A 56885-nucleotide genomic window follows, 5' to 3' on the forward strand; every position below is an offset into this window, starting at 1 on the left:
TCCTAATGTAGTTTGGGTTGAGTTTAATAAACTGGATTTTAGTGAAAAAGGAAAAGTAAAAAAACTCAGTTTGGCGAATAACGAAAATTATTCTGGAGAATCGTCTATGAATTTTAAACCAACATCATCATTTAAATTCGCCGGACTAGATTAAACATTAACTATAAAATTATAAACCCCTCTAAAATAAAATTTTAGAAGGGTTTTATTTATTCTCTTAATATCTTTTCCATTTTTCTGCCTTTTGCCAATTCGTCTACTAATTTATCCATATAACGAATTTTCTGCATCAGCGGATCTTCGATTTCTTCAATTCTGCAGCCGCAAATTAATCCCGTAATTTTCGAAGCATTCGGATTCAGATTTGGTGCTTCAGCAAAAAAGGTTTCCAAATCTACCTTTTTTTCAATCTGATCTCTAAATTGTTTGTCATTATAACCTGTAAGCCAAAGAATAACTGTATCTACTTCTTCTGCCGTACGGCCTTTCTTTTCTGTTTTTTCTTTGTATAATCGATAAATGCTGGCAAACGAATATTGAAAAACCTTGTTGTTCATGATTTTTTTTTAGATATCTAAAATTATGATTTTTTGAGTTAAAAGGATCAAAATGGAATCCCCTTTTTAAACTGATTTTCAAAATTTTTTCAAAAAACTATTGCGCAGTCAAATAACTGCATTATATTTGCAGTCAAATAACTGCACAATGGAAATACGTAGAGATGTTTTTCAGGCAATTGCCGATCCAACCCGAAGAGCAATTTTAAACCTGGTAGCCATACAAGCTATGACTCCCGGTACAATTGCGGAAAATTTTGATTCGTCGAGACAGACGATTTCAAAACACATTAAAATCCTGACAGAATGCGAATTGCTTGACCAGCAGCAAAACGGAAGGGAAATTTATTACTATATCAATGCACAAAAAATTAAGGAAGTGGCCGATTTTATAGAGCCGTTCCGTAAAATGTGGGATGATCGTTTTAATAAATTAGAAAGTATAATGAAGAACTACAAACCTAAAAAAGATTAGTTTATGGAACGCAAAACAAAAATCAGTGCCGAAAACGGACAGCAGGAAATCCTGATTACAAGAGAATTTGACCTCCCTCTTGAATTGCTTTTTAAAGCGTATGTAGAACCCGAAATTGTAGAACAATGGATGGGAACTAAGGTTTTAAAATTAGAAAATAAAAAACATGGAAGCTGGCAGTTTGAAACCAAAGATCCAAACGGAAATGTGGTGTTTAGTGCCAATGGTGTAATCCACGATTTTGTTCCAAATGAAAGAATCACCAGAACTTTTGAAATGGACAATGCAAATTTTGCACCTCAGTTAGAGTTTCTGGAATTTGAAAAACTGACAGATGAAACCAGTAAAATAACCATTCAGACTATTTACAAATCAGTCGAGCATAGGGATTACCAGTTAAAACTGCCTTTTGCACAAGGTTTGAATATGGCACACAATCGTTTACAAGAAATCGTTAATCAACTAAAATAAATCATCATGAGCAAAAGAAACAAAATTATTTACTGGATTGCCACACTTTGGCTGGCTTTAGGCATGACTTCAACCGGAATCGTACAGCTGTTAAAAATGAAAGAAGAAGCCGATATGATAGCTCATTTAGGCTATCCGCTATACTTTTTGACTATTTTAGGTATCTGGAAAATATTAGGTGTAATTGCAATTTTAATCCCAAAATTTCCTTTATTAAAAGAATGGGCTTATGCCGGTTTTATTTTTGCGATGAGTGGTGCTGTATTTTCTCATTTTGCCGTTGGAGATTCAGGAATCGCCTATTTTGGTCCTTCCCTATTATTGGTTTTAACTGTTATTTCCTGGTATTTTAGACCTGCTGAGAGAAAAGTTGTAGATTAAGTTTTTCAGTCTCAGTCTCAGTTTTCAGTCTCAGCCTTAGTGTTCAGTGCTAAAACAACTTGAAAACTGCGACTGCGACTGAATACTGAGACTATTAAACAACTTCATTAAAAAAATCAATCAAAAGCTGCAGGTTATTTTCATCGTGCATTGCTTCTGTTTGCTGCAAGGTAATTTCGGTAATTTCAGAAGTTCTGGTACACATTCTTTTTTCAAAAAAGCCAATTGCATCTTCCATATTCACAAATAAATTAGAAGTTAAAACCTCGTATAATTCTAATGCATCAGCCAGCGCCTGATTTGCTCCTTCTCCCGCGTACGGTGGCATACGATGCGCAGCATCTCCAATCATCGTTAGATTTGACAAAGGTTTCCAAGACTGATCTAGCGGAAAATGATACATTGGGCGCGGTGTAAGCCAAATGTCATCACTTTCAAAAAGTTCCTGCCAATCCGGATTCCAGTTTTTAAATTCTTCTTTAAACCACTCTGAAACTTCGGTTTTATTTGTAAAATCAATTCCAGATTTTACAAGCCAGTCATGTGATGTTTTTAAACCAATTAAAAGTGAAAGAGTTCCATCTCCTTTGGCACTAAATAAAAGTGTTTTTCCTTGTTCTAGTGCAAATATTTTTCCATCGTTAACCAGTTTCCAAAGTTTAGGTGCATTCTTTTCGGCATTATAAACATTGATTTCAATTGCGGTAACTCCAGAAAATACAGGCTGAATATCGGTAATATATTTTCTAACGCGCGAATTGGCACCGTCAGAAGCAATAACCAAATCAGCATAAGCATTTGTTCCGTTTTCAAAAGAAATTTCCCAGCCGGATCCAGATGGTTTCATTTCTGTAAACTTAGAATCCCATACTATATTTTCTTCTTTTATAGATGAAATTAATACATCACGCAGCGGACCTCGGTCTATTTCCGGGCGGAAATGCACATTGCCGAAATCTTCTTCCGGTTTTTCATCACCATCATTGTAAACCACTGTCATATTACGATCAGTAATTTTCATTTTATCAGCTCCGGGGCGGTAATTCTTTTTAAAATCATCCATTAATCCTGCAGTCAGCAAAGCTTTTAACCCTGTGTCTTCGTGTAAGTCTAATGTAGAACCCTGCTGGCGAACGTATCGATCCTGATCTCTCTCGTATACTTTTACTAATGCGCCTTTTTCCTGTAATAATCTGGCAAGAGTTAATCCGCCTGGACCTCCGCCAATGATTGCTATTTTTTTATTATCTAGTAACATACTTATTCTTTTTTATTGTTTAAAATTTCAATTACAAAATTATCAGTATCTTTATAGGTAAAATATCTTATTTTGATATTAAAATAGTCGTAAATGAAAATTGAAGTTACAGATAAAAACGGTTCAGGAATTCTGCATAAGCTTGCCGATGCAATGGGAGCTTCTGTCCGCGGGCGTTTTGTGGATATTCCCGAAAAATTAGGCGAAGGTTATATGACCGGATTTACCTGGGGCAATGAGCTGCGTATGATGATTCGGAATTACTATTTAAAAGAAGAAATTGTACTCGAACGCAAAAATGAAATTCCTGAGGGACAAGAAAATGTAATATTTTTTCTAAGCGGTATTTTTGATACTTCTTTGCAGCAAAAAGAAAAACTCTCTCCAGAACAGCCCAATGTTTTTATCTGTATGCAGTCTGTTTCGTCTGTAATTGCAATGCCTCAAAATACTTTTTTTAAAAGCATAACAATTTCGGCATCCAGAGAATATTTACAGCAGCGATTTGGCGCACTGCATCATCCTGTTATTTCAAGCATCCTTACTTCTAAAGATACTTTTGTTTATGAAACCGGAATTTCTCCTGCAATGGTCACAACAGCAAGTGAAATGATTCACCAATTGATTCCTGAAAGTTTAGAAAATCATTATAATAAGCTCAAATGCGAAGAACTTTTATGTCATATTTTCGCTTTGTTATTGCAGAGGGACGAAACTCCTGCAAGTGGCATTCATATTAAAGACATCAAATCACTTTATGCCATAAAGTACCATTTACAGTCCAATCTTGATAAAGCACCTGATATCGCTTCATTAGCCAAAGAAGCCGGAATGAGCGAGCCAAAACTTCGAAAATTATTCAAACAGACTTTTGGAAAAGGTGTTTTTGAATATTATCAGTTTATGAGAATGCAGGAAGCAGCAAGGCTTTTAAAGGAAAATCATTTATCTGTTTCAGAAGTTGGCTATGAGTTAGGATTTACCAATTTAAGCCATTTTTCAAGGGTTTTTGAACAGCATATTGGTTTAAAACCAAAAAAATATTCCAGCTTATAACCTAAGTGATTAATTTTGCATAAGATATTTAGAAAATGAGTTTACTAATTCAATCCGCTTTACCAGATTCATCTATTTCGCATTTTGTACACAGCTTTTGGATGCTGGAAAACAATACTGGAAAAGATATTCCGTCGACGATACTGCCAAACGGAATGGTTGATCTTGCTGTAATGAATATGGGCTTACAAGGCTGGGAAATATCAATTCGCGGTTTAGATACGGTACCAAGCGCAATAAATATACCTGTTGCAACAAAAATGTTCTCTATTGGATTTAAGCTTTTGGCTGTTGAATATTTGTTTGGAAATTCTATTAAAGACGTTTTAAACGGTGGAAAAAATCTTTCAGATAAAATATGGCAGTTTGAAGAAACTGATTTGAATACTTTTGAAAATTTTTGCAGCAAAGCCACACAAATAATTAAAGGGATTTTTATTGAAAATATCGACAATAGAAAAACCAAGCTGTTTGATTTAATTTATTCTTCAAAAGGTTCTTTGTCTGTTCAGGAACTTTCTGATAATGTGTTTTGGAGCGGTCGTCAAATTAATCGTTACTTTAATCAGCAATTTGGCATTTCCCTTAAGGCTTATTGCAATATTCTTCGTTTTGGATCATCATTTAAACCCATCAGCGAAGGAAATCTTTTTCCTGATCAAAACTTCACAGATCAGAATCATTTTATAAAAGAAATCAAGAAATATTCGGGCGTAACTCCAAAAGAACTCAGCAAAAATAAAGAAGATCGTTTTATGGATATTACGGTGATTAAAAAGCTCAACAAATAAAATACGTCTGATTTTTACTATTTCATCCAGACCTTATTTTTCAATTTTGTGACATAATTAAAAGAATAAAACTTATGTTACTTACAAATAAAAAAACAGCCATTATAGGCGCCGGACCAGTTGGTTTAACAATGGCCAGATTATTACAGCAAAACGGAATTAATGTTACTGTTTACGAAAGAGACAAAGACCCAAAAGCAAGAATCTGGGGCGGTACATTGGATTTACACAAAGGTTCTGGGCAAGATGCCATGCAAAAAGCGGGACTGCTTGAGGAATACTACAAAAAAGCAATTCCGATGGGAAGAATCATAACCGATTATCTTGGAAATGTATTGTTTAGCAAAGAAACATCGGTTGAAGAACAATATAACGTTCCGGAAATCAACCGAAACGATTTAAGAACATTACTAATCAACAGCTTAGAAAAAGATACTGTGGTTTGGAATAGAAAGCTGATTAAGGCCGAAGAACAAAACAATAAATGGATTTTGCATTTTGAAAATGGCGAAATTGAAACCGCAGATTTTGTTATTGGAGCAAATGGCGGCATGACTGCTATTAGAAAATATCTTACTCATGCAGAAGTAGAATTTACAGGAACTTATATGATACAAGGCGAAGTATCTGAACCAGAGATAAAATGCCCTGATTTTTACAAACTATGTTCTGATAAAATTTTAATGACTTCTAATAATGGAAATTTATTAGTTGCAAACCCTAAGAACAGTAATGTTTTGAGTTATAATGTGATTTTTAAAATGCCTGAAATACTTGAATTGGACTTTAAAAATTCTGACTCTGTAATTGAGTTTATTTCAGAGAGATTTAAGGATTGGGACGCCGTTTACAAACAATTATTTCAAGCTGCTTCATTTTTTACTGGTTTGCCCACAAAAAAAATATCAGTCGAAGAATGGAAAAATAATCGTCCCTTACCTATTACGCTTATTGGCGATGCAGCGCATTTAATGCCTCCTTTTGCGGGACAAGGAGCTAATATTGGGCTTCTGGATGCTTTAATTCTATCAGAAAACCTAACAAACAGAGATTTTAGAACTGTAGAAGAAGCGGTTTATGATTATGAACAGCAAATGCAGCTTTACGCACGCAAAGCACAAGAAGAAACCCGAATAAATGAAATTGAAATGCTGAAAAGTGATTTTACATTTTTAAAATTTGCCGATTAAATATTTGGTATTTGTGATGAAAATAATTCTATCTTAGTAACAGAAAATGAACCTGATAATTTAAACTAAAATATGGAAAACTCACAAAATCAATCTGATGCAGCGCCAAAAGTGACAGGAATTGGCGGAATTTTCTTTTTTCTTGAAAATCCAAAAGAAACTAAAGAATGGTATGCCAAAAACTTAGGGCTAGAAATTAACGAATGGGGTTCGGCAAGTTTTGAATACAGAAATCTTGAGAATCCGGAGCAGATTGAATCAACACAATGGTGTCCTTTTAAAAAAGGTGACGAATATTTCTCGCCGTCAAAAAAAGAGTTTATGGTTAATTACCGTGTTCAGAATATTGAAGCACTTTTAGAAAAACTAAAAGCAAACGGCGTGACGGTTCTGGATGATATAGAAACGTATGAATATGGTAAATTTGTTCATATTATGGACACTGAAGGCAATAAAATTGAACTTTGGGAACCCGTGTATTAAATAATTAGATAAAATTTTAAGCATGAAAACAAAGGTTCAAATATTGAGAGAAGAAAATCATCTGACTCAGACTGAACTCGCCGAAAAATCTGGGCTTTCATTACGGACAATTCAACGAATAGAAGCCGGAAATATTCTGAAAGGGTTTACTCTTAAAGCATTAGCAGAATCATTTGAAGTAAAACCTGAAGATTTGATTCTGGATGCTGATAAAATAGATTCTGATATTAAACGCGCTAAACTTATTAATTTTTCGGCTTTGTCTTCTCTTATTATTCCGTTTGGGAATATTATTTTTCCTTCCATTTTGACTTATAAATCAAAAGAAGCAAAAGCAAAAGAACTGGGAAAAAATATTTTGACAGTTCAAATTATTTATACTTTTATTTTGGGCACATTAATGCTGGTAAGCCCGTTTATTCAAAAAGCATTTGCTATAAAATTTCCTCTGTTTCTTGTGTTTTTGGTACTCTTAAAAACTTTGAATGTATTTATAATTTTTAAAAACGGATTGAGTTTAACTCAAAAATCAGATTTATATATAAAACTGAAATACAATATTTTATAATCGCTGTCGTAAAATTGACGTATAAAAGTCATATCTATTTTACAGTCTGTTTCTGTTACAATTCGCAATATTGCATCAAAAAATTGTAATGAAACTAATTAAGAAGATCGTTTTGGCTTTTACTGCCCTTATTATTCTGTTATTAACCGCGGGTTATTTTTATTTTGACAAAAAATTCAGTCCTCCTCAAAATTATCTCAAAGTTTACGGAAACGCTGATAATATTCCTTTAAAATGGGTTTCGGAAGCAGAAAATCCTTATTCTGCTCTGCTTCTCCCCGTTCAAATAAAAGGTGTTAAGGAAATATTTTATATGCAGCTCGATCTTGGCTCGCCGGTTACTGTATTTTATAAAAAATCATTGCAGTCAATTAAGGAAAAACTTCCTAAACAAATTCATTTTAATCAGGAATCAAAAGAGAATCCGCTGGATTTTAAATTAGGAAATCTGATTGTTTCATCAGAAAAATTTCAATTATTAGATTATGGAAAAAAGGTTGATACTAAAACCTTAAATGTTGTAAACATTATAGGCACAATTGGAACCGATTTAGCAGAAAAGCGAACTGTTGTACTTGATTTTGCTAATAACACATGTTCTTTTAATGAAAAAAACATTAGTAATAAAGCTTTCAAATTTGAATTTAAAAAACGTAAACTTCTTTTTCCTGCCAAAATTGATAATCAAAATTTAAAATTACTTTACGATTCAGGTACAAGCGGTTATGAATTGATTGTAAATAAAGAAGAATGGCAGAAATATAAAACGAAAAACGGCGGTATTAGAACTGAAAAAGGAAATTCATGGGGAAATATACTGCGTGTTATTTCGGCTCCAGCCAATAAAGAAATGCTATTTGGAAAAACAAAATTGAAAATCTCCGAAGTAACTTATATTGAAGGAGTTTCTAAAATGCAGACTTTTTTAATGAAACGTTCAGGAATGCAGGGAATGATTGGAAATAAAATCTTTTTGAATCATAAACTTACTATTGACTGCAAAAATGAAAAGTTTACAGTTGAGTAAATAACAGCACTTAAATAATGTTTATATTCGTTGCAGGAACAAATTAAAACCGCAAATCATGGCAAATCAATTTGAAGAAGTAATTGCAAAAGCTTATACAGCCTTTAATGAAAGAAAAATAGACAATGCATTATCTACGATGCAGCCAGATGTGCAATGGTCTAAAGCCTGGGAAGGCGGTTACATAAGCGGACACGATGAAATTAAAAAATACTGGACCAGACAATGGACTGAAATAAATCCAAAAGTTGACCCAGTTGGTTTTAATCAAAGAGAAAATGGCAGTCTTGAAGTAAAAGTAAATCAAAACGTAAAGGATTTAGAGGACAATATACTATTTGACGGATTCGTAAAACACGTTTATACTTTTCAAAATGGTTTAATAAAAACGATGGATATTGAATTGGTTGAGAATAATTAGTTTTTAAAAAACTACATTCCCGGCCAATATAAAAAATTAAATTTATGTCCGTCTGGATCAGTAAAACCAAAAGTATAGCCTACTTCAAAATCTTCGGGTTCAGAGAAAATTACGCCTCCGGCTTTTTTTACTTTTTCCAGCCATAAATCGATTTCTTCCCTGCTGTCTGCAGATAACGAAAAGATAATTTCATTTTCAGTTTCTGTATTGACCGGTTTACCTTTTAAAGCCCATTCAAACCTTTTAGCGGTAAAAAAGTTAATTATAAAATTGCTGTCGGCAAAAGCAAAACTTACTAATTCGCTTGTTTCTTTTCCGTTCTGTTTAAAGCCCAAAGCAGTATAAAACTGAATTGTTTTTTGTATATCGTTAGTGGCTAAATTTGCCCATATTATTCTGGTTTTCATACTATTTTGTTTTTTTATAAAATCGTTAATAGATTAAAATTAAGCATTTTATGCGTAATTATCCTTTTGAATTTTTAATTGATTAGAAATAGAGATATTTCTTATATTCGCTTTATACACAATTATCGTTTATGAAACTTTTCAGAACATTCTCTTCTCTGCTGACACTAATTTTAACTGGATGCATAGGCAACATGAATCCAACAGGCGGAAATTCTGCACCTAATTACCCTTATTTTATTACAACAGAACCTGTGGTGGTTAAAAAAATAACAGTACCTAAGGGAACAAAATTGGTGTATGAAGAACGTATGTTTTTAGAAGGAAAACAAGATAAAATGATGAGTGAACAAAGGCTTATAGAAATTGAGTTTCCTGCCGGACAAACCATAAATTGGGGCGGTGTTCCTATAACATCGATCAATAAGTTTTTTAATTCTGAAATGCGCGGCTACACGGTTTATGCTAAGTTTGATGAATTGAGTGAGAATAAGAAAACGAAATTTTCTGAATTATGGCAGAACTGTAGTAATGATTTGGGAATTACAATAAAAAATACCGACGACTGGTCTTTTAACAAACAAAATATTGCTGATGTAAATGACTGCAGTGTCCTTTACCAGCGCTATTTTAAAGATGATGAAAAACAGCAGGCTTATTTGAATGAGATTTACGCAGCGCTTTTAAAAGTAGATTTGAAGTAATTTTTTAAAGAATTCAGAAGCAAAAAAAATATGTTTGAAACCAGATGTAATTAGAGAAGTTGAGTATTTCTAAAAAAAAACTCCTTAATTTCTTAAGGAGTTTTTTGTGGGCGATGAGGGGTTCGAACCCCCGACCCCCTCGGTGTAAACGAGGTGCTCTGAACCAGCTGAGCTAATCGCCCTATTTTACTAGGCTGCTATCGTTTGTGATTGCGAGTGCAAATATACAGCTAGATTTTGTATTTGCAAGTGTTTTTAGAAAAAAAAGATAAAATATTTTGTTCCATACTGTTTATCAAACTTTTACAGTTCTAATACTCAAGTAAATATATAAAAAAGCTCCTTAATTTCTTAAGGAGTTTTTTGTGGGTGATGATAGCTTGTTCCGATTTTTAATCGGAAGGTTCGAACCCCCGACTACTTCCGATGAAAAATCGGAATGCTCTGAACCAGCTGAGCTAGTCTTTATCATCAATTAATTTCTGAACTTTAATTCTGCTTTTCCAGGATTTAATTTGTAATTCTCTTTTATGTGCAAGTTCTTTTGTTTCGTAGTTTTCAGTATAAACTACTTTCCAATCATTTACATTTCCAGTAAAACTTTTGCTTTTTTGATTATGACGAATAACTCTTTCTTCTAAATTAGAAGTAAATCCAATATAGAATTTGTTTTTACTTTCACTAAATAAGATATAAACAATAAAATTCATAAAATGTATATAAAGCAAAAAACTCCAAAATCGTATGACTTTGGAGTTTTTGGAATTTTGTGGGCGATGACAGCTTGTTCCGATTTTTCATCGGAAGGTTCGAACCCCCGACCACTTCCGATGAAAAATCGGAATGCTCTGAACCAGCTGAGCTAATCTCTATCATCAATTAATTTCTGAATTTTAATTCTGCTTTTCCAGGATTTAATTTGTAATTCTCTTTTATGTGCAAGTTCTTTTGTTTCGTAGTTTTCAGTATAAACTACTTTCCAATCATTTACATTTCCAGTAAAACCTTTGCTTTTTTGATTATGACGAATAACTCTTTCTTCTAAATTAGAAGTAAATCCAATATAGAATTTGTTTTTACTTTCACTAAATAAGATATAAACAATAAAATTCATAAAATGTATATAAAGCAAAAAACTCCAAAATCGTATGACTTTAGAGTTTTTGGAATTTTGTGGGCGATGAGGGGTTCGAACCCCCGACCCCCTCGGTGTAAACGAGGTGCTCTGAACCAGCTGAGCTAATCGCCCTATACTAGGCTGCTATCGTTTGTGATTGCGAGTGCAAATCTACACCTAGATTTTGTATTTACAAGCATATTTTGAAAAAAAATGAAATATTTTTTCAAGTTTTTATTTAGAAATCTATTTTTCAGACTCTTAAAAAACAAATAAAATTTACTAATTTCTTATAATTTAGTTAAAAAGTTAAATTGAGACTCCTAATTCTTAATATTCCTTTGTAGTGATTCGACTTAGTTATACATTTGCATACCTAAAAATAGTAAATTCTAATGGCACGATATAAAGAAAATGATTTACCAAAATCAAAAATAACGGCTACTTCACTTAATAAAGCAAAAACAATATTTACATACGCAGGAAACCATAAATGGAAATTTTTCATTGGCTTAATTTTTCTGCTTTTAACTGGCGCCACTGCCCTTGCCTTTCCAAAATTGATGGGAATGCTGGTAGACTGCGTTAAAAACAAAGACAACGACGAAGCAAATACAATAGCTTTGGGATTAATTGCTATTTTGTTTCTACAGTCTTTTTTCTCATTTTTCAGATTGTCATTATTCGTAAACTTTACCGAAAATACACTGGCAAACCTGCGTCTGGCTTTGTATACCAATTTGGTTAAACTGCCAATGACTTTCTTTTCTCAAAAAAGAGTTGGAGAATTAAACAGCCGTATCAGCGCTGATATTACACAGATTCAGGATACCTTAACCACTACAATTGCAGAATTCCTGCGTCAGTTTATATTGATTATTGGTGGTGTAATCTTATTAGCAACAGAAAGTTTAAAATTAACTTTATTAATGCTTTCTGTAGTTCCGTTAGTAGCCATTGCTGCTGTAGTTTTTGGAAGATTTATTAGAAAATATTCTAAAAAAGTACAAGATCAGGTTGCCGAAAGTCAGGTAATTGTAGAAGAAACAATGCAGGGAATAAGTATTGTAAAAGCTTTTGCAAACGAATGGTATGAAATTGCACGTTATAAAGGTAAAATCAGCGATGTTGTAAAACTGGCTATTAAAGGAGGTCAATACCGCGGTTATTTTGCTTCATTTATCATTTTCTGTTTATTTGGAGCTATCGTAGCGGTAGTTTGGTTTGGCGTTCGTTTAAGTATTGCCGGCGAAATGAGCGTTGGTCAGTTAATTTCATTTGTATTGTATTCTACTTTTGTTGGAGCTTCTTTTGGCGGAATTGCCGAATTATATGCCCAAATCCAAAAAGCGATTGGTGCGACAGAAAGAGTTTTTGAATTATTAGACGAAAACCCAGAGAAAATCAACTCAAATTCAAACCAAAACAAAGAAAAAATCAAAGGAAACGTTACCTTTAATAACGTTGCTTTCAGCTACCCTACACGTCAGGAAATTCAAGTTTTAAAAGACGTTAATTTTAAAGCTGAATTTGGACAGAAAATTGCCATTGTCGGGCCAAGCGGCGCCGGGAAATCAACTATTTCTTCTCTATTATTGAGATTCTACGATATTACTTCGGGAGAAATTACAGTTGATGGTAAAAATATTTATGATTATGATCTTGAAGATCTTCGTGGTAATATGAGTATTGTTCCTCAGGATGTAATTCTTTTTGGAGGAACTATCAGAGAAAATATCGCTTACGGAAAACCGGATGCTACAGATGAAGAAATTATCCAGGCTGCAAAACAAGCCAATGCTTTTAATTTTGTAGAAGGTTTCCCGGAAAAATTTGAAACTTTAGTTGGAGAACGCGGTGTTAAACTTTCAGGCGGACAGCGCCAGCGTATTGCAATTGCAAGAGCTTTGCTTAAAAACCCAAGTATTTTAATTTTAGACGAAGCAACTTCATCTTTAGACAGCGAAAGCGAAAAACTGGTTCAGGAAGCTTTAGAGGTCTTAATGGAAGGAAGAACAAGTATTATCATTGCTCACCGTCTTTCGACAATTAGAAACGCTGATAAAATCTTAGTTCTTGATAACGGAAAAATCTCAGAAGAAGGAACACATCAGGAATTAATAAATCTGGAAAACGGAATTTATAAAAACTTAAGCAATTTACAGTTTAGTAATTCTTAGATAAATTCTAAATTCAAATAATACAACAAACCTGATAGGTTTTAAGAACCTGTCGGGTTTAATACTCAAATAAATGAATAAAAAAAGCTCCAATAAATATTGGAGCTTTTTTTATATAATCTGTAAACTGAGACAGAAAACTGAAAACTAATTATTTCCCTTTTCTGCGTTTACGTTCTGCTTTAATCATTGATAATTCACGGCTTGTCTGCCCAGCTACCGAAGTATTTTCCTCAGCACGGCGAATCAAGTACGGCATAACATCTTTAACAGGTCCAAACGGAAGATATTTTGCTACGTTATAACCATTTTCAGCTAGATTGTAGCTGATGTTATCGCTCATTCCGTATAATTGTCCAAACCAGATTCTGTTGTCATTTTTAGCAATGCCTTTTTGAGCCATGCTTTCCATAAGTTTGTAAGAACTTAATTCGTTGTGAGTTCCTGCAAAAATTGACATAGTTTCGATATGATCTAACATATAATTAACAGCAGCATCATAGTTTATGTCTGTAGCCTCTTTTGATACACAAATTGGCGAAACATACCCTTTTTCTTCTGCACGCTTGTTCTCTTTTTCCATATAAGCACCACGAACTAATTTCATTCCAATAAAGAAACCTTCTTTTTTAGCGATTTCGTGCAGTCCTTTTAAATAATCCAAACGATCCCAACGGTACATTTGAAGTGTGTTGAAAATAATCGCTTTTTCTTTATTGTACTTACGCATCATATCCGTAACCAATTCATCAGCAGCATCCTGCATCCAGCTTTCTTCACCATCAATTAATAAAGCCACATCTTTTTTATGAGCTTCACTGCAAACCTGATCAAAACGCGCCACTACTCTATTCCATTCTTCTTGTTCAGCAGGACTTAAAGTTTGTTTCTCACCTAATTTCTCATACAATTCAAAACGTCCTAAACCTGTAGGTTTAAATACTGCAAACGGAATCGCTAAACGTTCTTTTGCAAATTCAATAGTTTTTAAGGTCATTTCTAAAGCAGCATCAAACTGTTCCTCTTCTTCTTTACCTTCAACTGAATAATCCAGTACAGATGAAACGCCTTTTGTAAACATTTTATCAACTACAGTTAAACAGTCATTTTCGTTTACACCGCCGCAAAAATGATCAAAAACAGTAGCACGAATTAACCCTTCAACCGGAAGATGTGCTTTAATAGCAAAATTGGTAACAGCTGTTCCAATTCTTACTAATGGTTCACTGTCAATCATTTTAAAAAGAAAATAAGCCCTGTCAAGTTCTGTGTCACTTTTAAGTGAAAAAGCAACTTGAGTGTTATCGAATATTTTTTCCATTAAATTTAGTTTTTGTGCAAAGATATAGAGTGTTTTGAATATTCTTTACGAAATCGTGTGAAATTTTTACAAATTATCAATGTTAAAGAAATTTAGTATTAATACTTTTTATAAAGCTTATTGAAGATAATTACGTATTTATGATAAAGTAGGAATTTACTTTATTTTATATATTTGCAAAAAATATAATATTGCTATGAGTACCGCAAAAATTGACCGCATAATTAATGAAACGAAGGAGAAGAAAAAAATCTCAAATTTTGTAACTCTTTCATTTATTATATCATTACTTATAATCGATTTTCTTCCATATTTCAAAAGTCTGGAAATTATCAATCCGCAATTTCTCTACTTATCGGTTATTAATCTAATCCTTGGTATTTATTTTTACTTTAACACTAATGTACTTTCTAATACTGTTTTTTCATTATTAAAACGCAGTTATATTTTTAGATTATATCTGGCTTTTATTTTTTTATGCGGAATTTCATTGTTTTCAGCCACAAATTCTTCTTTAGTTTTTACAAAATTCACCGAAATAGCAATTGTATTTTGTCTTTTTATAAATCTCACTATTCTACTTAAAGACAAATTAGACCTGCTGTATAAAATAGTATTGATAATTGGTATCAGCGCCTTTTTTCAATCGCTGCAGCAATTACAAAATTTTCTCATCATTCCTAAAAAAACTTCAATTGTCGATCTTCTTTGGGGCATGAAAGGAAATACGGGAAATATAAATATACTTGCTGCCAGTCTTACTATTAAAATTCCATTTCTATCACTGGGGATTACACATTTTAATAGTTATAAGAAAATATTTTTTACAGTTACCCTGTTCTGTGCGGTATCAGTTATTTTTTTAACAGGAGCAAGAACTCCATTAATTAACCTGTTTTTAATATTTTTTATTTATATCGTTTATCTGCTTAAAGAAAACACTTTCAGTAAACCAGGTTTTATAAAAATTATATACTTGATTGTTCCTGTTTTATGTGCTGTTTTGTATACAAACTCAATTTTTGAAAAATCTAAAGACAACAATCGATATGTTGCATTAGAAAACAGAATTCAAAGAATTAACGCTGAGGATAATTCGTCAAAAGCAAGGCTTACATTTTGGGGAAATGCTTTTGAAATGATTAAAAAAAATCCAATACTTGGCATTGGATTAGGTAATTATCAAATAGAATCTATTCCGTATGAAAAAACTACTTCTTACGATTTAATTGTTTCCCTTCATGCACATAATGATTTTATTGAAATTTCTGCAGAAACAGGAATTATAAATGGCTTGATTTATTTATCCATTTTTATACTTATTTTCAGTATTAATTTAAAAAATGTTCTAAAATCAAATGATTCACATACAAGATTAACAGCGCTTTTGACCTTAATGCTGGTTATTGTTTATGGAGTTGATTCCTTTTTTAACTTTCCTATGTACAGACCAACAATGTCTATTTTCTTTAGTTTAATTCTGGCCTTTACTATTCTAAATAATTTTAAAGACAAAGATTTACAGCAAACTTCAAATAAAACTATTAAGATTATAGCTCTGACTTTAATTGTGGTTTCTTTAATTACCAGTTATTCTGCGTTTTTAATATATAGAGCATCAAATCTGGAATATTTAATTGTAACAGATAATATAAACGTAAATACTAAAGGAGCTCTTAACGGTGACGAAGTGATGAGAAGAATGCCGGCATATCCTAATGTTTTTAATACTTCAGAGTCATTTTATGAATATGCGGGGATTTACTATATCCGGGAAAAGAATTACAGCATGGCCTTAAAATGTTTTTTGAGAGCCTCAAAAATCAACCCATATTTAGGCAGAATCGATTTTTACAAACACGTTATTTCTAATGAAAAAGGAAATATTGACAGCGCTTATATATATGTAAAAAAAGCATTTTACAGATACCCTGTAAATTACGGTATTTACTCCATATCAGCAGCCATGGCGGCAAAAATGAAAGACACTACAGAAATTTTAAAAGAACATGCACTATTTAGTAAATATAGAAACCATCCGGAAGAATTGAATCTAACCTTGTCAAATCTACAAACGGCAGGTTATAACTATAAATCACAACTGAATTTTATAAACAAAAGCTTAATCAAATCTCCTGCAGACAGTACATTATTAAAAAAGAAAAAAGATTTACTTGTAACGGATTATCTTGTAAAAGGTCAAAGTTTTGAATCTCAATCAAAATTAGATAAAGCACTGGAATACTATGAAAAAGCTTTAAAAATAGATCCCAATAGTCCATATCCATTACAAAATATAGGGTTTTATTATTATAAAGCCGGACAGGATAAAAAAGCAATAAGTTACCTATTGAATGCTTTAAAATATCCCGGACTATACGATGGAAAAACAGAATTTTTTATTGGAATATGTTACTTGAGAGAACAGGATAAAGCAAATGCCTGCAAATATTTTAATATCGCCAAGAACAAAAAATATTCTCAGGTAAATCAATCAATTTTGCAAAGTTGTAAATAATATCTGCTTCTTTTTTCAAAGAGAAATGAATATTACTTAGAATCATTCGTTTTAAAACAAATAAGGCTTAAAGTTTGAATATTATTTAGCTTAAAATGCTTTATTTTTGCGCTTTCAATTAACCAAAGAAATTATGCAGTCTATACAAGCAAATAATTATCTCGTGCATTTTAACCAAAATGCTTACGAAGCCTTAAATAAACATTTAAAAGAAAATAAATACTCAAACATTTTTATCATTGTTGATACTGAAACAAATGAGTATTGCCTTCCTAAGCTTCTTCCTATAATTGAAACTGATTTAAATATCGAAATTATCGAATTTGAAGCAGGTGAAGCCAATAAAAATATTGAAACCTGTATTCAAATATGGCATGTTTTAACTGAGCTTGGTGCTGATAGAAAATCTCTTATTATTAATCTGGGCGGCGGAGTTGTTACAGATTTAGGAGGCTTTGTTGCTTCTACATTTAAAAGAGGTGTTGATTTTATAAATATTCCAACAACATTATTGTCTATGGTTGATGCTTCTGTTGGAGGAAAAACCGGTGTCGATTTAGGAAACCTCAAAAATCAGATTGGTGTAATCAATGTACCTCAAATGGTTTTAATTGACACTCAATACCTTGAAACTTTACCACAAAGCGAAATGCGTTCAGGACTTGCTGAAATGCTTAAACATGGTTTGATTTACGATGCTCCATACTGGAGAGAATTCCTCGATATATCATCTATTGATTATAACGGATTAGACGAGTTAATTTATCGCTCTGTTGAAATTAAAAACGAAATCGTAATTCAGGATCCAACAGAAAAAAATATTCGTAAAGCATTAAATTTTGGTCATACATTAGGACATGCCATTGAAAGTTACTTTTTAGAAAGCGAAGACAAAACAACTTTACTTCACGGTGAAGCAATTGCTGTTGGAATGATTCTTGAAAGTTACATTTCGCTCCATAAAAATTTAATTTCAAAAGAAGAATATATCGAAATTAAAACAGCAATTCAGTCTATTTATGATCAGGTAATTTTTGAAGAAAATGACATCAATCCTATTCTAGAATTACTGGTTCATGATAAAAAAAATGAATACGGCTTAATTCAATTTGCATTAATTGAAGGAATCGGAAAAATAAAAATTAACCAATCGGTTGAAAATAAATTAATTCTGGAAGCGTTTCAAGATTATAAATCTTAATTTTTTTTTAATCAAAACCGTTGCTTTTGGTATATTTTATTTTTTACATTTGCCTCGATGAAAACAAACAATAAACAAAGACAATTCAGCTCTTACAGAAACCGTCTCAATAGTTCTTTACTAAGGATGTTGAACCGTTTTTACAATAGCAAAAGCCCGTTTTGTTTTGATGTTTTCTTATGCTCAAAAGCAGAACACGAAAAACTGCAAATTGTATTTGCCAATATTAGAGTTTGAATTTAAGATTTAGCCGAGATTTTTTACTAAATTTAAATAACAAATTAAAATATTGAAAACTAAATGAATACAAAATATTCTGATCTAATAAACCAAACATATTATTTCCCGCAAGAAGAGTTTAAACTAAATAAAGACAACTTATTGTTTCACAACATCGATTTGATGAAATTGGTAGAACAATATGGAACACCTTTAAAGTTTACTTACCTGCCGCAAATTTCTGAAAATATCAACAAGGCAAAATCTTGGTTCAGAAAAGCAATGGAAAAAAATAAATACGAAGCAAAGTATTACTATTGCTATTGTACAAAAAGCTCTCATTTTGAATATATTATGAATGAAGCTTTCAAGAATAACATTCATATTGAAACTTCATCAGCATTTGACGTTAATATTGTTGAGAATTTATTAGAAAATGGTAAAATCAACAAAAGTACTTATGTAATTTGTAACGGTTTTAAAAGAGACGAATACATTTCAAATATTGCTAGATTAATCAATAACGGACATAAAAATACTATTCCTATTATTGATAACTATGAAGAGCTGGATTTACTTCAGGGAGAAATTAAAGGTAAATTCAAAATTGGAATTCGTATTGCAGCCGAAGAAGAACCTAAATTTGAGTTTTATACATCAAGATTAGGAATTGGATATAAGAACATTGTTTCTTTTTATAAAAAACAAATTCAGGAAAATGACAAATTAGAGCTTAAAATGCTTCACTTTTTCATTAATACCGGAATCAACGATACTTCATATTACTGGAACGAGCTTGTAAAATGTATTAAAGTATACATTGCGCTTAAAAAGGAATGCCCTACTCTTGATGGTTTGAACATTGGAGGCGGTTTCCCAATTAAAAACTCGCTTGCATTTGAATATGATTACCAATATATGATTGATGAAATTATCAATCAAATTAAAATTGCCTGCGAAGAAGCAGAAGTTGATGTGCCAAATATATTTACAGAATTTGGTTCATTTACTGTAGGAGAAAGCGGTGGTGCAATTTATCAGATTTTGTATCAAAAGCAGCAAAATGACAGAGAAAAATGGAATATGATCGATTCATCTTTCATCACTACTCTGCCTGATACCTGGGCAATCAATAAACGTTTTATCATGCTGGCTATAAACCGCTGGAATGATACTTACGAGCGGGTTTTGTTAGGAGGTTTAACTTGTGATAGTGATGATTATTACAATTCAGAACAAAATATGAACGCAATTTACCTGCCTAAATACAATAAGGAAAAGCCATTATACATTGGTTTCTTTAATACAGGAGCCTATCAGGAAACTATTGGAGGATACGGAGGATTACACCACTGTTTGATTCCGCAGCCAAAACATATTTTAATTGATCGTGACGAAAACGGAATTCTTGCAACAGAGGTTTTCTCTGAGCAGCAGACTTCTGATGATGTTTTAAAGATTTTAGGCTACAAGAAAAAATTGTAAAAAAAATCTGCAAATTAAAAAGTTATTTTCTATAAAATTCTTAATTTGCATATACAGTAAAAAGGTTAAAAACTTTTAATTCAAAAAAAACAAAAAAACAAAAACAAAATGAAAGGACCAATCAGTCAGTTTATTGAAAAACATTATTTACACTTTAACTCTGCTTCACTTGTGGATGCAGCCAAAGAATACGAACAACAACTGGCTAATGGCTCAAAAATGTTGGTAAGTATGGCTGGAGCTATGAGTACAGCCGAAATAGGTAAAATTTTCGCTGAAATAATTAGACAAGATAAAGTACAAATTATTTCATGTACTGGAGCCAATCTAGAAGAAGACATCATGAATTTAGTAGCTCATTCTCACTACGAAAGAGTTCCTAATTACCGTGATTTGACCCCAGAAGACGAATGGGCTTTACTGGAAAGAGGATTAAATCGTGTTACTGATACTTGTATTCCTGAGCATGAGGCTTTTAGACGTTTACAAAAACATATCTATAAAATCTGGAAAGATGCTGATGATAAGGGAGAACGTTATTTCCCGCATGAATTCATGTATAAAATGTTATTATCAGGAGTTCTTGAAGAATACTACGAAATTGATTTAAAAGACAGCTGGATGTATGCTGCAGCTGAAAAAAACTTACCAATTATTGTTCCTGGATGGGAAGACAGTACAATGGGTAACATCTTTGCTTCTTATGTGATTAAAGGTGACTTAAAAGCATCAACAATGAAATCAGGTATCGAATACATGACTTTCCTTGCTGACTGGTACTCTAAAAACAGTGCTAACGGAATTGGATTCTTCCAAATTGGAGGTGGTATTGCTGGAGATTTCCCAATTTGCGTTGTACCAATGTTATATCAGGATATGGAAATGCATGACGTTCCTTTCTGGAGCTATTTCTGCCAGATTTCAGATTCAACCACTAGTTATGGTTCATATTCTGGAGCTGTTCCAAATGAAAAAATCACATGGGGTAAATTAGACATTAAAACCCCTAAATTTATTATTGAGTCGGATGCTACAATCGTTGCACCATTAATTTTTGCATATTTATTAGATTTATAGGATATTTTTATGAAAAGAGTTATAGTAGACTACGCCAAACTGACAAATGAAATTTTAAACCTTTTGGTTGAAAAATTTCCTGATGGTTATGATGATTCGGATGTTATCCGTTTTAGAAACGCTAAAAACGAATTAGTAGAAGCTGTTGAAGTTCGTACTGAAGACACTATTTATTTAGTAAAAATCAGTACTAAACTGGCTGACAGAATCGAAAATTATGATGAAGATGACGATATCGATCTTGATGTTGACACAATCGAACCAGTAAAAGGTATTGATCTTGATGATGAAGCTGATGACGATGACGATGATGACACTCAGGATAAACCAGATACTGACGGCGGCGATGATGACGATGACGATGATGACAGAGATAGAGATGATATCGCTGACGATGAAGATGATGAAGATGACGAAGATTAATTATTCGTTTTAAAATAAACTAAGGAACTCATTTAGGGTTCCTTTTTTTATGAAATTAGATTGGTAAATAAAATTTTATTTAATTATAAGAAAAATACTATATTTATATTTTGGATTTAGTTCCAGATATAAATATTCGCCGCATGAATTCAGAACTACTACACGCCAAACTAAAGGAAAATTTTGGATTTGAAAAATTCAGACCCAATCAGGAAACTATCATTACTACAGTCTTGTCTGGTAATGACGCTCTGGCTATTATGCCAACCGGAGGAGGAAAATCGATATGCTTTCAATTACCTGCGCTTGTACTGCCAGGAATAACGATTGTAATTTCACCTCTGATCGCTTTAATGAAAGATCAGGTTGACAGTTTAAAATCAAATGGTATTTCAGCTTGTTACATCAACAGCAGCCAATCTTCAGAAGAACAGCAGTATTATATAGAAAATTTAAAAACGAATACTTTTAAACTTGTTTACATTGCGCCTGAAAGTTTATCGTATTTAGACACCATTTTTAGCGAATTAACTATTAGTTTAATCGCAATCGACGAAGCACATTGTATTTCATCCTGGGGACACGATTTCAGGCCGGCTTATACCAATTTGGGTTATTTAAAAAACCGCTTCCCTTCTACTCCTGTTTTGGCTTTAACAGCAACTGCCGACAAAGCGACACGTGTTGATATTACAAAACAGCTCAATTTAAAAAATCCAAAAACTTTTGTAGCTTCTTTTGACCGAAAAAATTTAAGCCTTGAAGTACGCCCTGCATTAGACCGGGTAAAACAAATTATTGACTTTGTAGAAAATAAGCCAAATGAATCCGGAATAATCTATTGTTTAAGCCGAAAAACAACCGAAGAACTTGCTGAAAAATTAGCAAAAAACGGAATTGCAGCAAAAGCCTATCACGCAGGTCTAGACAATACAACCCGTGCCAAAACACAAGATGAATTTATAAACGACGATTGTCAGGTTGTATGTGCCACGATTGCATTTGGGATGGGAATTGATAAATCAAATGTACGATGGGTAATTCATTACAATCTTCCTAAAAACATAGAAGGTTATTATCAGGAAATTGGCCGTGCGGGTCGTGACGGCCTTCCTGCTGAAACGGTTTTATTTGAAAGTTATGCAGATGTAATTCAGCTTCAAAAATTTGCTTCGGATGGATTGAATGCAGATGTGCAGCTTGCCAAATTAGACCGAATGAAACAATATGCCGATGCTGTAAGCTGCAGGCGAAAGATTCTGCTTTCTTATTTCGGTGAATTGGTGACAGAGAATTGCGGTAATTGTGATATTTGCAAAAATCCGCCAACTTTTTTCGATGGGACGATTCTCGCACAAAAAGCGCTTTCTGCAATTACAAGATTACAGGAGTCTGAGCCTTTGGCTGTAATTGTTGATTTTTTAAGAGGCTCGAGAAACGCGTATATCTACGAAAAAAATTATCAGGAGCTAAAAACGTACGGAATTGGTGCTGATATTTCGTGGTACGACTGGAATCAATATTTAATTCAGCTTATTAATTTAGGATATTGCGAAATTGCCTTCCACCAGCATAATAAAATTTTATTGACGCCTTTTGCTAAAAAAGTTTTATTTGAAGGTGAAAAAGTAAAGCTTACAACAGTTGTCAAGAAAGTAATTGATAAAAATGAAATAAAACAAGAGAAAGCAAAGGCTGTTAAAAATTCTCTTTTTGAAACCCTTAGAAAATTACGTTATGAAATTGCTAAAGAAGAAGAAGTTCCGGCATATGTAATTTTCAGCGATGCATCTTTAAGACAAATGGAAATCTTAAGACCAATGAGCGATGAAGAGTTTCTGGCTGTTGAAGGTGTTGGAAAAGCAAAACTCGAAAAATACGGTGCAGAATTTATCAATGCAATTGTTGAGTTTCAAAGAAACAAATCGGTTGTTAAAAAAGAAAAAAAAGACAGCACCTACGCTAAAACATTAGAATTATTCAAAAACGGACTTTCTATTGAAGAAATCGCCGGGCAGCGAAATTTAGGAGAAACAACGATTGTTTCTCATTTAGCCAAATTATATACAGACGGTCATGATTTAGATTTAAGCCAGTTTGTTTCTAATGAAGAAATTGCTGCAATTGAAAAAGCACAGATTGAATTAGAAAAACCAAGCGCGTTAAAACCTTACTTTGATTATTTTGAAGAAAAAATGTCTTATGATAAAATCCGTTTTGGTTTAGCGTTTATTGAGAAAAAACAGAATTAATTTGAATTACATACTTTTCTAAATAACAAACCCGACAGGTTTTAAAACCTGTCGGGTTTACTTTATGTTTTAACTCCAAGCTTTACAAATATCTTTCTCTAAAAACTTTTTGATGATGTTTTGCATGGCCGATTATTACAAAACCTAAAGCTCTTACTGAAATTGGGTTGCCTGAAGCAGTTCCAATTCGTTTAAGCTGTTCATCAGATAAACTTTTGTAAAACAATAAATTTGAATGTCTTACGGCAGAAAATTCAGTTAATAAATCCTGAATACTTCTTTTGTTAGAATCAGTGTTGTCAGCATATTCACTTTCCTCAAAACTTGGCAGAGGCGTTTTATCATTTCTTGAAAATCTTAAAGCGCGATATGCAAAAATACGTTCTGTATCAATAACATGCTGAATGATATCTTTAATCGTCCACTTGCCTTCTGCATAACGATAATCAAATTTATCCATTGGAATATCCTGAACAAATCTGATAAACTCATGAAGCGAAATTTCTAATTCTTCAATTAAAATTCCATCGCCGGCTTCTTTGATATAAGTGCCAAAATGACCAGAGTATTCATTATCTAATAATTCTACGGTTTTCATTTCTGTTTATTATTTAAGCTGAATTTCTACTTGCATTTGTATTTCCAAAAAGAGATCTCGTTACAATTTTCTCGTACACTTTAATAAGCTCTTCATTTGGAGAACTCTCTTTGTTTAATTCATTTATTTTTGACAATGCATATTGTTGTATCGTCAACAATGGCAGTACAATACGCTCTCTTATTTGAATTGAAGCTATACCATCAGGATAATTTTCCATTAAGGTTTTATGACCTGCAATTTTCAATAAAAGACGTTTTGTTTCAGAGAATTCATCATGGATAATCTGCCAGAATTCACCAAACTCAGGATCTTTTCTCATGTAAGCTGTTAATGGTAAAAATGATTTAGCCAATGACATCATACTGTTTTCAAGCAGGGTTTTAAAGAACAATGAATTGTGGTACAAATCACTTACTTTGTCCCACTGGCCAGATTCTTCAAAATGTTTTAAAGCTGTTCCTACTCCAAAAAATCCTGGTACATTTTGTTTTAACTGACTCCAAGAACCCACAAACGGAATTGCTCTTAAATCAGCAAAATCTAATGATTCAGATTTACTTCTTTTTGATGGACGGCTTCCAATGTTTGTTTTAGAATAATATTTCAACGTACTCATTTTTTCCAAATAAGGAATAAATTTTGGGTGATTCTTAAAGCTCAAATACTTCTCATATCCTAAATCAGCTAATTGTGTCAGGATTTGAGTTTCTTGAGCAGATAATTCATTCTTTTCTTTACCAAATACCTGATTCGTAACACCGGCACTTAATAAGTTTTCGATATTAAAACGGCAAGAATCTAAAGTTCCAAAATTAGAACTAATAGTTTGTCCCTGAACTGTTATCTGGATTTCTTTATTTTCAATTTTTGGTCCTAATGAAGCGTAGAATTTATGTGTTTTTCCACCGCCTCGTGCAGGAGGTCCGCCGCGTCCGTCAAAGAAAATAGCTTTAATTCCGTATTTTCTTGAAATTTCAGTCAAAGAAATTTTAGCCTGATAAATACTCCAGTTAGCCATTAAATAACCGCCGTCTTTTGTTCCATCAGAGAAACCAAGCATAATTGTCTGCTCATTTCCTCTTGATTTTAAATGTTTAGAATATTCCGGATTAGTATACAGCTGCTCCATAATTTGGTGCGCATTCTGTAAGTCATCAACAGATTCAAAAAGCGGGATAATATCAACAGTTGGGTTTTCCCAATTGTTTAAGCGGATCATTGCAAAAGTCTCCATTACATTCAGAGCACTTTCATTGTTGCTGATAATGTAACGATTAGCGCCTTCTTCACCATTGTTTGCCTGAATCGTTTTGATAGCCTGAACAGATTCTAAAGTCGATCTTGTAATTTCGTTTTCAAAATCGGCAGGATTTAAATTCCCTTGTACTTTTGATAAAACATCGATTTTTTGATCTTCTGTTAAATCATAATAATTCTTAGGAAAAATATCTGAACCAGAATTCAAATAATAATTCACAACATCTTTAAATACGGCATTATGAATTTTGCTGTTCTGACGAATATCTAAAGTAGCAAAATGGAATCCGAATAGATTAATTTTTACTAAAAGTGCTTCTAATTCATCTAGATATAATGATTGATGTTTTTCAATAATTATAGTACGAATAGTATTCAACTGCGTTAATAATTCATCTAAAGTGATGAAAATTTCACCTTTAGAATAAAAAACAGAACGGTAAAGCTTATGTTCAAGATCAGATACCAAAGTATCTACACCTGAGAAAGTTAGCTTTCTTTTTAAGTTTCTCATTTCAACATAATAGCACTTTAAAATTGAAGTTCTTAAACGATCTGCAACTTTAAGAGTAATTTCTGTTGTAACAAATGGATTTCCGTCGCGGTCACCTCCAGGCCAGAATCCAAGTTTTATCAATTGATTCTTGATTGGGTTTCCGTCGTGAAGATTTTTTTGAAGATAATGTACAATTTCTCCGGCAGTAGCATAGAATACATTTTCAAGGTACCAAATTAAACTTACCGCTTCGTCGTAAGGATTTGGTTTTTCGTGCTGAATAAAAGGTGTTTTTCCCAGCTGCGCAAGCAATTGTTTAATTTGCAATAAATCGTTCTGACGAATTGCTTCTGTCAAATCATTTATAATTCCAAGTACCGGTCCAGGATAAAATTGTGTTGGGTGTGCTGTTAAAACTGTGCGGACATTAAAGCTTTCTAAGAAATCTACCAGTTCATCGTCTTTTTCCTTAGCGTCTGATTTTTCTTTAATATCTCGCAAAGAGCCGCGCCCTTCCATATTATTAACTTCAGGAAAAGCTGCATCTTCAATAGCATCAAATAATACAATCTGACGCTCAATATATTGAATAAATCGAAACATAAGATCGATTTTCTCAGTTTCTGAAGCATTGTTTAGGAACTTATTTGAAAAGAAATCAAAAATTTCTTTTGGTGTTTCCTGTTTTTTAAATCCCGTTTCGCAGGTTTCTGTAAATAAAGGAAGTAAAACTCCTGTGTTATCTATAGAATCAAATGGTAATGTTATGAAAACACTATTGTAAATGTGATATTTAGAAAGAACGTCTTTGTTAAAACGTTCTATTTTTGGCAACGTGTACATAATTGTGTTATAGTTGGTTGGTTAATTAGTCATAAAAAAACCCCAAGAAAAACTTGAGGTATATTTTATAATATAGCATTCAAGAGGAATTTTTACATATTTTTAAAAATAGTATGCATCAAACGCTTCTTATCGTTAATACTTTCCTCTAATGAAATCATAGTTTCAGTTCTGTAAACACCATCGATATCATCAATCATGAAAATAACTTCTTTTGCGTGTTTAGTATCTTTTGCTCTGATTTTACAAAAGATATTGAATTTTCCTGTCGTTACAGAAGCTACTGTTACGAACGGAATTTGATTGATACGCTCTAGTACAAATTTAGTTTGTGATGTATTGTTAAGGAAAACCCCAACATAAGCAATAAATGAATAACCTAATTTATCGTAATCTAAGGCTAATGAAGACCCCATGATGATACCGGCATCCTCCATCTTTTTTACTCTAACGTGTACTGTACCAGCAGAAATCAATAGTTTTTTTGCAATGTCAGTAAACGGTACTCTCGTGTTGTCTATTAACATATCTAAAATCTGGTGATCTACTTCATCTAAACGAAATTTACTCATAATTCTTTAATTAATATTACTAATTGCTATTACAAAGTATAAAAATATATATAAAAAATAACAAATTCACATAAAAATTAACTTTTTATCAACCCGTTAACAAATTTAATGTTTTTATTTAAATAAAAATCTGCTTTTTGGTTCATTTTCGGAATATTAGAATAATCATCAGAATAAACAGCTCCTCTTCCATCGTATTCGTAATGACCAAAATAATTTTCCAATTCGCCTGCCTCGACTATGTAAGCATTAAAATGAATCTTATTTTCAATCAATTCTTCTTTGTATTGTGCGACAAAATTCGTAATAATTTCGATACCATCATAATTTATTTTGATATTTTTATACATAAAATCATAAAAAACCACTTTATTTTGTGAAATATTCAAATAATCGGAATTTCTATTGACAACTAAATCGTTTTCGCTTATAAGCTTAAAGCTCGAAATTAGTGAGAAAAATATGTATTTTCTGGTAATTTCCCTATCGTAGTCGTTAGGATAATGGCCTGCTTCAAATAATATAGTAGGAACACCTAAAAACTGAAAAGTGTCTCCTATACAGTTTATATTGAACGAATCGTCAAATCTGCCCACTTGTCCGGGAATATATTTCTGCAATTCATCGTTAATTCCGGCAATTAAATTGATAGCTTTTTGGCGGTTTTCATTTATTTCCCTTTCCTCATTATAAGACGGAGCCAAAAAAGAAACCGTTGCAGGCTTTCCTGTGTCGCCTGCACCAAAAATTGTACGCTGATCGTGAAGATTAAAGCAGAAATCAGGCTTAAAAGCTTCGAAAACCTCTCTTAGAACATTACTTTCCGGCTGTGTAAGGTTTTGAGAATCGCGGTTTAAGTCAATTTTATTTGCGTTCTCGCGAGTATAAAGCCTGGCGCCGTCAGGATTTAAAATAGGAATGGCATAAAATGTAAATGTAGTAAGCATTTTTACTGCAAAATCAGATTTGCTGTTTAATACATTAATAAAGTCAAAAAGCGCTTTTGTTGTAGTGCTTTCGTTACCGTGCATTTGAGACCATAAATATATACGTGTTTTTCCTGTCCCAAATTGGTAACTATATATAGGTTCTCCTAAAACAGATTTGCCAATAACTTTTACTTCATTATTAGTATTTAATTTATCTAATAAAGGTTTGATATGATCTAAAGTTAGATAACGTCCTTCAATTGATTGTTCTTTGTATTGGTTAAATAATTCTTCTAAATTCATTGTGTTTTGATTAGTTTACAAAAGTAAACATCTTTATTTTTACAATTGTAAACATTGAAAAAATAACTGAATTTAGAAATGTAAACAGGTTTTTAGATTAAATTCAAGTATTTCTTTAAAAAGCAGTTAACAATTGTTATTACTTTAAGTGTTAAAAATTAAAACATTATATTTCAGTGATTTATACATCATTATATAAAGTAATTATTGGCTTATTTGTGTATAATTTAGAGTATTTACAACTGTAAAATTGCATTATCAAATCTTTTTAGTTACATTTGTAAACAGGTTAAATTTTAAATATAATTTACAATGGTAAACATCGATGATTTTGTAAAAAGACTGGAAATAATACTCGATTATTATGGACTAAATGCTTCTTCTTTTGCAGACAAAATTGGCGTGCAGCGATCTAGTATGTCTCACCTATTGTCTGGAAGAAATAAACCAAGTCTTGATTTTGTCATGAAAATTCTGGATGTTTTTCCAGAAGTAGATTTATATTGGATGCTTTTAGGAAAAGGAAATTTTCCTAAATCTGAAAATGAAACTTTAAAATTTGAACCTAAATCTGATCTAAAAAGTGAAGACTCCCCTGCTTCATCAAATGAAAATCATTCTGAAATTGATTTGTTTTCTCAGTTACATTATGAAGAAGAAAAAACTCCAGTTAAAAATTATGCAGAGCCCAAAAGGTCAAATATAAGTTTTGAAGAAGACGAAATTGAGAAAATTGTATTTTTCTACAAAAACGGAACTTTTAAGGCTTATGTACCATAAGCCGAAAATTTCGCGTATTTGAAAATTTTTAAAATTATTTTTCATTTAAGCGATTCTCACGAATCATAAAAAATATCCAAAATTTAGATCTGAATTCCGTTTCCGGGAATTTTTCCTAAAACACCTTTATAATGCTGTTTTAAAATTTCCCAATCAGCTTCATAATTCCCTGTTGGGTAAAATGGCTTTCCAAGATTAACTTCTTTTTTGCCCCAGTCAAAAGCTACTGGAACAATTGGCACATTCGCTTTAAGCGCGATATAATAAAAACCCGTTTTAATTTCGGTTACTCCTTTTCTGGTTCCTTCCGGAGCAACTGCCAAACGAAAAACTTCTTTACGATCAAAAATAGCAGCGATAGAATCTACTTTATTTAATCCGCCCGTGCGGTCAATTGGTTCACCGCCAACATTTCTAAAATAATATCCAAACGGAAATTTGAATAATTCTTTCTTTCCAACCCAATTCATCTGCAGGCCGGAAATTCCTCTGGTTAATAAACCAATATAAAAATCATGGTTACTTGTATGAGGCATTACCATTAATATACATTTTTTCACTTCGGCATTTTCTATTCCCACTATTTTCCAGCCCATTAGCTTATAAAAGATGAATTTATAGAGTCTTTTCTTCATTAAAATTGATATTTCTTGCAAAATAAAAGATTTAAAATGGTATTTTTGAGTAAAAGCATTACAAAATGATTCAAAAACTATTCAGTTATCTTTATCCAATTAAAATCTTCAAAAAAAAATCGGCCCGAAGCAAAGTTATCGAAGTTACCTGGGCAAATGGAGAGCTGGTTTTAGATTCTGAAAACACTAATTACTCTTACGGAAGTCTGCAGCGCATATTAAGATACGGACTTCGAAATATTGGTTACAATAAAGTTCTCGAAATGGATCATATATTGGTTCTGGGAGTTGCCGGCGGCAGCGTAATCAAAACATTGGTTGATGAAATCGAATATAAAGGAAAGATTACGGGTGTTGAAATTGATTCCGACATGATTCAGATCGCCAATCAGTATTTTAACTTAAATGAAATACAACAGCTCGAAATTGTAATTGATGATGCCTTTGAATTTGTTTTAAAAACTAAAGATAAATATGATTTAATAATTATTGATATTTTTGAAGATACCAATATGCCTAACTTTTTGTTTGAAAAGTTTTTCAGCGAGAGAATTTGTTTTCTTTTAAAAGATCACGGCTTCGTTTTATTTAATACAATGATTTTAGACGAAGCTCATAATGTTAGAAACAGAAAGTATATATCTGAAATAAATCCAAAATTGTTTACTTCAAAAATGCTGCCCCGCATAGAAGTGCATAATGAACTAATAATAATCGAAAAGCAGTCTTAAATATTATCTTTATGAAACCTCTTGAATCTATATTAAAAGCCTTACCACCTACTAAAATTATCGATGCCTCTATTGATTTTTCAAAATATCTTCCTTTAGATTTATCTATAACTAATACAGAATTAGTCGAAAGTAAACCTGAAACATCTGAAGATTTTGAGCGTTTTATTTTTGGATATTTAGCAGATAATAATGCAGAGGTTGCTTATGGCGGCTACATTGAAGGACGTAACTTATATAAAAGGAGTACCATTTTTAAAAACGATTCTATTGCCGAAAGAAATATTCATATAGGGCTTGATTTATGGGCAAAAGCCGGAACTGCTGTTTTAGCACCGCTGGATGGAAAAGTACACAGTTTTCAAAACAACGAAGGTCTTGGGGATTATGGACCTACTATAATATTAGAACATGAAGCTGAAAATGAAAAATTTTATACTTTATACGGACATTTATCGTTAGAAAGTATAGAAAACCTTACCGTTGGGACAATTTTTAAAAAAGGCAGCCAAATTGCCGCATTAGGAAATTCAACTGTTAACGGAGATTATGCACCCCATGTTCACTTTCAGATTATAAAAAACATGGAAGACAAATGGGGCGATTATCCCGGAGTCTGCAATACAAACGATTTGAATTTTTATATAGAAAATTGCCCCGACCCTAACTTATTATTAAAAATAACTTAAATGATTATGAAGAAAGCGGGATTGATTATATGTTTGCTATTATTATTAATTGGATGTAAATCTAAAACTGTAAGCAGAGATACTGAAGATTTAAAAATTAAAAAAGTTTCTAATGCCGAAATTAGTTCTGAACAGCAGAGAAAAGCTTATGAACTAGGAAAAAGAGTTTTAGAAACCTGTAACACATCAAAGTTCAAACCTTTTAATGAAACTGAAGTTACTCAGTCTGTTAGAGAAAATACGACAGAAGAACGATTGACTAAAACCTGTACAAGATTTAGACAATATTATGGAAGTTTTATTGATTTGAAATTAGACGGAGTTTATAAAACTAAAAACGAAGTTATTTACCGTTATCACGCTTTATACAGTAAAAAAGTAGCTAACAAGGAACTTCGCGTTTTTGTAAACGAAGAAAATTTAATATCTGCCATAAAATCAATGGACTGGGATGAAAAATTTGATGCCAAAATAGCCGAACAATAAAGTACAACTATATGAAATTAAAAATGCCACTGCTTTTATTACTGTTTATTGCAGCTTTTGTAAATGTTAATGCGCAGCAGACCATGAGCGTAAAAGGTTCTCAGCCATTTCCGGCAACACAGGATTATACATTTATCTGCGAAAAATATGCTTTTACAGGCGAAACCAATATTCAGATTGCAAAAACAGATAAAGGCGGCATTTTAAAAATAACCATTGCAACATCAAATGATAAGGCCAGAATTGCCGGCGGACTTTATGTAGATTTGGCTAACGCCGATGTTATTGCTTGTGTAGACAAAAACGTAAAAGAATCATCTGATGGAAAAACAACATCTTATTATTACATTACTCCTGCCGAATTTGCTAAACTGAAAAAAAATGACATTTATGCTGTTCGATTCATTATAAACGGCGGCGCAAATACTTTTGGAAACGAAACCGGATATTTTACCGCACATAACAAAAAGAATTATTTTTCAACGGCTTACGATACATCTAAAAAGAGTTACGACACGGCTAAAGAAATTAGTGTTTTATAAACAAAACATTTTATAAAATAAAGCTTATATTTATATTCTAATTTCAAATTTATGACTCCCAACGAAGCTTTAATTACAAAGTTCTATACTGCTTTTTCCAATTCTGATTTTAAAACAATGGCTGAATGTTATCATCCAAAAGTTCATTTTATTGATCCGGCATTTGGTTTATTAAAAGGAGAACAAGTTTCTAAAATGTGGGAAATGCTTTTATCCAGAAGTAAAGGAAACATTAAAATTGAATTTTTTGATGTTAAAGCTGATGAGTTTACAGGATCTGCAAAATGGGTGGCTACTTATAATTTTAGTAAAACCAACCGAACTGTAGTAAACAGAATTTCTGCCGAATTTACTTTTCAAGATGGATTAATTATCAAACATACAGACAGTTTTGATGTTTGGAAATGGTCAAAACAAGCTTTTGGAACCACCGGATATTTACTGGGCTGGACAGGTTTTTTTCATAAAAAAATCCAGCAGCAGGCATTGCTGTCTTTAAAGAAATTTCAGGAATCAAAATAATTTCTGTATTCCAATATACAAATACTAAAAGTATTTTTAGTCTGCTTTCAATATCTGCCTTCGTGTAGATTATAATTTACTTGGTGCTGAATTAATCGTGTTGTAATAATAAAAAACATGAAAGAAATAATACACAAAAAGTTAAATCAATTGCAGGCAACGGCAATCTGCGGAAACGATATTAGTTCATCCTGTCTTTACGTATCGGCGTTAACGATTTTGTATGCAGGACAATATGCTTGGATTTCACTTTTAATTGTAGCAGTTGTTTTATTTTTATTCAGAAAAATTTATGGTGAAGTTGTTGGGGCAATTCCGTTAAACGGAGGAGCTTACAATGTTCTATTAAATACATCTACAAAACGTTTAGCATCTCTGGCGGCCACATTAACCGTTTTGTCTTATATGGCAACAGCAGTAATTTCGGCTTCGGAAGGAATGCATTACCTGCACGGAATTTTTGAAGGATTAAATGTTACCATTGCCACAGTAATTGTTTTAGTTTTATTTACTTTTCTCGCAATCCTCGGAATCGGTGAATCTGCTTTTGTGGCTGTTATCATTTTTGTAACCCATATTGCCACTTTGAGTTTGCTTGTTCTCGCTTCGATTTGGTTTATTTTAAATCACGGATTAAACATTTTTCATATTAATTGGGAAACACCTATTGCTTTTGGCAGTCTGAAAACTGCTCTTTTTTTAGGTTTTTCAGCTGCAATGCTCGGAATTTCTGGTTTTGAAAGTTCTGCCAATTTTGTAGAAGAACAGCAGCAGGGCGTTTTTCCAAAAACACTGCGCAATATGTGGGCGCTTGTCAGTTTTTTTAATCCCGTAATTGCAATTTTGTTAATAAGCGTAATTCCCCTGGCACAAGTTGGAGAAAACAAAGAATCACTTTTAGCACATTTAGGAGAAACCACAGGCGGATCATGGCTTGCATGGCTTATTTCTATAGATGCCGTTTTGGTGTTATGCGGTGCCGTTTTAACTTCATTTGTGGGTGTCTCAGGATTATTAAACCGAATGACTCTTGACAGAATCCTGCCTAACTTTTTCTTAAAACAAAACAAAAGAGGATCACATTATAGAATCGTAATCAGTTTTTTGATTCTTTGTATATCAGTGCTTTTTGCAACAAACGGTCATTTAGAATCTTTGGCCGGAGTTTATACTTTTTCATTTTTAGCTGTAATGGCTTTATTCGGAATCGGAAATCTGCTTCTTAAATTTAAAAGACGAAAATTACCAAGACCTGAGCGTGCGCACGGATTGGCTGTATTTGCTGCCGTTTCTTTTATCATTGCCGCTTTTATCGGAAATATGAAATTAAACATTAACGCTTTTTACACCTTTTTACAATACATGGTTCCGGCTCTGATTTTCATCGGAATAATGCTCAATCGTGTTATACTTATAAAAGTGCTTATCGAAATTTTAGAATATTTCTATCAGCCGCTTCGCAAAATGGTAATTCTCAGCAATCGTTACCTTCAAAATTTAAGTGCCGAAATTAATTCTCAGGAATTTGTTTTTTTTACCAAAGGTGATAATATTGCCATTTTAAACAAAGTTCTTCAATATGTAGAAGGCAACGAAACGACCAAAAAGCTAAAAATTGTTTATGTAAAAAATGACGGCCTTATAAACGAAGCTTTGGTAAAAGATTTAGAAGTTCTGGATCGTGCTTACGACAATATAGATATTGAATACCTTGAAATTGAAGGCGTTTTTGGTCCTGAAATTATAGACGAATTATCTCAGAAATGGAAAATTCCTAAAAACTTTATGTTTATAGGTTCTCCCGGAAACAAATTCTCGTATCGTGTTTCAGATCTTGGCGGCGTACGTTTGATTATGTAGTTTTTTTTTGGAAAACATCTTTCTAATAAAACAACAAACCCGACAGGTTTTAAAAACCTGTCGGGTTTTCTATATTAAACTTCGTGGACTTTAAAGTTAAATTGAAAAGTTAAGATTTAAACCAGCTTTCTACCAATTCATCTTCAAACGAAACTGCATTTTTATGAACAAACTCATTTGTATTTTTATTGTAAGAATAGTCTAAAGCCCAGGTTTTATGATTTTTAGCTAAATCTTTGATGCTCTCGCATACAAAAGCAATTTCTTCATTGGTTGTAGTTGGATGAATCGACATTCTAATCCATCCCGGTTTTTTGATTAAATCACCAATCGTAATTTCGTTAACCAGTTTATTAGAGGTCTCCTGATCTACGTGCAATAAATAATGACCATAAGTTCCTGCACAGCTGCATCCGCCGCGAGTCTGGATTCCAAATCGGTCATTTAATAATTTCACGCCTAAGTTAAAATGCAGATCTTCAATAAAAAATGAAATTACGCCTAAACGATTTTTATGCTGTCCTGCCAAAATTTTAATATTCTCAACAGGTTCCAATTCATTGAAAACAAAATCTACAATTTCATGCTCACGCTCCAGGATGTTTTCGATTCCCATTTCTTCTTTCAGCTCAATTGCCAAAGCAGTTTTAATAACCTGAAGAAATCCCGGAGTTCCGCCATCTTCGCGATCCTCGATATTGTCAATATATTTATGTTCGCCCCAAGGATTAGTCCAGCTTACCGTTCCTCCTCCAGGACAATCGGGAATCATATTGTTGTATAATTTTTTGTTGAAAATCAAAACTCCCGAAGTTCCAGGCCCACCTAGAAATTTATGAGGTGAAAAGAAAATCGCGTCCAAATAAGATTCTGGATCTTTTGGATGCATATCGATTTCAACATAAGGACCAGAGCAGGCAAAATCTACAAAGCAAACTCCATTATATTGATGCATTAATTTTGCAGCATCATGAAAAGGAGTTTTTATTCCCGTAACATTCGAACAGGAAGTTATAGAAGCAATTTTTATAGTTCTGTCGCTGTACTTTTGCAGCAGTAACTCTAAATTATCTAAACAAAACAAACCTTTTTCGCAAGATGGAATAATTTCAACATCTGCAATAGTCTCTAACCAAGACGTTTGATTAGAATGATGCTCCATGTGGGAAATAAAAACAATAGGTTTTTTATCTGCCGGAACAGTCGTAAAACTTTTAAGGTTTTCAGGAATTTTCAAACCCAGAATACGCTGAAATTTATTGATAACTCCCGTCATTCCGGTTCCATCTGTAATCAAAACATCATCTTCGTTTGCGTTTGTATGACGTTTTATAATATGTCTGGCATGATGGTACGCCTTTGTCATGGCAGTACCTGACACGGTAGTTTCAGTATGCGTATTGGCAACAAACGGTCCAAATTGGTTCAAAAGTTTCTCCTCAATTGGTCTGTAAAGCCTTCCGCTGGCAGTCCAATCAGTATAAATAATGTTTTTTTTGCCAAAAGGTGACATAAATTCCTGATCTATGCCAACGATATGATGTCTAAATTCCTGAAAATAAGTTTCTAGACTGATGGTACTATTTTTGGTATTCATTTGTTGTGCCTGTGTTTGACTGCAAATATATTGCTTTTTTACAATATTGAGAATTTATCAATTATAAACTTTAAATATTGAATAAACTTTTGGTATCTTTAGTTAAAAGGATGTTTTTTAGATAAATTATCACAATATTCTATCGGATTAATAGGGCATGTAAACTTAAACATTACATTTATGGGAAATTTATCAACAGCCACTTTTGGTGGTGGATGTTTTTGGTGTGTAGAAGCTGTAATTCAGCGTTTAAAAGGAGTTGAAACAATAAAGTCTGGTTATTCAGACGGTTTTATAAAAAATCCGGCTTATCGTGAGGTATGCACAGGAAGAACGGGACATGCAGAAGTTATTCAGGTTACGTTTGACTCTGACATAATTTCATATCATGATTTGCTTACTGTTTTTATGACAAGCCACGACCCTACAACTTTAAATCGTCAGGGAGGCGACAGCGGAACGCAATACCGCTCTATCATTTTATATCATGATGAAGCACAAAAAGAAATTGCTGAAAAAGTATTTGAAGAAGTACAGCCAGTTTATGATGATCAAATTGTAACGCAGTTAAAACCGTTTGAAGTGTTTTATGAAGCCGAAGATTATCATCAAAACTATTACAATAACAATCAGGAAGCTGGTTACTGCCAGTTTGTAATCGATCCAAAGGTTCAAAAACTAAAAAAAATGTACGCTGATAAATTGATCAGCTAAAAAGAATAGACCACAGATTACACAGATTAAACGGATTTCTTTTTTTTTATGCAAATAGAAGACAGATTATAGATTTAAATAGATCTGTTTGATCAGTTTTTAACCTGTCTGATCTGTGGGCTGAACAGAAACTCAAATGAAAAATTTAAAAATAAATAATCGATTTACTGCCGAATTACCTGCAGATCCTGACTTAACAAATGAAACTCGTCAGGTTAAGAATACGGCGTTTTCGTATGTAAATCCAACAAAACCTTCAAATCCAAAACTAATTCACGCTTCTGAAGAAACAGCAGCATTAGTTGGTATTTCAAAAGAAGAAATCCAATCTGAAGAATTTTTGAATGTTTTTTCAGGAAAAGAAATTCTTCCTGAAACGCAGCCGTATGCGATGTGTTATGCCGGACATCAGTTTGGTAATTGGGCCGGACAGTTAGGAGACGGCCGCGCAATCAATTTAACTGAGGTTGAAAATAACAATACGTTTTATACGCTTCAATTAAAAGGTGCAGGAAAGACTCCCTATTCCAGAACTGCTGACGGTTTAGCTGTTTTGCGTTCTTCAATACGAGAATATTTATGTGCCGAAGCCATGCATCATCTAGGTGTTCCCACTACCCGATCACTTTCATTAATACTTTCCGGAGATCAGGTTTTGCGTGATATTTTATATAATGGCAATCCTGCCTATGAAAAAGGTGCTGTTGTTTGCCGCGTTGCTCCTTCGTTTATTCGCTTTGGAAGTTTTGAAATGCTGGCTGCCCGAAATGAGCTTAAAAACTTAAAACAATTTGTAGAATATACGATCAAACATTATTTCCCTGAAATTACAGGCGAACCCAAAGAGCAGTATTTACAGTTCTTTAAAAAAGTGGCTGATACAACACGTGAAATGATTTTGCATTGGCAGCGAGTTGGTTTCGTTCATGGTGTTATGAATACTGATAATATGTCGGTTCACGGAATTACAATTGATTACGGACCTTATGGCTGGCTTGAAAATTACGATCCAAACTGGACTCCAAATACGACAGACAGCCAGAACAAGCGATATCGTTTTGGAAATCAGCCGCAAGTTGCACATTGGAATTTATACCAATTGGCAAATGCTATTTATCCTTTAATTAATGAAACTGAAGGATTAGAAAAAATCTTAGAATCATTTATGGATGATTTCGTTTTAGATTATAAAGTAATGTTTCTAAATAAATTAGGGCTGTTTACTTCAACAGAAACTGACAATGATTTAATTGATAATCTGGAAGCTGTTTTGCAATTAACAGAAACTGATATGACTATCTTTTTTAGAAATTTAAGTTCTGTCAAAAAAGCAGATTCTGTTGAAAAAGCTATTGAAAAAGTTCAATTTTCGTTTTATAAAATTGAAGAAGTTTCAGGAGAAATTTTAGATGCCTGGAAGAAATGGTTCTCTGTATATCTTGAAAGATTAAATGCAGAAGTATTATCAGATGAAGAACGTTTACAAAAAATGAACTTAATTAATCCGAAATATGTACTTCGAAATTATATGGCGCAATTAGCGATTGATGCCGCTGATAAAGAAGATTATTCGTTGGTAAACGAGCTTTATAGTTTACTGCAAAAACCTTATGACGAACAGCCGGAATACCAAAAATGGTTTGCCAAACGACCAGATTGGGCAAGATCTAAAGTTGGCTGTTCAATGCTTTCTTGCAGTTCTTAAGTTTTAGTCGCAAATTCACTAATTTTCACTAATTATTAAATTTTGTCACATCGAGCGAAGCCGAGATGCTCGTTTGTTCTCGTCTTCGCTCGAACTGACAATGTATAAAATACATACAATAAATTCGCGGTTATTATTTTGAAGTTATGTAATCCATAATCATATTTGCATGGATTCTTGAGTTTTCTATAAACCATTTATGCGTCTGCATGCCGCCACACACAACACCTGCAAGAAATAATCCTTCTACATTTGTTTCCATTGTTTCCGGATTATATACTGGTATTTTCAATTCATCATTAGAAAGCTGAATTCCAATATTTTCAAGAAAATTCAAATCTGGTTTGTATCCTGTTAAAGCTAAAACAAAATCATTTTCAATAGTAACTTTTCCGTTTGGAGTTTCAATTTCAACTTCATTTTCGCGAATTTCAGTAATATTTGATTCAAAATACGCTTTAATGCTTCCTTCAGCAATTCGGTTTTCAACATCGGGTTTAACCCAATATTTTACTCTGCTGTTGATTTCGTTTTTACGAATTACCATCGTTACATTTGCACCTTTTCTCCAGCATTCCAAAGCCGCATCTACAGACGAATTATTGGCGCCAACAACCAAAACATTCCTAAAAGCATATTCATGCGCTTCTTTATAATAATGGCGGACTTTAGGTAATTCCTCCCCTTTTACATTCATTAAAATTGGAATATCATAAAATCCTGTAGCAATGATTACATTTTTAGACTGATACAAACTTTTATCTGTCGAAACCACAAAAAGAGAATTTTCGACTTTTTTTATCTCGGTTACTTTTTCAAATAAATTAATATTGAAATTAAAATAACGATGAATATTTCGGTAATATTCCAAAGCTTCCTGACGTCCAGGTTTTGGCGCTAAGCAATTAAATGGAATGTCCCCAATTTCAAGTCTTTCGGCAGTTGAAAAAAAAGTCATGTATAACGGATAGTTGAAAATACTATTTACAATAGCTCCTTTTTCTATAATTAAATAACGTAAGTTTTTCTTTTGAGCTTCAATTGCGCAGGCCAGCCCAATTGGTCCGCCTCCCACAATAATTAAATCATATTGATCTGTCATAAATTATTCTTTTCTCCAGTTTTTAAATGGATTTTTGCTCAAATAAGCATTGTAATATCTTTCATCATTTGTAACTTCTTCGCCCAGCCAGTCAGGTTTTTCGAAATTTTCTGTTTCAGACTGCAGTTCAATTTCTGCCATAATTAAACCTTCATTTTCTCCATAAAATTCATCTACTTCGTAAATATGATTTCCCGATTTAATTTCATAACGCGTTTTTTCAATTTTGCCTTTTTCGCATAATTTTAATAACTCGGCAGCTTCATCCAGCGGAATTTGATTTTCCCATTCAAAACGCGACATACCGCCTTGATGTCCAATTCCTTTTATCGTCAAATAAGCTTTTTCGCCTTTAATTCTAACACGAACGGTTCTTTCCGGAACTGAACTCAAGTAACCTTGTGCAATATTATTTTTTGCAAATGCCTGTTCTTTAAAATCATCAGATTTTACAAGAAACTTTCTTTCTATTTCGAGCATTTTTATTCTAAATTTATTTTACTGCAAGTTACTCAATTTAATTCAGTCAGAATATTGGGTTTAATAAAATCTAAATTTTTTAATTGGTTTCAATTTAAACTTTTACAAGTATAAAATGCAACCAATTAATCTGATTATTAATATGTTGCGTGTTTTTATTTTCGCTAAATTTGGTTGAATCTTAATTTATTTACTTATGTCTAAAAAAGCACTTTACCTATTAGGCATTGCTCTCACCATAATTTTAGGTACTTTTTTGTACATAAAGTTTTGCTGCAATTGCGCTGTGACCGAACCGAAGGCTGGTCCCGAAAAAGCACCTCCAACGGTAATTAAGAACGAAAATTTTGTCCCTTTTGTACTTAATGGCTCCGGATTTGAATATCAAACAAATGATAATTTTAAATTCTTAAAAAATAATTCTGCCTTGATTCAGCCAATAAGTGACTCAATTTCAATTGGAATCGAAAATCTTAAAACTTTTTTAGTTTCAAATCCTAAACAAAAAGTAACAATTACAGGTTACGCAACATCTGATGAAACGAATACTACCAAATTTGAAAATCTTGGTCTCGCAAGGGCAAATGATGTTAAGAATTACTTTGTTTCCAAAGGGTTAGCATCTTCTCAATTAGATACTGAAGGAAAAATCATAAACAGCTGGGAAACAAATGCCGATACCTTAATTGGACCTGTTGAATACAAATTTGAAACTGCCGATACGACTTCGTCGGTTACTGATGAATGGTCTGCCTTAAAAGATAAAATCAACGCTGATCCGCTGACGCTTCATTTCAATACTAATAAATCCAGTTTTAATTTAACTAATGATGAAAAACAGAAAGTATCTGATATTTCTAAATATTTAGAAAATGTAAAAAATGCTTCTGTTTTAATTATCGGACACAGTGATAATGTGGGAAATAGAGAATCAAATATTGTTCTGGCACAAAAACGAGCTGATTTTACTAAAAACTATTTAATTAAAAATGGTATTGAAGCTTCGAGAATCGAAACTGAATCAAAAGGCCCTGATGAACCAGCGGGTGATAATACAACTGCTGAAGGAAAAGCAAGTAATCGAAGAACTGTAATTACAATCAAATAATTAAAAATATACTATTATGAATTTACCATGTATCTTAATACCAATTATAGTGGGTTTAATCTGTGGGATTTTAGGTTACCTGCTTGGAAAATTGAATTCAAAAGGAGATGACTCACTTACTGCATCTTTACAAGCAGATTTAGATGCCTGTAAAGCAAATACAAAGAATTTGAATGCAAAAATTTCTTCTTTAGAAGCAGATTTAGCTGCGGCACACGCTAAGGCTTCTGCTTCAATACCTAAATCATTTGTGGCTGATCTTCCAACAGCTGTTTTTGATAGTTCTTTAGCTGCCGGCATTTTAGGTAAAAAAATTAAACAAGATGATTTGAAAATTGTGGAAGGAATTGGGCCAAAAATAGAAGCTTTATTGAATGAATCAGGAATTAAAACCTGGTATGATCTTTCACAGTCTTCAACAGAAAAACTGCAGTCAATTTTAAATGCCGGAGGTGAAAATTATGCTATTCATAATCCCAGCACATGGGCAAAACAAGCTTTGTTAGCTTTTGAAGGAAAATGGCAGGAATTAAAAGATTGGCAGGAAAGTCTTCTTGGAGGGAAAGAGTAAAAAAAAGGTTCAGAGGTGCAGAGTGGCAAAGGTTGCACCTTTGTTACTCTGTACCTTTGTTACTCTGTACCTTTTTGAAAATTTCCGAATCCCATTTTTGAGATTCGCTGTACCATAACTGTCCTTTTGAAACTTCGAGCGGACAATCAAAATTATTGGTATAAAGTGCTCCGGTTCCCAGTCCTTGAGGCATTTTAGAATTTAGAGTATAAGTCCATTGTGCAATGGCATTTAAACCTATATTGCTCTCTAATGCAGAAGTAATCCACCAGCCAATATTGTATTTTTCTGCCAATGTAATCCATTCCAGCGTTCCTCTAAAACCACCAATAAAACTTGGTTTTAAAATAATATACTGAGGCATGATTTCCTGCAATAATTTTTCTTTGTCTTCAAATGAAAATATACCGATTAATTCTTCATCCAAAGCTATTGGAAACGGAGTAATTTTACATAAATCAGCCATTGCCTGGATGTTTCCTTTTTTAATTGGCTGTTCTATACTATGCAGCTGAAATTTATATAATTGGTTTAATTTATCTAAAGCTTCATTAAAAGCAAAAGCTCCATTTGCATCTACACGAATTTCGATTTCTTCGGGAGAAAAATGACTGCGGATGAAAGCTAATAATTCTAATTCTTTTTGAAAATCAATCGCACCAATTTTAAGTTTAATACAGTTAAAACCTGCGGCTAATTTTTCTTCAATTTGTTCTTTCATAAAAGCCGGCTCACCCATCCAGACCAAGCCATTTATTACAATTGATTTTGAATTGTTTGTGAAATCAGAAGGAAAAAGTAAAAATGGATTTTCACTTTTAAGAGATAAAAAAGCCATTTCGACTCCAAATTGAATCGATGGAAATTCCATTAAAGATTCCCAAAGTGCTTTTTCTCCTAAATGAATATTTTCGCAGGTCCACTTTAGTTTTTCTTCATAATCGTCACGGTCATCAGCACTTAAACTTCGGAGAATACCACACTCGCCTATTCCTTTTTTACCATTTTCTTCGAGAATAATAAACCAGGTTTCTTTTTCGGTCATAATGCCTCGAGACGTGCCAGACGGACGTTTAAACTCCAGCATATATTTGTGGTAAGTCGCTTTCATTTTTTTTTTAGATGCTGAGATTCTAAGTTTCTTAGCTGCTTAGTTGTATAGTTTTAAAACTTTTTCGAAGTCTTTTGAAGGTAAACCCGCTTTTTCAAAAATAGTAAAATCAGATTTTGTTTTGTCTTTCCAGCTCATGCTGTCAGTAACGTTTTGATTTTGATATTTTTTATAGATTGCTTTGGCATCGCTGTAATTATCACTCACCAAATAAACGTGCGCCAAATTCAATTTTATAAGTAATTCTGTTTCGTCTAACTTTTCACCTTCTTGCAGAAATTTTAATGCTTTTGCATATTGTTTGGTTAGAATATAGCAGTAACCAATTGAATTGTAATCTAATGCTGTTGCTTTTCCGTCGTTGATAATAGTACTCAATTTTGGAATTGCTTCATTGTATTTTTGCTGTTTTATTAAACCTGAAACCTGATTCCTTAAATCATTATACACGTTTTTAGAAATGTCGGCATCTTTATAACACGCATTTCCAAAGTCCTTATAGACTTTTGTTTTTTCAACGGCAAGTAGTTTTTGAAATTCAGAATAACGATATTGTTTCATGATTTTCTCTAAAATACAAACACAAAAATCATCAGAATTGGCCATTTTCTGCGCCATTGTAGAGGTTTTGCAAAGACTGATAATTTCATTTTTGTTATCCTGATTCCAGCCTCGATTCAATTTTACATCAACCCATGGCACAACTTCTAAAACGACTTTTTGGCTTAAAAACCAGTTTTTGCTTTCAAAACCAAACCAAATTGTTTTTGTATTTTCTTTTAAACAAGAATTTTTATCTAATGAAATACGTTTTGCGTCTTTGCTTACTGGTTCTTTTTGTGAAAAACAGGCATTGTCAACTTTTCCGTCGGTTATATATTTTTTAGTGCTTTCGCTGGAAGTAAAAAGCGAATAAGTGCATTGATCGTCTCCGGAAATATTAGACATTAAGAAAACAGCTCCTGCAGAGCCTTGTCCAATTCCATAAGGATCGGGAATTGATTTTAGAAGGGAAACCAGACTATTAGCCATTTGCTGATTTTTATCCAGAAGTGTAATTCTGTAAACAATTTCAGTTGTTCCTACTGGCAGATCTTCTGTTTTTACAACAATACGATCTCCGGCAGAAACTAAAATTTCTTTTGTTGTGGCACGCTCTTTATCCCAATAACCATCTTTTTGAGCAAAAGAATTGTACGCCGAAGCGATTAATAGGATTAAAAATATTCTTTTGAAATTCATAACCTGAATGATAGCTATTTATTTTTATTCTCATTCTGCCATTCATAAGCAATGACAAAATGAGAATATCTTTCTTATAAAGCGATATGTATACTATTATAATTCTATAGATTCACCAATTGCCAAAAGCATCAAATCTTTTCCTTTATCAAAGAATTTTTTAATTGATTCTTCGTGATTGATTTCGATATAGCCAAAAGTATCAAAGTGATATCCTAAGATTTTATCGCATTCAACAAAGTCTGATGCGATGATAGCATCTTCTACATCCATTGTAAAATTATTTCCAATTGGAAGAATAGCTAAATCTAATTTTGTTCTAAGCGGAATCAATTTCATGTCATACGTAAGCGCTGTATCGCCTGCGATATAAATGTTTTTGTGTTCGCCTTCTATAACAAAACCTCCAGGATTTCCTCCGTATGTTCCGTCAGGAAAAGAACTTGAGTGAATTGCATTAACGTATTTTACTTTTCCAAAATCGAATTTCCAGCTTCCGCCATGATTCATTGGATGTGAATTAAAGCCTTTTTTAGCATAATAGCTTGCAATTTCAGCATTTGAAACAATAACTGCATTTGTATTTTTTGCAATTGTTTCAACATCTAAAACATGATCACCATGTGCATGAGTCAATAAAATATAATCAGCTTTTAATGTATTTATATCGATGGCTGCCGCCTGTGGATTTCCTGTAATAAAAGGATCGACAATAATGTGTTTCCCTCCAACTTCAATCGCTAAAGAGGCGTGTCCGTAGAATGTTATTTTCATTTTATTTAATTTTAAATTGAACTTGATTTTTATCTTCCGCCTAAGAAAAGATTAACAAAAATATCTGCTATTAATGAAATCATGCAGACAGTTAATAGTATAGAAAGCAAAAATGTACTTAGCGCCAGTTTTTTTAATTCTGGATCTAAAAGCTTAGGATTTTGGTTTTTATAAACTGTAATTAAATGTTTAGTTAAAGGAATATAAGCAACTAAAAACAAATACTGATCGAAACGGTAATCGCTCAAAATGGCAAAAATTACCACCAAAAGCATTGCTGTAACAATTAAAAAATAATGGTATTTTTTTGCTTTTGCACCGCCCATTTGCACTACAATTGTGTTTTTACCTGATTTTCTGTCAGACTCTTCGTCGCGCATATTGTTTAGGTTTAAAACACCTACGCTTAATAAACCTATTGAAACTGCCGGAAGAATTAACAAAGGATCAACTTCTTTGGCGTATAAAAAATTAACACCTAAAGTACTAACAAGGCCAAAGAAAATAAAAACAAATAAGTCTCCAAATCCTTTATATCCGTAAGCTGAGTTTCCAACAGTGTAACGAATAGCTGAGACAATAGCAGCAATTCCCAGCAAAAGGAAAAATATCGAATACCCGAAATTGTCTTTTCCAAAGGCAAAATAAATTAGGATAACTGCTGATAATAAAGTCAATACAGAAGTTAGTATTATGGCTTTTTTCATAGCCTGCGGTGTAATAATACCACTTTGAATAGCGCGCTGCGGCCCTACTCGGTCAGCATTATCTGTGCCTTTTACACCATCGCCGTAGTCATTGGCAAAATTGGATAAAACCTGTAAACCAAGTGTTGTTAAAAGTGCGAAACCAAAAATTTTCCAGCTGAAAACTTCAGTTGGTGTATTGATTGTTTCTGTTGGATTTGAAAGTGCATAAATACTTCCAACTATAATTCCGGAAACTGATAATGGCAATGTGCGCAGTCTTGCGGCTTCAATCCAGTGTTTCATGTTTTAATTTTAGATTTTTGAATTTAGATTTTAGATTGTAGGATTCTTTTAAGTTTAAAAATCTAAAATCTGTAATCTAAATAATAATATTGTTTTTTAATCTAAAGTCTAGATGTCAGTTTTAAATTCAAAAATCTAAAAGCTGCAATCTAAAATTTAAACTATTTATGGTAACCATTTATTTTCTCCAAAGTTTGGTTTTCTTTTTTCCAAAAAAGCATTTCTTCCTTCTTTTGCTTCTTCGGTCATATAAGCCAAACGAGTCGCTTCGCCGGCAAAAACCTGCTGTCCTACCATTCCGTCGTCGGTTAAATTCATGGCGAATTTCAGCATTTTTATAGAAGTCGGTGATTTTTGAAGAATTTCCTGTGCCCATTCATAAGCAGTTGCTTCTAATTCATCATGCGGAATTACAGCATTAACCATTCCCATTTCAAAAGCTTCCTGAGCAGAATAATTACGTCCTAAAAAGAAGATTTCACGTGCTTTTTTCTGTCCTACCATTTTAGCAAGATAAGCCGATCCGTAACCGCCGTCAAAACTTGTAACATCAGCATCTGTCTGCTTAAAAATAGCGTGTTCTTTACTTGCCAAAGTCATGTCGCAAACTACATGCAAACTATGTCCGCCGCCAACTGCCCAGCCCGGAACAACAGCAATAACTACTTTTGGCATAAAGCGTATTAATCGCTGTACTTCTAAAATATTTAAACGATGCTGTCCGTCATCACCTACATATCCCTGATGACCGCGTGCGTTTTGGTCGCCTCCGCTGCAAAATGAGTAAACACCGTCTTTTGTCGATGGACCTTCTGCAGACAATAAAACTACTCCAATTGAAGTATCTTCTTGTGCATCGTAAAAAGCCTGGTATAATTCTGAAGTTGTTTTGGGTCTAAAAGCATTTCTAACATTTGGTCTGTTAAAAGCAATTCTGGCAACTCCGTTACATTTTTTATAGGTTATATCTTCAAATTCTCTGGCAGTAATCCAATCCATTTCTATTTGTTTTTATTTTAAAAAATTATAGTGTAAAAATAAAGCATTTTTTACATTTTAACCTATTGATTTTCGTTTTAGTCAGCATTAATAACGGTTTCAATGTTAAGAATTGGTGCAGTCATTTAAAAAATAACACTTTTTAACATTAGTTTAGAAAAATAATGAGTAATTTTACACCCTAGAAATCAACGAGATACGAGTTGTTTTGTTGATATAAGATTGATTTTCTTTCACTGATTTATTAACCTAAAAAATGATTTTTTTGAGAAAATTTAAAAAATTTGTCGCTCATTTTTTTACGGTTTTAATTAGTAAACCTGTTAGTAATGAGCAAATGATTTATTCGTTTGTTGAAACTTCAAAAAGGAGAAAGTAGCACCTAAGGTTAAACGCTAGAATTGTTTTGTAATTAGTATAAGATTGATTACGAAAAGAGGAAAAAATGCTAACTAAAACTTTCTAAAAGTTATTTTATTAAACCAAATGGATTAGCCGTGAAATTAAATTTTTGCTTTTGATATAAACGTTTTGATCGTTTAAAGACATACCATTTCAGAGTAATTTCTAAAATTCGTAAAGCTTTTACTTATGAGATGAATTCGAATTTATTTTATTTCTGTTTTTTTTTAATTACAATTTTTTTTAAAACTAGAATAAAAAGGGAAAGGCTGCTTGTAATGAGCGGCCTTTCCTGTTATACAATATATTTAATTTAAAATTAAAGACTTTTAATTTTCTTTTACAAGATAAATTCCATCTTCCTTAATTTCAATGAGTTTTTCTTTATATAAAGCTCCTATAGCCTTTTTAAAAGTCTTTTTACTCATTTTTAAAACTGTTTTAATGTCTTCTGGATGAGAATCGTCATTTAAACGCAAGAATCCTCTGTTAGCTCTTAATTCATCTAATATTTTTTCTGCATTTGGTTCAATACTTTGATATCCCTGAACTTGAAGTGCAACGTCTATTTTATTATCAGGACGAATGTTTTTAATATAACCGCGCATTCTGTCACCGGTTCTTATCGAATCATCATAAACTTCATCTTTGTATAAAAGTCCTTTGTGTTTTTCGTTAATAATTACATTTATCCCTAGCTCAGTAATATGCGATACAATTAAATCTACTTCTTCACCTTTTTCGACTGTTAAATGGTCGTTATTTAAAAACTGATTGGTTTTGCTTGAAGCAACTAAACGGTTTGTTTTTTCGTCTAAATATAAATATACCAGGTAACGCTTTCCTTTTTCCATAGGACGTGCCTGCTCTTTAAACGGAACCAGAATATCTTTCTCCATTCCCCAATCCATAAAAGCACCAACCTGATTGATGTAATTTACTCTCAAAAGTGCAAATTCATTCAGAAAAATGTATGGTTCAAGTGTTGTAGCAACTGGACGCTGCTCATGATCCAGATAAACAAAAACGACAAGTTCTTCGCCTATTTCAAATTCATTTGGAACGTATTTATTTGGAAGTAAAACATCGTAATTTCCTTCTGGATCTATTTCAGGTTTTCCTAAAAACAAACCAACTTTGGTATCACGTAATATAGTAAGTGTGTTGTATTTTCCTATTTCAAGCATTATAATAAGGTTCTAAGCTGTTAACAGCTGAATTTCTAAAGTGCAAATGTACGAAGTTTGAAAATGGCAAATAGAAAATGTTCCAGATTAAATCTTATAAAAAGAAAAAAGCGTCAAAAATGACGCTTTAATTTTTATTTGTAAACACTTTCTTTTTTAAAATGTATGGTCAATAAATAGTAAATAACTACTCTGTATTTATGTTTATTTGCTGTACCGTATTTTTGTAAAGCCAAATGAATAGCTTCATCTAAAGCCGGAGTGTCTGCCAAGCCTAATTTCTTAATAAGAAAATTATTTTTAACGGTATGCAGCTCTGAATCTTGAGTTCCTGCTACTGTTGATGCATCGGCATTATAAATTGACGGCCCGCATCCAATTGTTACTTTTGTCAGCAAATCCATATTAGGAGTAACTCCGCATTTATCTTTTAGATCTGCCGCATACTTTTTAATTAACTCTTCTCTTTTGCTCATAATAAATTTAATTATTGGTTATATAAAACCAAATCTAAATAATATTAGAAGTAGAAACAAATTTTTAACAATATTTAACTTACAAATTATTAAACAAGCTCTTTAAAGTATTGTTTTAGAATAACATCATTTTCAAAAGTTGGCGTAAAGACTTCTAAAATTCCGGGTGCTTCATTAGAATTGTATAGCAATTCCAAATTTTCATTTAAAGAAGATAAATCATCTGCTTTAAAATAACTGCATTGGTACATTTTAGCTAAATGCTCTGCTGTTAAATGATGCGAAGTTTCAAAATAAATATTAAAAACTGGTTTTTCCTGATGCCCGGGCAAAATTCTAAAGATTCCTCCTCCTCCGTTATTAATCAATATAATTTTGAAATTCTTTGGTATATAAGAGTTCCATAAAGCATTGCTGTCGTACAAAAAGCTGATATCTCCGGTAATAAATACGTTTGGTTTACCACTTCCAACGGCTGCGCCAACAGCAGTCGAAGTACTTCCGTCTATACCGCTTGTTCCTCTGTTGCAGAAAACTTCTATTGAAGGATCTATTTCAATTAATTGTGCATATCGAATGGCTGAACTGTTACTGATTTGCAGCTGGCTGTTTTTTGGAAGTGATTCTATTACTTTTTCAAATACTTTAAAATCAGAGAAACCAATTTTAGATAAATATTGCTGCTTTTTGATTTTTCTTAAATCGTAAATTTTATCAATTTTTGAAAAATATTTACTGGTAACAAATTCTGTTTTTGGAAGCAGATTTTTGAAAAAATCATTGGGTTCCATTACAAAATGTTTACTTAAAGCATTGAATGTATCATAAGCACGTAATGTATCTATATGCCAGTGATGTACAGGTTTGTATTTTCGCAGAAAAGCTTTAATTCTTTTCGATACTATCATCCCTCCAAAAGTAATTAAGACTTCCGGCTCCAATTCTTTAAAATCAGAATCATCAAAAGGTGTAATTAAGCTGTCGATGCTGCTAATAAAACTTGGGTGATGCAGATTTGATGTTGTTTCTGTAAGCACCACAATAGACGGATCTTTGGCAAAGTTTTCTAAAACGGCATCATCGATCGAATTGGCTTCGTTTATTCCTCCAATGAGGATTAATTTTCTTTTGGATGAGTTCCAGATTGAAACAATTTCATCTTCGTTTTCGATGATTTTTGTTTCGAGGAATTCTTCCAGATTGGTAATTTTAGGCTCAACCGAAAGCTCTGAAACTGTTTCGTATAAAGGTTCTTCAAAAGGTGCATTAATATGAACCGGCCCTTTTTGAAGAATAGCGGTTTCTATAGCTTTATTGATTTTTAAATCATTTTCTACAGAAGCATCTTCGGTTAAATTGGCATTAAAAACAGAATGATTTAAAAAGACATTTTCCTGACGAATGGTTTGTCCGTCTCCAATATCAATTTTACTCTGCGGACGGTCTGCTGAAATTACAATTAAAGGAATCTGACTGTAAAAAGCCTCGGCTACAGCCGGATAATAGTTTAACAATGCAGATCCTGATGTACAAACAACAGCAGCTGGCTTTTGGGTTTGCTGTGCAATTCCTAAAGCAAAAAATGCAGCGCATCGTTCATCGGCAATACTGTAACATTTAAAATTTGGATTTTGTGCGAAACCAATAGTCAAAGGTGCGTTTCGCGAACCTGGAGAAATTATTATATTGTAAATTCCTTTTGCTGAACAAATTTCGATAATGCTTTGTGCAAGCGCTATTTTGGGGTAAATCATTCTAAATGGTGTATAATATTTTGAGAAAATTTAGTACTTAAAAATTTCCTTTTGCAATTACAAAGTTACAAACTTCATGTCTCATTTAACTTATATATTAGGAAGATATTAAGACTGTTTTTAGAAAAAGAGAATATATTTGTAAAACAGAATTTTCTCTACTAAAATAAACACCTTATGCGTTTTTTATATTTACTTTTTCTTTTTGTTTCACTACAAGCCGTACAAGCACAAAATCAATTTTCAGTTGAAGGAATATCATACAAAACAGCATTAGAAAATGCCAAAACGGAAGGCAAACCTGTTTTTGTTATGTTGTATGCTGATTGGTGTCCGCATTGCAATCAAATGAAAAAGGAAGTTTTCAGCGATCCAAAAGTGATGGAATTCTTGAATAAGAATTATGTGTGTGTCTGGAAGAATATCGAAAAAGAAGAAGGAATGGCTCTTAAAAACAAGTTCAAAACGACTTCTCTCCCATCGTTTTTATTTTTAGACTCAAATGAAACGCTTTTGTATGCTTTAAAAGGAGAAATGAAGACCCCGGAATTTTTAGCCGAAGCAGGTTATGCATTAAATCCAAAATTTCAACTGCCTAATTTAGAAAAAGAATTTTTGGCTGACACTGGCAATGCCACAAAGTTTTTTAATTATTTGAATACTTTAAAGAAAGGAAAAGACAGAACTGAATTATCAATTCCTACACATATTTATCTTCAGACAAAATCTGATGAACAATTAATAAGCGAAACTAACTGGCGTGTAATTGCTAATGGTGTTACTGATATTAATTCGAGAGAATTTCAATATGTTTTAAAACATCAAAAAGAATTTGCTGCCGTGGCTTCGCAAAATCGAGTTGACAGAAAAATAGAAAGTATTGTAAATGAATTGCTTCGTCCGTTGGTTGATAATTTAGACACGATAAATTATTACAAACAGAGAGAAGTTGCCAAATCTATCAAATTACAAAAAACAGATTCTATTGTTTTTAAATATGATTTGACGCTGGCTGAACGAACTGAAAAATGGAATTTCTATAAAAAAGTTACACTTGAAGATACTGAAAAACTGGCTTGGAACGATGCCAGTTTTTTAAAAGAAATAGGTCAGACTTACCTGAAGCATATTGATGATAAAGAAAGTTTAAAAAAGTCAATTTCATGGGTGCAGCATTCTTTGGAGCTAAATGATTCTTATGATGGAACTTTATTGGTTTCTAAACTTTATAATAAAATTAAAGATAAAAAATCGGCATTAAAATATGCCAAAGATGCTAAGGCAATTGGTAAAGAAATGGGCTGGAATACAAAAGATGTCGATGCTTTACTCGCCGAATTAAATTCAAAATAAACTAAAAAAGCACACACGAATTTCACGGTTTTTTAATTACGTGAATTTTCAAAACAACCAAAACAATGAGCGTTATACTTAGACCTGCGACTGTAAATGATTTAGAGAAAATCCTTGAAATTGTAAATCATTCTATTCTGCATACAACAGCAAATTACAGTTATGATATTCAGACTATTGAGGTGCAAACAAAATGGTTTGAAGATAAAAAAGCCAAAAACCTTCCTATTGTAGTAGCCGATTTAGACGGCCAAGTCGTTGGTTTTGGAAGTTACGGCCAATTTAGAGAAAAAATAGGTTATCAATATACTGTAGAACATTCTGTTTATGTTGTCGATAATGTGATTGGAAAAGGCGTAGGATCAAAATTATTAACCGAATTAATCCGCTTGGCAAAAGAGCAGGGTTATCACGTTATGATAGGTGCTATCGACGCTGATAATGCAGGAAGCATCGCTTTTCATGAAAAGTTTGGTTTTGTGGCAACCGGAACTATTCGTGAAGTTGGTTATAAATTCGATCATTGGCTTGATCTTGTTTTTATGCAGCTAATCTTGAAATAATCTGAAGAAATTACTCTAAATAAAAAATCCAAATTCCAAAACTCGTAAGTATTTGGAATTTGGATTTTTTTAATATTGAGATTTAAACATTATCTGCTCCACTCAGAGATACTGTCTTTATTCATTTTTACGTAATCCTGATTGTTTGCGGCTTCTGCTGCGGCTAAAGAAGCTTTTGCAGTTTCAACTGCTCCTTTTTTATCGCCTTGTTTTGCCTGGATTAACGATTTTAATCTTGTAACATAATATGGCTTTTCAGTACTCATGTCTAAAGCTTTATCAACATAAGTTCTTGCTGTTTCGATATTTCCGTTTGAAGAAAATAAATACTGAGCAGATGCGTAATAATCATTCCAAGTTGGTCCTGCTAATGTTTTCTCGATACTTGCTACAGCAGTTTTAGCTGTCGGCACTTCAAATTTTAAAGCTACATGAGAGTTTTCCCAAGCCATTTCTAAATAAGCATAGTTTGGATCTAAACCGTTAATTCCAATTGTAAAAGTCTCAACTGGTGTTGGTAATGCATCTTCTTTTACAGTAGTTCTTAAAACAACATACTGATCGTTCCAGTTTTCAGGAAGTCCCCAGTTGTCTGTAGAAAGATAAAAGATAACTTCCCAGCTTTCGATTTTAGGAATGGTATAAATTGCATATTTTCCTTTCTTTAAAGTCTTACCATCAATTACAACATCATCACTAAAGTTAATGATCGTATTTTCGTTTGCTCCAGTTCTCCAAAGTTTACCAAACGGAACTAAATTACCAAAAACGGCTCTTCCTCTGGCACCTGGTCTTGAATAGGTAACTTCAACGTCGGTTAAACCAACTGTTTGTTTGATGTATGCTTTTGGACTCGCCTGCGGTGTTTTAACCTGAGCTTCAGCAGCAAAGGGAGCCAAAATAACAGCTAATGCAATAAGTATTTTTTTCATTATAGAGTTTATTTGTTTTTTTTCAAAATTACGAATTCAATTACCTAACAAATGTTAAATTTTATATAATTCAAGCTTTAAGCTGTGATATTTTTTCGGCATTTAATTCGTTAAAATGATTGATAATCCTATCAGCATCAGAAAGATCCTGCATATACGAATGATCACTGTTATAACCCACACAATAAATTCCGGCGCCTTTTGCTGCTTTTACCCCGTTTGTGCTGTCTTCGATTATAATACATTCCTCTTTTGGCGCAATTGATAATGAAGCAGCATGAATAAAAATAGCAGGATTTGGTTTTGACTGCGGAAAATCTTCTCCGCTTACAATATGCGAAAAATACTGATGCAGATTAAATCTTGCAAATACACGTTCGATTGTAACTTTTGAAGCCGATGAAGCCAGAATCAATTGAATTCCGTTTGTATATAAATCTTTTATCAAATCTTCGACACCATCTAATAGATATAAATCTTTTTTTGTGTCAAAAGCATCGTTAAAAAGGTTTCTTTTTCTTTGGATCAAATCTTCAACCTCATGCTCAATTGTTGGGAAATGCCCTTTTAAGGTTTGAAAAGTATTTCGGGTCGAGAATCCTGTAAATGAAGTGTACATTTCCTCAGGAACCTCTATATTTAATTCTAAAAATTGTTTGTAGTATGCATAACGATGAACGGGTTCTGTATCGACAATTACGCCGTCCATATCAAAAATTACTGTTTTAATCATTTTTTAAAGGTACTAAGGTTCTGAGAAACTAAGATTCTAATGTTTATTACTTGAGATTAAACTCTAGCAAAGTTTTTATTTTTAAGATGCTAAAATTCAAAACCCTTACTACTTAAACCTTAGCATCTTAATCTCTTTATTTATTAATCAAATAACGAATTACCGTTTCAGCTGCGTGAAGTCCAAATAATCCCGGCATATAGCTGTTTGTTCCGTAGAACGATTTTTTGAAGTTTTTCCCGTCAGTTAATTTTAAACTGTTCTCGTTTTGAATTTCTGAAGAAAAAACAACTTTTAATTTATTAATATTTACTGCTTTTAAACGTTTACGAATTGTTTTAGAAAAATAACAGTTTATAGTTTTCGAAATATCAGCCACTTTTACTTTAGAAGCCAGCATTTTTCCTCCTGCTCCCATGCTGCTGATAATTTTAACTCTTTTACGTTTTGCGGCAATAATTAAATTCAGCTTTGGTGTAATACTGTCAATACAATCTAATACATAATCAAATTCTGGAGAAACGATTTCAAAAGCTCTTTCGGGCGATAAAAATTCCTGAACGCGGGTTAGTTTTAGTTCCGGATTAATATCCATTAAACGATCACCTACGATTTTAATTTTTGGTTCGCCAACTGTAGAATGCAAAGCAGGCAATTGTCTGTTAATATTGGTAATATCAACAACATCGCCATCTACTATTGTCATGTTTCCTACTCCGGCTCTTGCCAAAAACTCAGCTGCAAACGATCCAACACCGCCTAAACCTACTACTAATACATTTGCATTACGCAAATTTTCTAATCCTTCTTTTGTAAATAAAAGCTCGGCTCTTTCTGTCCACTCTGCCATATTATATTTTTTGTTGTTTTATTTTTTTATTTGTTTCAGGTTTGATGTTTCAAGTTTCGGGTTAAAACTTTTCATATTTTACTTTCAAATACAATTCTATAATTACTTGAAATAATATCTTGTAATTCTTTTATTGTTATTTTTTTATATTCTGATGCTATATTATAAACCTGCTGGATATCTTCTTCAATTGTATCGGTTTCTAAAAAGAAACGATCGTTTGGAATACTCTCAAAAACGGTTTTTAAATCGGGGTTCTTTAACAGATATTTCCCAAACGAAAGATAAAATCCATCTTTAATTAATTGTTCTGCAAGTTGTTTGTTTTTAGAAAAACCGTGAATAATCATAGGAACAGAAATTTTTAATTTCTTTTTAATTGCCGTAATTTCCTGAAAAGCAGCAACACAATGAATTACTACAGGTTTCTTATATTTTTCGGCTAGAGCCAATTGTTTTTCAAAAACTTTAATCTGCTGTTCTAACGGAATTCCGATTCGTTTATCTAAACCGCATTCGCCAACAGCCAGACAATTTTCGGCTTGCAGTTTATCTTCAATAATTTTCAGTTCTAAATCAATTTGGTCTTCATTAATATACCACGGATGAATTCCGATTGAATAAAACGGAATCGATTCATCAAATTCCTGCGGATATTGATTTACCAATTCTAGTATAGTAGATTGATTTGTAAATTGATGAGTATGAAAATTAAAGAATTCCATTAATGAAAAGTCTTTACTCCTGCTTTAATTTCTACTTTCAAATCATTTTCAAGAGGAACAAGCGGACAAGAATATTTATGGTTGTAAGCGCAATACGGATTGTATGCCTGATTAAAATCGACAGCGATTGTATCTCCTTTTGGAATTTTCAAATCGATATATCTGCCGCCAATATAACTTTCCTTCCCGCAGGTTAAATCTGAAAAAGGAAGAAATAAATGATCTTTATACTCTTTTTGTTTAGAAAGTTCAATGTTTCTGTAAACATTCAACTGCATTTCGGTACCATTTAAAGTAAAAAATATGGTGCCGTATTTTATATATTTTGGCGTTCTGGTTCCGGTAGTTTTCATTTCGAAAACTTTTTCATTTTTTGCTTTTTCAAACTTTGCATTCACAAAAAAATTCTCGTTTATTGGATAAAAATCTAAAGTTTGAAAAGTCTTTAAATCTTCTTCCATTAATGGACTTGTCTTAGCATCAGCATATTCTGAGTTAATCTGCTTTTGAAACTTTTCTGCTTCACTCTGACTGAATTTCACTTGGCTGAAACCAAAATTAAATGCTAATAACAAAACTAGGATCACACTTTTTTTCATCTGGAAAATTTTCTGCAAAAATAGTTTAAAAGTAACAAAGCAACAACCGTTCTACGTGACAAAGTTTCCTAACTTTGCAGCAATACAC

Annotated in this window: 59 protein-coding genes and 4 tRNA genes (1 of these 63 running past the window's edge); 32 read left to right on the top strand and 31 right to left on the bottom strand. The window is 32.6% G+C overall.

The features are described 5' to 3' along the window. Window positions 1-154, top strand: partial view of a linear amide C-N hydrolase gene (locus PQ462_RS11910; protein ID WP_274253663.1) — the final stretch only. 899 nt of this gene lie to the left of the window's left edge; 154 of the gene's 1053 nt are visible here — the last part of the coding sequence; its start codon lies beyond the left edge, outside the window; it ends in the stop codon at window positions 152-154. A gap of 55 nt (window positions 155-209) precedes the next feature. Here PQ462_RS11910 and PQ462_RS11915 read toward each other — a convergent pair whose 3' ends face one another. Then, the gene (locus PQ462_RS11915; protein WP_274253664.1) at window positions 210-557 is read right to left on the bottom strand and encodes a DUF2200 domain-containing protein; all 348 of its coding nucleotides are present in this window, start codon (window positions 555-557) and stop codon (window positions 210-212) included. A 148-nt stretch (window positions 558-705) separates the two neighbouring features. Here PQ462_RS11915 and PQ462_RS11920 point away from each other — a divergent pair, with 148 nt between their 5' ends. The 3 genes from PQ462_RS11920 to PQ462_RS11930 are packed head-to-tail and all read left to right on the top strand — an operon-like array spanning window position 706 to window position 1884. Further along, window positions 706-1032, top strand: a complete 327-nt coding sequence (locus tag PQ462_RS11920; RefSeq protein WP_121361222.1) for an ArsR/SmtB family transcription factor — start codon at window positions 706-708, stop codon at window positions 1030-1032. A gap of 3 nt (window positions 1033-1035) precedes the next feature. Then, window positions 1036-1503, top strand: coding sequence for an SRPBCC domain-containing protein (locus PQ462_RS11925; RefSeq protein ID WP_274253665.1), 468 nt, complete (start codon window positions 1036-1038; stop codon window positions 1501-1503). Window positions 1504-1509: 6 nt separating this feature from the next. Further along, complete coding sequence (locus PQ462_RS11930; protein ID WP_274253666.1) at window positions 1510-1884, top strand: DoxX family protein; 375 nt, start codon at window positions 1510-1512, stop codon at window positions 1882-1884. Window positions 1885-1978: 94 nt separating this feature from the next. On the opposite strand, the gene PQ462_RS11935 is transcribed toward PQ462_RS11930, so the two are convergent. Beyond that, entirely contained in the window at window positions 1979-3142 is a 1164-nt protein-coding gene (locus PQ462_RS11935) for an FAD-dependent oxidoreductase (protein ID WP_274253667.1), read from the bottom strand. A 93-nt stretch (window positions 3143-3235) separates the two neighbouring features. On the opposite strand from PQ462_RS11935, the gene PQ462_RS11940 reads away from it, so the two are divergent. The 7 genes from PQ462_RS11940 (at window position 3236) to PQ462_RS11970 (ending at window position 8678) form a co-directional block, all read left to right on the top strand. Continuing rightward, entirely contained in the window at window positions 3236-4198 is a 963-nt protein-coding gene (locus PQ462_RS11940) for a helix-turn-helix transcriptional regulator (protein ID WP_274253668.1), read from the top strand. Window positions 4199-4233: 35 nt separating this feature from the next. Then, on the top strand, window positions 4234-4989 hold the full coding sequence (locus PQ462_RS11945) for a helix-turn-helix domain-containing protein (protein ID WP_274253669.1): 756 nt from the start codon (window positions 4234-4236) through the stop codon (window positions 4987-4989). Window positions 4990-5063: 74 nt separating this feature from the next. After that, entirely contained in the window at window positions 5064-6179 is a 1116-nt protein-coding gene (locus PQ462_RS11950; protein ID WP_274253670.1) for an FAD-dependent oxidoreductase, read from the top strand. 72 nt (window positions 6180-6251) lie between these two features. Beyond that, window positions 6252-6662, top strand: coding sequence for a VOC family protein (locus PQ462_RS11955; protein WP_274253671.1), 411 nt, complete (start codon window positions 6252-6254; stop codon window positions 6660-6662). 22 nt (window positions 6663-6684) lie between these two features. Further along, window positions 6685-7230 carry a helix-turn-helix domain-containing protein gene (locus tag PQ462_RS11960; RefSeq protein WP_274253672.1) on the top strand — a complete coding sequence of 182 codons (546 nt, stop codon included), beginning with the start codon at window positions 6685-6687 and terminating at the stop codon, window positions 7228-7230. A gap of 88 nt (window positions 7231-7318) precedes the next feature. Further along, entirely contained in the window at window positions 7319-8257 is a 939-nt protein-coding gene (locus PQ462_RS11965) for a hypothetical protein (protein ID WP_274253673.1), read from the top strand. Window positions 8258-8315: 58 nt separating this feature from the next. Beyond that, window positions 8316-8678: a nuclear transport factor 2 family protein gene (locus tag PQ462_RS11970; protein ID WP_274253674.1), complete on the top strand. Its 363-nt coding sequence runs from the start codon at window positions 8316-8318 to the stop codon at window positions 8676-8678. Window positions 8679-8689: 11 nt separating this feature from the next. On the opposite strand, the gene PQ462_RS11975 is transcribed toward PQ462_RS11970, so the two are convergent. Then, window positions 8690-9085 (bottom strand): VOC family protein, encoded by a 396-nt coding sequence (locus PQ462_RS11975; RefSeq protein ID WP_274253675.1) that lies wholly within the window; start codon window positions 9083-9085, stop codon window positions 8690-8692. A 131-nt stretch (window positions 9086-9216) separates the two neighbouring features. On the opposite strand from PQ462_RS11975, the gene PQ462_RS11980 reads away from it, so the two are divergent. Then, window positions 9217-9789 carry a hypothetical protein gene (locus PQ462_RS11980; protein WP_274253676.1) on the top strand — a complete coding sequence of 191 codons (573 nt, stop codon included), beginning with the start codon at window positions 9217-9219 and terminating at the stop codon, window positions 9787-9789. 107 nt (window positions 9790-9896) lie between these two features. Here PQ462_RS11980 and PQ462_RS11985 read toward each other — a convergent pair. The 6 genes from PQ462_RS11985 to PQ462_RS12010 form a co-directional block, all read right to left on the bottom strand. Beyond that, window positions 9897-9971, bottom strand: a tRNA-Val gene (locus PQ462_RS11985). A gap of 216 nt (window positions 9972-10187) precedes the next feature. Beyond that, window positions 10188-10249, bottom strand: a tRNA-Lys gene (locus PQ462_RS11990). Then, window positions 10248-10499 (bottom strand): GIY-YIG nuclease family protein, encoded by a 252-nt coding sequence (locus tag PQ462_RS11995; protein WP_274253677.1) that lies wholly within the window; start codon window positions 10497-10499, stop codon window positions 10248-10250. The genes PQ462_RS11990 and PQ462_RS11995 overlap by 2 nt, the downstream gene beginning before the upstream one ends. A gap of 92 nt (window positions 10500-10591) precedes the next feature. Further along, window positions 10592-10653 (bottom strand) — tRNA-Lys (locus PQ462_RS12000). Beyond that, window positions 10652-10903: a GIY-YIG nuclease family protein gene (locus tag PQ462_RS12005; RefSeq protein ID WP_274253678.1), complete on the bottom strand. Its 252-nt coding sequence runs from the start codon at window positions 10901-10903 to the stop codon at window positions 10652-10654. The genes PQ462_RS12000 and PQ462_RS12005 overlap by 2 nt, the downstream gene beginning before the upstream one ends. 60 nt (window positions 10904-10963) lie before the next feature. Further along, window positions 10964-11038, bottom strand: a tRNA-Val gene (locus tag PQ462_RS12010). A 263-nt stretch (window positions 11039-11301) separates the two neighbouring features. Here PQ462_RS12010 and PQ462_RS12015 point away from each other — a divergent pair. Next, the gene (locus PQ462_RS12015; protein WP_274253679.1) at window positions 11302-13086 is read left to right on the top strand and encodes an ABC transporter ATP-binding protein; all 1785 of its coding nucleotides are present in this window, start codon (window positions 11302-11304) and stop codon (window positions 13084-13086) included. A gap of 151 nt (window positions 13087-13237) precedes the next feature. Here the strand turns inward: PQ462_RS12015 and PQ462_RS12020 are convergent, their stop codons facing one another. Further along, window positions 13238-14407 (bottom strand): proline dehydrogenase family protein, encoded by a 1170-nt coding sequence (locus tag PQ462_RS12020; RefSeq protein WP_149207233.1) that lies wholly within the window; start codon window positions 14405-14407, stop codon window positions 13238-13240. Between the two features lie 196 nt (window positions 14408-14603). Here PQ462_RS12020 and PQ462_RS12025 point away from each other — a divergent pair, with 196 nt between their 5' ends. The 6 genes from PQ462_RS12025 to recQ all read left to right on the top strand — a co-directional run bounded on the left by PQ462_RS12025 (window position 14604) and on the right by recQ (window position 23582). Then, entirely contained in the window at window positions 14604-16925 is a 2322-nt protein-coding gene (locus PQ462_RS12025; RefSeq protein WP_274253680.1) for an O-antigen ligase family protein, read from the top strand. Window positions 16926-17058: 133 nt separating this feature from the next. Next, the gene (aroB, locus tag PQ462_RS12030) at window positions 17059-18126 is read left to right on the top strand and encodes a 3-dehydroquinate synthase (RefSeq protein WP_274253681.1); all 1068 of its coding nucleotides are present in this window, start codon (window positions 17059-17061) and stop codon (window positions 18124-18126) included. 300 nt (window positions 18127-18426) lie between these two features. Beyond that, window positions 18427-19830 (top strand): decarboxylase, encoded by a 1404-nt coding sequence (locus tag PQ462_RS12035; protein ID WP_012024871.1) that lies wholly within the window; start codon window positions 18427-18429, stop codon window positions 19828-19830. A 108-nt stretch (window positions 19831-19938) separates the two neighbouring features. Next, window positions 19939-20907, top strand: a complete 969-nt coding sequence (locus PQ462_RS12040) for a deoxyhypusine synthase family protein (protein WP_012024870.1) — start codon at window positions 19939-19941, stop codon at window positions 20905-20907. A gap of 9 nt (window positions 20908-20916) precedes the next feature. Continuing rightward, complete coding sequence (locus tag PQ462_RS12045) at window positions 20917-21330, top strand: DNA primase (protein ID WP_274253682.1); 414 nt, start codon at window positions 20917-20919, stop codon at window positions 21328-21330. Window positions 21331-21473: 143 nt separating this feature from the next. Then, window positions 21474-23582, top strand: a complete 2109-nt coding sequence (recQ, locus tag PQ462_RS12050; protein WP_274253683.1) for a DNA helicase RecQ — start codon at window positions 21474-21476, stop codon at window positions 23580-23582. An 82-nt stretch (window positions 23583-23664) separates the two neighbouring features. Here the strand turns inward: recQ and PQ462_RS12055 are convergent, their stop codons facing one another. From PQ462_RS12055 to PQ462_RS12070, 4 genes are all read right to left on the bottom strand, one after another. Further along, window positions 23665-24180, bottom strand: a complete 516-nt coding sequence (locus tag PQ462_RS12055) for a DinB family protein (RefSeq protein WP_274253684.1) — start codon at window positions 24178-24180, stop codon at window positions 23665-23667. A 13-nt stretch (window positions 24181-24193) separates the two neighbouring features. Then, window positions 24194-26779 carry a phosphoenolpyruvate carboxylase gene (locus tag PQ462_RS12060; RefSeq protein ID WP_274253685.1) on the bottom strand — a complete coding sequence of 862 codons (2586 nt, stop codon included), beginning with the start codon at window positions 26777-26779 and terminating at the stop codon, window positions 24194-24196. A 92-nt stretch (window positions 26780-26871) separates the two neighbouring features. Then, entirely contained in the window at window positions 26872-27351 is a 480-nt protein-coding gene (locus PQ462_RS12065) for an Lrp/AsnC family transcriptional regulator (protein WP_008468989.1), read from the bottom strand. 77 nt (window positions 27352-27428) lie between these two features. Further along, on the bottom strand, window positions 27429-28583 hold the full coding sequence (locus PQ462_RS12070) for a M14 family metallopeptidase (RefSeq protein ID WP_274253687.1): 1155 nt from the start codon (window positions 28581-28583) through the stop codon (window positions 27429-27431). A 312-nt stretch (window positions 28584-28895) separates the two neighbouring features. On the opposite strand from PQ462_RS12070, the gene PQ462_RS12075 reads away from it, so the two are divergent. After that, window positions 28896-29363 carry a helix-turn-helix domain-containing protein gene (locus PQ462_RS12075; protein ID WP_274253688.1) on the top strand — a complete coding sequence of 156 codons (468 nt, stop codon included), beginning with the start codon at window positions 28896-28898 and terminating at the stop codon, window positions 29361-29363. A gap of 83 nt (window positions 29364-29446) precedes the next feature. Here PQ462_RS12075 and PQ462_RS12080 read toward each other — a convergent pair whose 3' ends face one another. Beyond that, complete coding sequence (locus tag PQ462_RS12080; protein ID WP_012024863.1) at window positions 29447-29998, bottom strand: 1-acyl-sn-glycerol-3-phosphate acyltransferase; 552 nt, start codon at window positions 29996-29998, stop codon at window positions 29447-29449. Between the two features lie 65 nt (window positions 29999-30063). On the opposite strand from PQ462_RS12080, the gene PQ462_RS12085 reads away from it, so the two are divergent. From PQ462_RS12085 to PQ462_RS12110, 6 genes are all read left to right on the top strand, one after another. Next, window positions 30064-30729: a spermidine synthase gene (locus PQ462_RS12085; protein ID WP_274253689.1), complete on the top strand. Its 666-nt coding sequence runs from the start codon at window positions 30064-30066 to the stop codon at window positions 30727-30729. A gap of 11 nt (window positions 30730-30740) precedes the next feature. Next, window positions 30741-31418, top strand: a complete 678-nt coding sequence (locus PQ462_RS12090; RefSeq protein ID WP_274253690.1) for a peptidoglycan DD-metalloendopeptidase family protein — start codon at window positions 30741-30743, stop codon at window positions 31416-31418. Window positions 31419-31424: 6 nt separating this feature from the next. Then, the gene (locus PQ462_RS12095) at window positions 31425-31904 is read left to right on the top strand and encodes a hypothetical protein (protein WP_149208498.1); all 480 of its coding nucleotides are present in this window, start codon (window positions 31425-31427) and stop codon (window positions 31902-31904) included. An 11-nt stretch (window positions 31905-31915) separates the two neighbouring features. Beyond that, window positions 31916-32446, top strand: a complete 531-nt coding sequence (locus PQ462_RS12100) for a hypothetical protein (protein WP_274253691.1) — start codon at window positions 31916-31918, stop codon at window positions 32444-32446. 51 nt (window positions 32447-32497) lie between these two features. Beyond that, on the top strand, window positions 32498-32968 hold the full coding sequence (locus tag PQ462_RS12105) for a nuclear transport factor 2 family protein (protein WP_073411167.1): 471 nt from the start codon (window positions 32498-32500) through the stop codon (window positions 32966-32968). A gap of 117 nt (window positions 32969-33085) precedes the next feature. Then, on the top strand, window positions 33086-34828 hold the full coding sequence (locus PQ462_RS12110; protein ID WP_274253693.1) for an APC family permease: 1743 nt from the start codon (window positions 33086-33088) through the stop codon (window positions 34826-34828). Between the two features lie 109 nt (window positions 34829-34937). On the opposite strand, the gene PQ462_RS12115 is transcribed toward PQ462_RS12110, so the two are convergent. Continuing rightward, window positions 34938-36425: an aminotransferase class V-fold PLP-dependent enzyme gene (locus tag PQ462_RS12115; RefSeq protein WP_274253694.1), complete on the bottom strand. Its 1488-nt coding sequence runs from the start codon at window positions 36423-36425 to the stop codon at window positions 34938-34940. 180 nt (window positions 36426-36605) lie between these two features. Here PQ462_RS12115 and msrA point away from each other — a divergent pair, with 180 nt between their 5' ends. Then, window positions 36606-37139: a peptide-methionine (S)-S-oxide reductase MsrA gene (msrA, locus tag PQ462_RS12120; RefSeq protein ID WP_274253695.1), complete on the top strand. Its 534-nt coding sequence runs from the start codon at window positions 36606-36608 to the stop codon at window positions 37137-37139. A gap of 136 nt (window positions 37140-37275) precedes the next feature. Further along, window positions 37276-38844, top strand: a complete 1569-nt coding sequence (locus PQ462_RS12125) for a protein adenylyltransferase SelO (RefSeq protein ID WP_274253696.1) — start codon at window positions 37276-37278, stop codon at window positions 38842-38844. A 133-nt stretch (window positions 38845-38977) separates the two neighbouring features. Here PQ462_RS12125 and PQ462_RS12130 read toward each other — a convergent pair whose 3' ends face one another. After that, complete coding sequence (locus PQ462_RS12130; protein ID WP_274253697.1) at window positions 38978-39946, bottom strand: YpdA family putative bacillithiol disulfide reductase; 969 nt, start codon at window positions 39944-39946, stop codon at window positions 38978-38980. Between the two features lie 3 nt (window positions 39947-39949). Next, on the bottom strand, window positions 39950-40426 hold the full coding sequence (locus PQ462_RS12135) for a CYTH domain-containing protein (RefSeq protein WP_012024852.1): 477 nt from the start codon (window positions 40424-40426) through the stop codon (window positions 39950-39952). Window positions 40427-40622: 196 nt separating this feature from the next. On the opposite strand from PQ462_RS12135, the gene PQ462_RS12140 reads away from it, so the two are divergent. Next, window positions 40623-41534 carry an OmpA family protein gene (locus PQ462_RS12140; protein ID WP_274253698.1) on the top strand — a complete coding sequence of 304 codons (912 nt, stop codon included), beginning with the start codon at window positions 40623-40625 and terminating at the stop codon, window positions 41532-41534. Between the two features lie 16 nt (window positions 41535-41550). Beyond that, window positions 41551-42105, top strand: coding sequence for a hypothetical protein (locus PQ462_RS12145; protein ID WP_274253699.1), 555 nt, complete (start codon window positions 41551-41553; stop codon window positions 42103-42105). A gap of 43 nt (window positions 42106-42148) precedes the next feature. On the opposite strand, the gene PQ462_RS12150 is transcribed toward PQ462_RS12145, so the two are convergent. The 8 genes from PQ462_RS12150 to menD all read right to left on the bottom strand — a co-directional run bounded on the left by PQ462_RS12150 (window position 42149) and on the right by menD (window position 51042). Further along, window positions 42149-43216 (bottom strand): o-succinylbenzoate synthase, encoded by a 1068-nt coding sequence (locus PQ462_RS12150; RefSeq protein WP_274253700.1) that lies wholly within the window; start codon window positions 43214-43216, stop codon window positions 42149-42151. Window positions 43217-43255: 39 nt separating this feature from the next. Further along, a complete protein-coding gene (locus tag PQ462_RS12155) occupies window positions 43256-44458 on the bottom strand; it encodes a tetratricopeptide repeat protein (RefSeq protein ID WP_274253701.1) in 1203 nt (400 codons plus the stop codon). 96 nt (window positions 44459-44554) lie between these two features. Further along, window positions 44555-45232 (bottom strand): metal-dependent hydrolase, encoded by a 678-nt coding sequence (locus tag PQ462_RS12160; protein WP_274253702.1) that lies wholly within the window; start codon window positions 45230-45232, stop codon window positions 44555-44557. A gap of 29 nt (window positions 45233-45261) precedes the next feature. After that, entirely contained in the window at window positions 45262-46224 is a 963-nt protein-coding gene (menA, locus tag PQ462_RS12165; RefSeq protein WP_274253703.1) for a 1,4-dihydroxy-2-naphthoate octaprenyltransferase, read from the bottom strand. A gap of 165 nt (window positions 46225-46389) precedes the next feature. After that, window positions 46390-47223: a 1,4-dihydroxy-2-naphthoyl-CoA synthase gene (locus PQ462_RS12170; RefSeq protein WP_012024845.1), complete on the bottom strand. Its 834-nt coding sequence runs from the start codon at window positions 47221-47223 to the stop codon at window positions 46390-46392. A 731-nt stretch (window positions 47224-47954) separates the two neighbouring features. After that, entirely contained in the window at window positions 47955-48812 is an 858-nt protein-coding gene (locus tag PQ462_RS12175; RefSeq protein WP_274253704.1) for a CvfB family protein, read from the bottom strand. Between the two features lie 134 nt (window positions 48813-48946). After that, window positions 48947-49288: a DUF2853 family protein gene (locus PQ462_RS12180; RefSeq protein WP_012024843.1), complete on the bottom strand. Its 342-nt coding sequence runs from the start codon at window positions 49286-49288 to the stop codon at window positions 48947-48949. Window positions 49289-49377: 89 nt separating this feature from the next. Continuing rightward, window positions 49378-51042, bottom strand: coding sequence for a 2-succinyl-5-enolpyruvyl-6-hydroxy-3-cyclohexene-1-carboxylic-acid synthase (gene menD / locus PQ462_RS12185; protein WP_274250066.1), 1665 nt, complete (start codon window positions 51040-51042; stop codon window positions 49378-49380). Between the two features lie 177 nt (window positions 51043-51219). Here menD and PQ462_RS12190 point away from each other — a divergent pair, with 177 nt between their 5' ends. Both PQ462_RS12190 and PQ462_RS12195 read left to right on the top strand, forming a co-directional pair. Next, a complete protein-coding gene (locus tag PQ462_RS12190; RefSeq protein WP_121361183.1) occupies window positions 51220-52395 on the top strand; it encodes a thioredoxin family protein in 1176 nt (391 codons plus the stop codon). A gap of 65 nt (window positions 52396-52460) precedes the next feature. Next, on the top strand, window positions 52461-52958 hold the full coding sequence (locus tag PQ462_RS12195; RefSeq protein WP_274250070.1) for a GNAT family N-acetyltransferase: 498 nt from the start codon (window positions 52461-52463) through the stop codon (window positions 52956-52958). A gap of 89 nt (window positions 52959-53047) precedes the next feature. Here the strand turns inward: PQ462_RS12195 and PQ462_RS12200 are convergent, their stop codons facing one another. The 5 genes from PQ462_RS12200 to PQ462_RS12220 form a co-directional block, all read right to left on the bottom strand. Next, the gene (locus PQ462_RS12200) at window positions 53048-53890 is read right to left on the bottom strand and encodes a DUF2911 domain-containing protein (RefSeq protein WP_012024839.1); all 843 of its coding nucleotides are present in this window, start codon (window positions 53888-53890) and stop codon (window positions 53048-53050) included. A 70-nt stretch (window positions 53891-53960) separates the two neighbouring features. Beyond that, window positions 53961-54623, bottom strand: coding sequence for an HAD family hydrolase (locus PQ462_RS12205; RefSeq protein ID WP_274250075.1), 663 nt, complete (start codon window positions 54621-54623; stop codon window positions 53961-53963). A gap of 136 nt (window positions 54624-54759) precedes the next feature. Next, a complete protein-coding gene (locus PQ462_RS12210) occupies window positions 54760-55473 on the bottom strand; it encodes a tRNA threonylcarbamoyladenosine dehydratase (RefSeq protein WP_274250077.1) in 714 nt (237 codons plus the stop codon). Window positions 55474-55544: 71 nt separating this feature from the next. Then, a complete protein-coding gene (locus PQ462_RS12215; protein ID WP_274250079.1) occupies window positions 55545-56198 on the bottom strand; it encodes a TatD family hydrolase in 654 nt (217 codons plus the stop codon). Beyond that, window positions 56198-56797, bottom strand: a complete 600-nt coding sequence (locus PQ462_RS12220) for a DUF1684 domain-containing protein (protein ID WP_274250081.1) — start codon at window positions 56795-56797, stop codon at window positions 56198-56200. Before PQ462_RS12220 ends, PQ462_RS12215 begins: the two co-directional genes overlap by 1 nt. Window positions 56798-56885: the final 88 nt, after the last annotated feature.

It is taken from the genome of Flavobacterium sp. KACC 22758 (genome assembly GCF_028736135.1).
Lineage (GTDB): Bacteria > Bacteroidota > Bacteroidia > Flavobacteriales > Flavobacteriaceae > Flavobacterium > Flavobacterium johnsoniae.

What these genes read in the sequence shown, in the direction of transcription:
- PQ462_RS12060 (WP_274253685.1), bottom strand. Translation starts at nt 26,779, where the DNA reads ATGTACACGTTGCCAAAAATAGAACGTTTTAACAAAGACGTTCTTTCT.
- PQ462_RS11970 (WP_274253674.1), top strand. Translation starts at nt 8,316, where the DNA reads ATGGCAAATCAATTTGAAGAAGTAATTGCAAAAGCTTATACAGCCTTT.
- PQ462_RS11920 (WP_121361222.1), top strand. Translation starts at nt 706, where the DNA reads ATGGAAATACGTAGAGATGTTTTTCAGGCAATTGCCGATCCAACCCGA.
- PQ462_RS12065 (WP_008468989.1), bottom strand. Translation starts at nt 27,351, where the DNA reads ATGAGTAAATTTCGTTTAGATGAAGTAGATCACCAGATTTTAGATATG.
- PQ462_RS12125 (WP_274253696.1), top strand. Translation starts at nt 37,276, where the DNA reads ATGAAAAATTTAAAAATAAATAATCGATTTACTGCCGAATTACCTGCA.
- PQ462_RS12080 (WP_012024863.1), bottom strand. Translation starts at nt 29,998, where the DNA reads ATGAAGAAAAGACTCTATAAATTCATCTTTTATAAGCTAATGGGCTGG.
- PQ462_RS12105 (WP_073411167.1), top strand. Translation starts at nt 32,498, where the DNA reads ATGACTCCCAACGAAGCTTTAATTACAAAGTTCTATACTGCTTTTTCC.
- PQ462_RS12005 (WP_274253678.1), bottom strand. Translation starts at nt 10,903, where the DNA reads ATGAATTTTATTGTTTATATCTTATTTAGTGAAAGTAAAAACAAATTC.
- PQ462_RS11935 (WP_274253667.1), bottom strand. Translation starts at nt 3,142, where the DNA reads ATGTTACTAGATAATAAAAAAATAGCAATCATTGGCGGAGGTCCAGGC.
- PQ462_RS12210 (WP_274250077.1), bottom strand. Translation starts at nt 55,473, where the DNA reads ATGGCAGAGTGGACAGAAAGAGCCGAGCTTTTATTTACAAAAGAAGGA.
- PQ462_RS12075 (WP_274253688.1), top strand. Translation starts at nt 28,896, where the DNA reads ATGGTAAACATCGATGATTTTGTAAAAAGACTGGAAATAATACTCGAT.
- PQ462_RS12045 (WP_274253682.1), top strand. Translation starts at nt 20,917, where the DNA reads ATGAAAAGAGTTATAGTAGACTACGCCAAACTGACAAATGAAATTTTA.
- PQ462_RS12110 (WP_274253693.1), top strand. Translation starts at nt 33,086, where the DNA reads ATGAAAGAAATAATACACAAAAAGTTAAATCAATTGCAGGCAACGGCA.
- PQ462_RS12100 (WP_274253691.1), top strand. Translation starts at nt 31,916, where the DNA reads ATGAAATTAAAAATGCCACTGCTTTTATTACTGTTTATTGCAGCTTTT.
- PQ462_RS11945 (WP_274253669.1), top strand. Translation starts at nt 4,234, where the DNA reads ATGAGTTTACTAATTCAATCCGCTTTACCAGATTCATCTATTTCGCAT.
- PQ462_RS12070 (WP_274253687.1), bottom strand. Translation starts at nt 28,583, where the DNA reads ATGAATTTAGAAGAATTATTTAACCAATACAAAGAACAATCAATTGAA.
- PQ462_RS12015 (WP_274253679.1), top strand. Translation starts at nt 11,302, where the DNA reads ATGGCACGATATAAAGAAAATGATTTACCAAAATCAAAAATAACGGCT.
- PQ462_RS12025 (WP_274253680.1), top strand. Translation starts at nt 14,604, where the DNA reads ATGAGTACCGCAAAAATTGACCGCATAATTAATGAAACGAAGGAGAAG.
- PQ462_RS12085 (WP_274253689.1), top strand. Translation starts at nt 30,064, where the DNA reads ATGATTCAAAAACTATTCAGTTATCTTTATCCAATTAAAATCTTCAAA.
- PQ462_RS11975 (WP_274253675.1), bottom strand. Translation starts at nt 9,085, where the DNA reads ATGAAAACCAGAATAATATGGGCAAATTTAGCCACTAACGATATACAA.
- menD (WP_274250066.1), bottom strand. Translation starts at nt 51,042, where the DNA reads ATGATTTACCCCAAAATAGCGCTTGCACAAAGCATTATCGAAATTTGT.
- aroB (WP_274253681.1), top strand. Translation starts at nt 17,059, where the DNA reads ATGCAGTCTATACAAGCAAATAATTATCTCGTGCATTTTAACCAAAAT.
- PQ462_RS12130 (WP_274253697.1), bottom strand. Translation starts at nt 39,946, where the DNA reads ATGACAGATCAATATGATTTAATTATTGTGGGAGGCGGACCAATTGGG.
- PQ462_RS12170 (WP_012024845.1), bottom strand. Translation starts at nt 47,223, where the DNA reads ATGGATTGGATTACTGCCAGAGAATTTGAAGATATAACCTATAAAAAA.
- PQ462_RS11925 (WP_274253665.1), top strand. Translation starts at nt 1,036, where the DNA reads ATGGAACGCAAAACAAAAATCAGTGCCGAAAACGGACAGCAGGAAATC.
- PQ462_RS12175 (WP_274253704.1), bottom strand. Translation starts at nt 48,812, where the DNA reads ATGCTTGAAATAGGAAAATACAACACACTTACTATATTACGTGATACC.
- PQ462_RS12190 (WP_121361183.1), top strand. Translation starts at nt 51,220, where the DNA reads ATGCGTTTTTTATATTTACTTTTTCTTTTTGTTTCACTACAAGCCGTA.
- PQ462_RS12090 (WP_274253690.1), top strand. Translation starts at nt 30,741, where the DNA reads ATGAAACCTCTTGAATCTATATTAAAAGCCTTACCACCTACTAAAATT.
- PQ462_RS11950 (WP_274253670.1), top strand. Translation starts at nt 5,064, where the DNA reads ATGTTACTTACAAATAAAAAAACAGCCATTATAGGCGCCGGACCAGTT.
- PQ462_RS11915 (WP_274253664.1), bottom strand. Translation starts at nt 557, where the DNA reads ATGAACAACAAGGTTTTTCAATATTCGTTTGCCAGCATTTATCGATTA.
- PQ462_RS11960 (WP_274253672.1), top strand. Translation starts at nt 6,685, where the DNA reads ATGAAAACAAAGGTTCAAATATTGAGAGAAGAAAATCATCTGACTCAG.
- PQ462_RS11980 (WP_274253676.1), top strand. Translation starts at nt 9,217, where the DNA reads ATGAAACTTTTCAGAACATTCTCTTCTCTGCTGACACTAATTTTAACT.
- menA (WP_274253703.1), bottom strand. Translation starts at nt 46,224, where the DNA reads ATGAAACACTGGATTGAAGCCGCAAGACTGCGCACATTGCCATTATCA.
- PQ462_RS12200 (WP_012024839.1), bottom strand. Translation starts at nt 53,890, where the DNA reads ATGAAAAAAATACTTATTGCATTAGCTGTTATTTTGGCTCCCTTTGCT.
- PQ462_RS12220 (WP_274250081.1), bottom strand. Translation starts at nt 56,797, where the DNA reads ATGAAAAAAAGTGTGATCCTAGTTTTGTTATTAGCATTTAATTTTGGT.
- PQ462_RS12035 (WP_012024871.1), top strand. Translation starts at nt 18,427, where the DNA reads ATGAATACAAAATATTCTGATCTAATAAACCAAACATATTATTTCCCG.
- PQ462_RS12205 (WP_274250075.1), bottom strand. Translation starts at nt 54,623, where the DNA reads ATGATTAAAACAGTAATTTTTGATATGGACGGCGTAATTGTCGATACA.
- recQ (WP_274253683.1), top strand. Translation starts at nt 21,474, where the DNA reads ATGAATTCAGAACTACTACACGCCAAACTAAAGGAAAATTTTGGATTT.
- PQ462_RS12195 (WP_274250070.1), top strand. Translation starts at nt 52,461, where the DNA reads ATGAGCGTTATACTTAGACCTGCGACTGTAAATGATTTAGAGAAAATC.
- PQ462_RS12140 (WP_274253698.1), top strand. Translation starts at nt 40,623, where the DNA reads ATGTCTAAAAAAGCACTTTACCTATTAGGCATTGCTCTCACCATAATT.
- PQ462_RS12040 (WP_012024870.1), top strand. Translation starts at nt 19,939, where the DNA reads ATGAAAGGACCAATCAGTCAGTTTATTGAAAAACATTATTTACACTTT.
- PQ462_RS11940 (WP_274253668.1), top strand. Translation starts at nt 3,236, where the DNA reads ATGAAAATTGAAGTTACAGATAAAAACGGTTCAGGAATTCTGCATAAG.
- PQ462_RS12155 (WP_274253701.1), bottom strand. Translation starts at nt 44,458, where the DNA reads ATGAATTTCAAAAGAATATTTTTAATCCTATTAATCGCTTCGGCGTAC.
- PQ462_RS11955 (WP_274253671.1), top strand. Translation starts at nt 6,252, where the DNA reads ATGGAAAACTCACAAAATCAATCTGATGCAGCGCCAAAAGTGACAGGA.
- PQ462_RS12020 (WP_149207233.1), bottom strand. Translation starts at nt 14,407, where the DNA reads ATGGAAAAAATATTCGATAACACTCAAGTTGCTTTTTCACTTAAAAGT.
- PQ462_RS12150 (WP_274253700.1), bottom strand. Translation starts at nt 43,216, where the DNA reads ATGAAAGCGACTTACCACAAATATATGCTGGAGTTTAAACGTCCGTCT.
- PQ462_RS12160 (WP_274253702.1), bottom strand. Translation starts at nt 45,232, where the DNA reads ATGAAAATAACATTCTACGGACACGCCTCTTTAGCGATTGAAGTTGGA.
- PQ462_RS12095 (WP_149208498.1), top strand. Translation starts at nt 31,425, where the DNA reads ATGAAGAAAGCGGGATTGATTATATGTTTGCTATTATTATTAATTGGA.
- PQ462_RS12215 (WP_274250079.1), bottom strand. Translation starts at nt 56,198, where the DNA reads ATGGAATTCTTTAATTTTCATACTCATCAATTTACAAATCAATCTACT.
- PQ462_RS12115 (WP_274253694.1), bottom strand. Translation starts at nt 36,425, where the DNA reads ATGAATACCAAAAATAGTACCATCAGTCTAGAAACTTATTTTCAGGAA.
- PQ462_RS11965 (WP_274253673.1), top strand. Translation starts at nt 7,319, where the DNA reads ATGAAACTAATTAAGAAGATCGTTTTGGCTTTTACTGCCCTTATTATT.
- PQ462_RS12055 (WP_274253684.1), bottom strand. Translation starts at nt 24,180, where the DNA reads ATGAAAACCGTAGAATTATTAGATAATGAATACTCTGGTCATTTTGGC.
- PQ462_RS11995 (WP_274253677.1), bottom strand. Translation starts at nt 10,499, where the DNA reads ATGAATTTTATTGTTTATATCTTATTTAGTGAAAGTAAAAACAAATTC.
- PQ462_RS12145 (WP_274253699.1), top strand. Translation starts at nt 41,551, where the DNA reads ATGAATTTACCATGTATCTTAATACCAATTATAGTGGGTTTAATCTGT.
- PQ462_RS12180 (WP_012024843.1), bottom strand. Translation starts at nt 49,288, where the DNA reads ATGAGCAAAAGAGAAGAGTTAATTAAAAAGTATGCGGCAGATCTAAAA.
- PQ462_RS11930 (WP_274253666.1), top strand. Translation starts at nt 1,510, where the DNA reads ATGAGCAAAAGAAACAAAATTATTTACTGGATTGCCACACTTTGGCTG.
- PQ462_RS12135 (WP_012024852.1), bottom strand. Translation starts at nt 40,426, where the DNA reads ATGCTCGAAATAGAAAGAAAGTTTCTTGTAAAATCTGATGATTTTAAA.
- msrA (WP_274253695.1), top strand. Translation starts at nt 36,606, where the DNA reads ATGGGAAATTTATCAACAGCCACTTTTGGTGGTGGATGTTTTTGGTGT.